The following is a 57,671-nucleotide window of genomic DNA, read 5'->3' as shown; positions in this document are numbered from 1 at the left end:
GTACAATATTATGACAAGTTTATTGTACTCTCATCCCTCATAAGCGTCAAGGTAACAAAGCTATTTTCAAATGTTGCGATAAGACATATTATTCTAGAAAAGATACATAATTTCTCTTCTATAACCAAGGCTTCTTTTTAATCAAAAAACCGTTAAAAAATATAAGAAAGAAGGAATTGCCATGCCTACCGAAACAAATAAAGAAGAAGTCACTCAGTTTGGCTATGAACTCATCCGTGACCATGTACTTTCCTCTATTTTGGGAAAGAATGAAGAAGATATCCTTTACTGGTGCGGAAAAGAGTTGGCCCGTAAGTTCCCAGCGACCGATTTAGACCAAGTTCCGGTCTTTTTTAAAGAAGCTGGCTGGGGGGACTTGACAATCGACAAGCTGTCAAAAGATGAAGCATTTTGTACATTGGCAGGAACAGATGAACACTTAAAGTTCAACCAACGTTGTTTCCGTCTTGAAGCAGGATTCTTAGCCCAAAGCCAACAACAAGCATGTGGCTTCCTTACAGAGTGTGCGGAAGAAATCAAACCCAAACAAACCCATGTTAAATTTCACATTAAATGGGACTTGAAGGATCCTATTGAGGGATGATTACAGATCTCTAACATTTATAAGTACTATTAAAAAAGTAGATAAGCTCGCTTATCTACTTTTTGTTATTTAAGGATTTCTCTTTCTCTGCAAAAAAGTCTACGATTACCTGTGCTAGTTTCTCAGGTACCTTCGCTTCTCGCAAAGCTTCAATATCTGCTTCTTTAATCTTTTTAATCGACCCAAAGTGTTTCAATAATTGTTGTTTCCTTTTGGGCCCGACACCTGGAATTTCATCTAAGATAGAAGTAATGGCATTTTTCTCATGCAATGATCGATGGAAGGTAATAGCGAATCGGTGTACTTCATCTTGGATACGCTGCAATAGATAGAAAGCCTCGCTTGTACGCTTTAGCGGAATGATTTCAGGCGGATTGCCGTAAAGCAATTGGGAAGTTTGGTGTTTATCATCCTTTGCAAGACCTGCAATTGGAATATCTAAACCTAGCTCATCTTCTAATATGCTTCTGGCTATCTCCATTTGCCCTTTGCCTCCGTCTGTAACAAGCAAATCCGGCAGCGGCAAACCCTCTTTCAAAACACGTGAGTATCGTCTACGGATTACTTCTTTCATTGCACCATAATCATCATGGGCGTTTGCACTTTGAATCTTGAATTTGCGGTATTCTTTTTTATTCGGCTTACCATCAATAAACACAACCATGGCGGATACAGTATCGGCTCCAAAAATATGAGAGTTATCAAATGCTTCAATGCGTAATGGGGTTGTGATATTCATTGCATTGCCAAGTTCCTCACATGCACCAATTGTTCGTTGTTCTTGCCTTTCAATCAGCTGGAATTTTTCACTGATAGCAATTTGCGCATTCTTAGATGCCAAATCAACCAACTCTTTTTTATTTCCTTTTTGAGGGATCAGTACTTTTGCCTCTAGTACTTCTTGAAGTATATCTCCATCCACACCCTTTGGCAGTAAGACTTCTTTCGGTTGTATATGCTCATTCTTTTCATAGAATTGACCTACAAATGTTAAGAATTCTTCCTCAGGCTCCCCATATGTCGGAAAAAGAGAAACATCTCTTTCTATCAGCTTGCCCTGTCTTACAAAGAAGACTTGAACACAAATCCAGCCTTTATCAACAGCAAAGCCAAAAACATCACGATTTGTAAAATCGTTAGTTGTGATTTTTTGTTTTTCCATTACCGCTTCAATATGGGCGATTTGATCACGATATTCTTTCGCACGCTCAAAATCCAATTTCTCAGAAGCAGCAATCATTTTTTGCTCTAGGTCTTTTTTTACTGCATTATGCCCACCGTTCAAAAAATTAGTGATTTCAGCAGTCATCTGCCGATATGTCTCTTTTTCGATATCCTTTACACAAGGTGCTAGGCATTGTCCTAAGTGATAGTACAGACATACACGGTTAGGCATATTTTGGCATTTTCGATAGGGATAAAGACGATCCAGCAGCTTCTTTGTCTCAGTAGCTGCATAAGCATTAGGATAGGGGCCAAAATACTTACCCTTATCCTTTTTGACCTTTCTTACGATTAGCAAGCGCGGATTTTTTTCATTGGTTATTTTAATATATGGATAGGTTTTATCGTCCTTTAACATAATGTTATATTTAGGATCGTGCAATTTAATTAGATTTAACTCTAAAATAAAAGCTTCTTTATTGGAGGAAGTAACAATATACTCAAAGTCTTCAATCTCACTTACAAGTCGTTGCGTTTTACCATTATGAGAACCTGTAAAGTACGAACGAACTCTATTTTTCAATACTTTCGCCTTACCTACATAAATTATGGTCCCTTGCCTGTCCTTCATTAAATAACAGCCTGGCTGGTCAGGTAAAATAGCTAATTTTTGTTTAATTAAATCATTCATTTGTATCACCTCTAAAAAAAACCGGGTGCCTAATAGTAGGACCCGGGTTTGTTTATAGAACAGAAAGAATTAAGCGTGTTTGTTGATTAATTCCGCTAATGCTTCTTTTGGTTGGAACCCAACAGTTTTATCAACCGGTTGACCGTCTTTAAATAAAACAAGTGTTGGGATTGACATAATACCAAATTGGCTAGCAGTTTCTTGGTTTTGGTCAACATCCACTTTTACAATTGTTGCTTTGTCATCTAATTCTTGGTCCAATTCTTCTAAAACAGGAGCGATCATTTTACAAGGTCCGCACCATGTTGCCCAGAAGTCTACTAAAACTAAACCTTTTGAAATATCATTTGAGAATGTTGCGTCTGTTGAATGTACAATTGCCATGTTACATTTCCTCCTTAAATGGTATGTATCGGTAGTGTAGCATAAAGAAACTAGACAAAGCGAAAATTCTGCTCATTTATTTCACTTGGTCTTTATTTAATTGCTGCCACACTTCCATTTTAAAAGAAAAGCTCTGCTTCGTGGCAGAGCTTTCAACTTATTATGCATTCACTAAAATGGTTTTAAATTCTTCAATTAGCATTGGCACCACTTCGAACAAGTCGCCTACAATACCGTAATCTGCTACTTTGAAGATATTTGCTTCTGGATCTTTATTGATTGCTACGATAATTTTGGAGTTTGACATTCCTGCAAGATGTTGAATTGCTCCTGAGATACCGCATGCAATATATAAATCAGGTGTTACAACCTTACCTGTTTGGCCGATTTGCAATGAATAATCACAGTAATCAGCATCACAAGCACCACGTGAAGCACCAACTGCTCCGCCTAATAGTGTAGCAAGTTCCTGCAATGGCTTAAAGCCTTCTTCACTCTTTACACCGCGTCCGCCTGCAATAATGACTTTCGCTTCTGATAAGTCTACGCCCTCAGATGCTTTGCGTACCACTTCTTTGATTACTGTACGCAAATTTGTGATATCTACTGCTTGGCTTGAAACTTCCCCAGTGCGAGATTCATCTTTTTCTAATGGAGCAATATTGTTTGGACGAATTGTTATAAATAGGACGCCTTCTTTAACTTTTACTTTCTCAAATGCTTTACCAGAGTAGATCGGGCGGATAAATACAGCATCTTCGCCTTCTCCTTCGATTTTAGTTACATCAGAGATTAAGCCGCTTTGTAATTTACTCGCAATTTTTGGCGATAAATCCTTGCCTAGTGCCGTATGGCCAAAAACAATTGCTTCCGGTTGTTCAGCATCTACACAAGCCATAAATGCTTGGCTGAAACCATCTGAAGTATATTGTTTTAGATGAGGGTGTTCCACAGTAATAACACGATCAGCGCCATACTGAATCATTTCAGCACTCACGTTTTCTACTGAGTCGCCGATTAAAACGCCTACAACTTCTCCACCATCCGCAATTGTTTTCCCTGCTGCAATCGCTTCAAATGAAACATTTCTTAAAGATCCTTCACGTACTTCGCCTAATACTAATACTTTTTTTGACATATGTTTTCCTCCTCCGCAATAAATCGTAGCTTAGATTACTTTTGCTTCTGTATGAAGTAGTTGAACTAGTTCTTTTACTTGGTCTTTTAATTCACCTTGCAAAACACGACCCGCTTCTTTTTCGGCAGGTAAGAAGATTTCGACTGTTTCTGTTTTTGCTTCTACATCATCTTCATCAATATCTAAATCATCTAATTCTAATTCTTCTAGAGGTTTTTTCTTTGCCTTCATAATTCCTGGCAAAGAAGGATAGCGTGGTTCGTTCAAACCTTGTTGTGCTGTAACTAATAATGGCAATGTTGTTTCGATGACTTCTGAATCTCCTTCAACATCACGTACAATTTTGACTGTGTCGCTATCAATCTCAAGATTAGTAATAGTAGTTACATAGTTAATGCCAAGAAGTTCAGCTAGACGTGGCCCCACTTGTCCTGATCCACCATCAATTGCTACATTACCACCTAAAATAAGGTCAGCATCTTTGTCTTTTAAGTATTCAGCTAAAATATGTGCGACAGAATATTGATCTAAATCTTCTACGTCATCCTCTGTATTAATTAACACAGCTTTATCTGCACCCATTGCAAGAGCTGTACGAAGTTGTTTTTCAGCATCTTCTCCACCAATTGTTACGACTGTAACTTCTCCGCCTTGTGCATCACGTACTTGGATTGCTTCTTCAATTGCGTATTCATCATACGGATTGATGATGAATTCTGCCCCATCTTCTTGAATTGCTCCACCATTTAAAACAATTTTTTCCTCTGTGTCAAAAGTTCTTTTTACTAATACATAAATATTCATAGTACTTACCCCCTAATACTTTTATTGTCCCTTAAAAACAGGTTCCCTTTTTTCGATGAATGCAGCGATTCCCTCTTTTGCATCTTGTGTGGTGAAAATATGCGCAAACCCTTCCGCCTCTTTTTGGACGCCTTCATAAAATTGAGCAGTTTTAGAAAATTGCAACATTTCTATAGCCACTTTTAAAGCAATTGGGCTCTTCTTCGCTATTTTCTTTGCAGTTTTAAGCGACTCTTCTAGTAATTGCTCTTCTGAAAATGCCAGATTCGCCAAGCCCCATTTCACTGCTTCTTCTCCAGTAATTGGATTGCTAGTGAACATCATTTCAGCTGCTTTTGCTGCACCTACATATCTAGGTAAGCGTTGCGTACCACCAAAGCCAGGAATTAACCCAAGCTGTAGCTCTGGCAATCCTAGCTTAGCTGTATCGCTCACATAGCGGAAATGACAGCTCATCGCAAGCTCCAAACCACCGCCTAGTGCTGCACCATGTATTGCGGCAATCACAGGCTTTGAAAAATTTTCAAGTCTTTCAAAGACTTCTTGCCCTCTCGCCGACATCGTTTGAAATTCTTCGCCGGAAGATACTTCTGTAAATTCCTTAATATCAGCTCCAGCCGAAAAGAATCTACCTTCTCCATGCAGCAAGATGACACGTACACTCGCATCATTTTCAACTGCATTAAGAAGCTCATCTACCTCTTCAATTAACCCCCGGGAGAGCGCGTTTGCTGGCGGTCGATTAATTGCGGTAACCGCAACGCCTTCTTCCACCTTATAACTTAGATATTGCATTCTCCAAATCCTCCTTTGTTTTCCCTATGTATGTGGCAAAATAGTGTATTTTGCCTCTGTTTATTGCGTCTGAATGCCCTTTAACAGTATTTCATGCACCCGTGGCGCCATTTCAACAAGGTCATATTTTTGATCTTTCATAACCCATGTTGTGGACACCTCATCAACTGTACCGAAAATTACTTGCCTAACTAACCGCAAATCCATATCTTCTATAAATTCACCTGCTTGGATACCCCTTTGCAATATATCATCCAGCAAGTCTAGATACTCTTTTAATATGTGGTTAATTTTGAGGCGTAAGTCTTTGTTGGATTGGCGTAGCTCTAATTGCGTAACTACTGCCAAATGATGATCTTCCGATAAAACTTTAAAATGCCCTTCTATCATCCTTGCCAACATTTCCTGGGCTGTTATGCTTTCTTGAATAATTACTTTTAAATTTTCCACAAAGACAGACATCTTTTCACTGAAAACAGAAATGAGGATATCTTCTTTGTTCTTAAAGTATAAATAAATTGTTCCATCTGCAACGCCTGCCTGCTTAGCAATCTTGGAAACTTGCGCTTGGTGATAACCGTTTTCCGCAATCACTATGACAGCAGCATCAATAATTTGTCTGTATTTTGGTTTGTCTTTCTTCAAATCAATCACCACCGCGTAATTATGAAAATATGAATGACTATTCATTCATATTTTCATATTATATTCAATCGCGTGGATTGTCAAGAAAGAGTCATTGCGTAACTTGTGTTTTTTCTTCATCCAAAAGTGATCTTCTTAAAATTTTCCCTACAGCTGTTTTAGGCAATTCTGAACGGAATTCATATATTCTTGGAACCTTAAATGAAGCTAACTTCGCTCGACAATACTTATTAAGCTCTTCTTCTGTTGCTTTATAGCCATCCTTTAATACAATAAAAGCCTTTACCGTCTCTCCACGATAAGGATCTGGTACTCCAAGAACCACACATTCTTGCACAGCTTCATGCTCATATAGTACTTCCTCTACTTCCCGAGGATAGATATTAAAGCCGCCAGCAATAATGATGTCTTTCTTGCGGTCTACTACATAGAAATAGCCTTCTTCATCCATATAGCCTATATCTCCCGTAAGAAGCCATCCATCAATGAGTGTCATTTCAGTATCTTCCGGCCGATTCCAATAGCCCTTCATTACTTGAGGACCTTTAACTGCAATTTCACCCACTTCTCTTATTTCTGCAGCTTCTGTCGTTCCCATTTTAAAAATCATAGCATCTGTATCTGGCCACGGTACACCGATCGATCCTTTTACACGTTTGCCGCCCCAAATAAAATTAGCATGAGTAACCGGCGAGGATTCGGTTAAACCATAGCCTTCCACTAATTTGCCGCCCGTTATATGTTCAAACTTTTCTTGAACTTCTACAGGCAGCGGTGCAGAGCCGCTAATACAAGCTTTAATTGATGATAAATCAAATTTGGTTAGCTCAGGATGATTGAGCAAACCAATATAGAGAGTAGGCGCACCTGGGAAGAGCGTTGGTTTTTGTTTTTGTATTGTTTTCAATGTATCTTTCGCATTAAACTTTGGCATTAAGACCATTCGATCGCCATTCATGACTGTTAAAAGCAAGACAGTTGTCATACCGTAAACATGGAAGAATGGCAAAACACCCATAATGATTTCTTCTCCCGGAACAGTTTCCGTCATCCATGCCCTACACATTTGGACATTTGATGCAAGATTTTGATGCGTTAACATCACGCCTTTCGGAAATCCTGTAGTCCCCCCAGTGTATTGTAATAATGCTACATCTTCTGTAAAGTCAAAATCCAACTTAACGGGATTCAATTCACCGATTTTTATGATTTCAGCGAAAAGATGGTTGGAGCCGCTATGCTGTACTGACACGGTAAAGCCAGTATCCCTTTTTTGAATAAATGGATAGAGCATGTTTTTAGGAAACGGCAAATAGTCTTTTACAGCGGTAATAATAATATTTTCTAAATCCGTTTCTTTCCACACTTTCATAATGCGTGGATAAAGGATATCCAATGAAACAATAGCTTTGGCACCTGAATCTTTTAATTGATATTCTATTTCTCTTTCTGTATAGAGCGGATTCGTCTGTACCACAATCCCTCCTGCATACAAAATACCAAAATAAGAAATGACGTTTTGCGGACAGTTTGGAAGCATTACTGCTACCCTATCCCCTTTTTCAATACCAATCTTTCGTAAATAATTTGCGAATTTTAAGGATGATTCGTACAGTTCTTGATACGTTAATTCTTTTCCTAAGAAATGTATGGCAATCTTCGTTGGCGATTTCTCAGCTGCTCTTGTTAAATATTCTTGTAAAGGAATTTCTTCATACGCTAATCTTGCAGGTATGTCAGGAGGATAATTCTTTAGCCAAATCTTTTCCGTCACACGAAATGCCCCCTATTCTTATTAATTAGAATATTTCTAACTTTAATTATAATTTAATGCGAGAGCGCTTTCAATTATTATTCATTTTTTCTTTAGAGAATAAAAGATTATTATATAAATCGAACATAGTTTATAAAAAAAGAACCAAGCTCTGTATGCTTGGTTCTACTTCGTTTAATGCAAGAAAAGATAAATAATCCCTGTAAGAATAAATAATACGCAGACTATCATTAAGACTTTTGCTAATTTTTCCATTCCAGACTCCTAAACTACTATGAAATGCTTGCGCCTATAACAAATGATAAACCTACTGAGATGGTAAAGGATATAAAGCCAACTGAGCGATTGTCCTGTTCGATCTCATGGTCGATTTTAAACGTAGGCGTAAGAAATTCATAAAGAATATATGCGAAAATCAATAATACAAAACCAAACATTCCCCAGCCAATCATGGCAAGGAGAGATGTGTGCCGCTCGATGGAATAGCGGAAAATATTGCAAACCCCCAATATTTTCCCTCCTGTAGCTAATGCCACCGCCATATTTCCGTTTTTGATTTCTTGCCAATTTTTATATTTTGTCACAAGTTCAAAAATGGCCATTGCGATGACAAGGCACAGTACAACAAGACTAAAGTAACCCGCAGTTTGGACCATTGGGTGGTGCCAAAAACTATTCAGTAGCATGAATTCCCCTCATTTGCTATTTTAATTCGACAACCGTGACTCCATAACCACCCTCGCCAGCTTCACCAAAACGGTAGCTTTTGACGCCTCTATGACGTTTTAAAAGAGCTTGGATTCCTTGACGTAAAGCCCCTGTTCCCTTGCCATGAATGATAGATACCCTAGGATAGTTTGACAACATGGCATCATCTAAATATTTCTCAGTGCGCACCATTGCGTCTTCATATCGCTCGCCACGCAAGTCAAGTTCTAATTTGACATTGGAATCTCGATTGCGGACTGCAGATACGTTTACGGTTTCCTTCGTTTTTTCAGGTTTTACATATTCTAAATCGGATGTGTCGATCTTCATCTTCAGAATACCCAATTGGACAATCCATTGATGGTCTGACACCTGTTCAATTAATGTCCCTTTTTGGCCATAGCTAATTACTTTTACTTCATCGCCTTTTTGCAAATTAACTGCGCGCGCATTTACTTGACGCTGTTTCTTTAAGACACGATTTTCCTTAGGAGCTGCTTCTTCAAGGCGTTTTCTGGCATCAATGATTTCATGCTCTTTAATCGCTTTATTCGCGTTAATTTGCATTTTGTGAAGCTCACCGATGACTTCTTCTGCTTCCCTTTTAGCCTCTTCTACTAATTTGCGTGCTTTTTCTTTCGCCTTTTTAACTAGCTCTTCTTTTGTTTCTTCATACTCTCTTAGCTTTTCATCGAGATCTTTTTGTAAAGTCTCTGCTTCTACCATCAAGTGGTGAGAGCGTTCAGCGTCAGCCTCTGCTTTCCGACGGCTTTCTTCCAACGAGGCAATCATGGCATCCACTTCATGGCGGTCTGTGCCTGTATATGCTTTTGCGTTCTCTATAATGTTTTCAGGCAAACCAAGCCTTGTAGAGATTTCGAAGGCATTACTACGACCAGGCACACCAATCAACAATTTATATGTTGGGCTAAGCGTTTCTACATTAAATTCGACGCTAGCATTCACAACCCCAGGACGATTGTAACCATACGCCTTTAATTCAGGATAGTGAGTGGTGGCCATAACGCGAGCACCTCTTCCATGAACTTCATCTAAAATGGAAATAGCCAGGGCAGCTCCTTCTTGAGGATCTGTTCCTGCTCCTAATTCGTCAAATAGTACAAGCGATTGATCGTCAAACTCTTTTAAGATTTCAACTATATTGACCATATGACTCGAAAAAGTAGATAAACTTTGTTCAATTGATTGCTCATCGCCAATGTCTGCAAATAATTGTGTAAACACAGCGAGCTCTGAACCATCAAGAGCAGGGACCGGGATACCCGCTTGAGCCATTAATGTGCATAAGCCCACAGTTTTTAATGTAACCGTTTTACCACCTGTATTTGGGCCTGTTATAACAATAGCTGTTATATCACTGCCAAATTCGATATCATTGGCAACAGCACTTTCGATTGGCAATAGAGGATGCCGAGCTTTTGTTAATTTTATATAACCATCATTATTCATCACTGGCATGGTACATTTGTTCGCTTGTCCATACTTTGCCTTAGCTAAGATAGCATCAATCTCGCCGAGAAGGCGAACCAATCCGAAAAGTTCATGTGCTACCTCTTGTACAAGAGCAGAAAGATGGATTAAGATTTTTTGAATTTCCACTTTTTCTTTTGCTTTTAAGCGATGGATCTCATTATTGGCTTGAACAACTGCTTCTGGCTCGATATATAATGTTTGCCCTGATGCAGATTGGTCATGGACAATGCCGCCATAATGTGAGCGATATTCTTGCTTAACAGGAAGAACGAATCTATCGTTTCGAATTGTCACGATCGAGTCAGACAGCATTTTTGATGCATTGCTCCCGCGCGTCAAGCTTGCCAATTTTTCTCTAACTCTGCCTTCTTGGGCACGAAGCTGTTGACGAATGCTGCGAAGCTCAGAACTTGCAGAATCCATGACTGCCGCATTGTCATCAATACATGAATTTATTTCATGTTGAAGTCCAGTCAAAATTGGAATTTCACTTTTCTTTTGGCTAAAATGGGGGATTTGAATATCCCCCTCTTCCTCTATATCTTCAATAAATTCTCGGAAAATGCGGCTCGCACGAATAGTACTTGAGATTTCCATTAATTCTTGAGGGCTCAGCATGCCGCCTATTTGAGCGCGTTTAGCATGAGGACGGATATCAAAAATGCCGCCAAGCGGTACGTTCGCTTTGATACGCAAAATGGAAAGTCCCTCATCCATTTCATCTAAAAGTGCTTTAACACGATCAAACTCTGTTTCTGGAGCCAGCTCGCTAATAGCATGATTTCCAAGAGATGACGTGCAGTAAGTCGCAACTTGAGCCCGCACTTTATCAAACTCTAGTGTTTTTAGTGCTCGTGTTCCTATCACTAAAAGTACACCTCCTATTTTTTCTGTAAATAAGTCATAAAGTCTTTCAGTGACCATGTATTAACAATGTTTTCTTTTTTCAGCCAAGCTTTTTGGGCGTATTTTGTGCCAACTTCCATAAAGCGTAATTGGTCAATTGCATGAGCATCTGTATTAATGGCAATCGGTACACCAGCACGAGCTGCCATTTCTAAATGCTCCATGCATAAATCCAAGCGATACGGATTAGCATTTAACTCTAAAATTTTACCATATTCTTTCGCCCACGCAATCAATTGGGGCACATCTGGGTTATAACCGTCTCTTTTGCCGATGATTCGCCCTGTAGGATGAGCAATCATATCGACGTGCGGATTTTTTAACGCTTCATGAAGACGCTCCATAATTTTTTCCTGTGGTTGGCTGAAGCTTGAGTGGATGGAAGCTATCACAAAATCAAGATCTGCCATTACTTCGTCATCAAAATCAAGTGACCCGTCAGGCAAAATGTCCATCTCCGTCCCAGCTAATAGGGTAAATTCAGGGTGTTCTCTATTGAATTGTTGAATTTCTTTACGTTGCAATTTTAGTCGTTCTGGCGTCAGACCATTCGCCACTTTTAAATATTGAGAATGGTCTGTTATCACACCATATTGGTAGTCTTTATCAATCAACGCTTGTCCCATTTCATGAACTGCATAAGCGCCGTCTGACCAAGTTGTATGCATATGCAAATCTGCTTGTATATCACTAAGCTTTATTAAATCAGGTATTTGATCTAATCGGTCAAATTCCTTGCCGTCCATACGCACTGTTGGCGGAATAAAAGGAAGATTATAATGAGCGAAAAACGCCGTTTCGGAATCAAATGTCAAGACTCTCCCGTCTTGCTGTTCAATTCCGTATTCACTGATTTTCTCCCCATGCTCTTTGGCGATTTGGCGCATGCGAACATTATGGTCTTTGGAACCTGTAAAATGATGAAGAGCTGTTGCATATTCTTCATTGGAAACAAGGCGGAAATCCACTTGTATTCCTTCAGTTTGTAGCTCTACCGAGATTTTTGTGTCTCCAGAAGCTATGATTTCTTGATAGCTTAACTTTGAAAGCAACGCTTCTTTCACAGCGGCCGGATTCTCAGTAGCGATAATGAAATCAATATCTTTACTTTGTTCCTTCACACGACGAAAACTGCCTGCAACAGAAAATTCATCAATTTCTTGTATTTCCTCCAGCAATACATTGAGTTGTGTAACTAGCTCATCCAAAAGCCAAATAGGATGCGTTTCTGCTTTTTCGCCAAAACTTTCTAGTTCTTTCATTATTTTATCTTGCGTTTTTTTACCAAAGCCAGAAAGAGCAGCTACTTTTCCTTCTTCACATGCTAAACGCAAACTTTCCGCAGAATCAACACCAAGCTCTTTGTATAACTTCGCTATCTTTTTCCCACCCAGCCCAGGTAGCTTTAATAATGGTGGCAACCCTTTAGGAATTTCATTTTGCAATTCTAGCAGTACTTCGGAACGTCCATTTTCAAGCAAATCTGTAATGACAGCCGCAGTTCCTTTTCCGATTCCCTTGATAGCTGTTATGTCATCGATCTCACTCATACTTCTTGTATCGGTCTCTAATGCTTGTGCAGCTTTACGAAATGCTGCAATTTTAAATGGATTTTCACCTTTTAATTCTAGATAAAGCGCAATTTGTTCTAATGTATGGATAATATTCTTTTTATTCATATAATCCCTCCTGATATATACAAAAGACCTCTCCCTTGCTGCAGAGAGAAGCCTTATTTGATTTATCCCGATGGATACACTCACATTCAGTTGGATAAAGAGCGCTCCCCACGGAAAGTTCCTACCCTTTATTTCATATAAACGAACCACATATGCTGAAATGCCTTCGATATAATCGGTGTGTACTCAAGGATTAACTTTGTTAAGATAGATTTTTCGATGTAGTTCTGTATACGGTCGAGTGGCAGCAATGCAAATACATATAGCACGATAAAGATTAGCAAATATGCTTCTATAAAGCCTAATACACCACCTAATAACCGATTCAATCCGCCAAGTACTGGTATGTATCGCAAGAAATCAAACAGTGATGCAATGATTTGTATAGCAAATTTCACCACGAAGAAAATCAAGGCGAATGCCAACAACTGATAGAAAGTTTGGCTTATGTTTAATTGCTCTACCGCAAACTTTAATGTACTATTTTCACTAACGGAAGGATATGGAATCCATAACACCAATTTCTCCGCAAGCGGTTTATAATAAAAGTATGCAACGAGTACAGCAACCAAAAAGCCGGCCATTTGGATTAGCTGAAGCATAAAGCCTTTTCTAGCTCCATTTATTAATCCAGCAAGCAATAATATAATTATGATTAAATCAACCATTCACGTCATCCTTTAATTTTTTCAATTCTGTTTCAAGCAATTCCACTTGATTTTTTAATTTTAAATAATCATTGACTGCATTGCAAGCAGTGAGGACGGCTAATTTGGCACTGTCGAGGCTGATGTTTGCCTGCTTTATTTCGCGCATTTTTTGGTCAACAGTATCCGCTACAGAGCGCATATGTTCTTTTGTTTCTGTTCCAGCCATGTGATAGATATGGCCATATATTTCAACTGAAACTCGATTTTTACTTTGCTCTGACAAAGCCGAAACCTCCTTTTTAGTCCTATTTCTTATAATACCATGAAGTGTCTATGTTGTGAATTCATAGAGAAGAAGGGAATTTGATAAAATGTCTACTATTGTATTAAACCTTAACGATACTGTACAGAAAGAAGTCATGAGTACTTACTCCCGCCATATGGTCGACCGAAAGGCCCCTGGCGTGATTTTCGCAGCCAAGCTGCCAGATTGCGCGATTACCATCTATCGCTCAGGTAAGGTGATGTTTCAGGGCAACGGCGGAGATCGTGAAGCAGAAAAATGGAGCCAGGGTGGCATAGAACCAGCCTCATCTGTAAAGAAGACGTCATCAAAAGGTGATTTGTTGCCTCCAAATTTTGCCGATTTATCGGTAGTAGGATCAGATGAAACAGGTACTGGCGACTATTTTGGACCAATAACTGTAGCAGCTGTGTATGTACCAAAAGAACGCATCCAGCTTGTCAAAGAACTTGGGGTTAAAGACTCCAAAATGCTGACGGATGACTACATGCGAAAAATCGCGCCGGATTTAAAAGCAAGCCTGCACCATCATGTCCTAATTCTTCGAAATCCAAAATACAATGCCATGCAAGCATCAGGCATGTCTCAAGGAAAGATGAAGGCAAAACTTCATAATCAGGCATTAATGAAACTACTTCAAAAAATAGCACCTGATAAACCAGATCATATTTTAATAGACCAATTCGCTGAGAGAAATACTTACTATAATTACTTAAAAGGCGATAAAGAAGTCGTTAGAGATCAGGTTTTGTTTGCCACTAAAGCGGAACAGCTTCATGTAGCAGTAGCAGCAGCCTCTATTCTCGCTAGATGTGCCTTTTTAAATGAAATGGACAAATTGAGCAAACTAGTAGGTACCACATTGCCAAAAGGTGCTGGACCTAAGGTTGATGAAGTAGCTGCACGTATTCTACTCGCGCAGGGCGAGGAAGCTTTAAATAATATTACTAAATGGCATTTTGCTAATACTGGAAAGGCTTCTCGAATCGCATCAAAAAGAAAATTATAATTTTTCATATTTTCAGATAAATTAATTGTAACATTTTTCTATTTATGTTAATATAATAATAGATTAATTTAGGAGGTGGAATAATGAAAAAAGTAACAAAATCTATTTTAGGGTTGGCGATGTTGAGTTTATTAGTTGTTTCTACACCACTAGGTGCTTCTGCAGGTTCTACTATTGATAAAAAATGTTTAAAACCTTGCCATGAACGTTTTTAGTTAATAAATAAATAATCCCATTTTAAAATAAGCTCATGAAGAAAGAAACGCCCTATAATTTCTTTTTTCAATGAGCTTTTTCAATGCTCAAAACCTAAAAAACACCTAATATTAATGGTATAATATTCTATCTCTAAAATCTCGCTGGTATCATTTTACTTTTTAAAAATATTTAAATATTACATTATCCAAGTATCTTCAGTGCTAATGATTCAATATAAAAACCGGAAGTCTCTTTGGACTTCCGGTTTTCCATTTTAGCTATTTTTAACTGGTTCGTCAGCAGTTAATTCAATCTCTTGCAAGTGATCGCTATATTCATTTAAGTAATCAATTGACCAATTTTTCACACGTTTGTTTACTGGGACAATTTCTGTACGGAAGTATGTTGGCACTGTTACAGCATCTTCGTACATTGTTTCTTGCCATTTACGGAATGCTTCAGCACGGTAATCCCCATCAAGAGCTTTTTGCGAATCAATTGCTTCTAATTCTGATTCTAGCTCAGGCGTAGTCCAACGAGCATAATTGAATGGAGCTTTCTTAGAGTATAAGCCGATTGGTGATGGGTTTGTACCTGTACCCCATGCAGCCATATACATATCGATATCTTTATCATCTGCTTTTACTTTATCGTAGAATGCATTGAACTCGATTAGACGGCCAGTTGTTAATTCAACTTTCAAGCCGATTGCTTTCCAGTTTTGAATATAATATTGAACAATTTTGTTATCTTTATCAGAACCAGCCATACCAGCAAAATTGATAACAAGTGGTTTACCATCTTTATCTTCGCGGTAGCCGTCATTATCTTTGTCTTTGTAGCCTGCATCGTCTAATAATTTTTTCGCTTTTTCCGGATCATATTTGTAGCCTTCTAAAGAGTCATCATAATATGCTGAGAATACTGGTGGAATCAAAGAGTTACCACGTGAACGTAAGCCTTCATAGTATTGATCTGATACTGTTTCAACATCCATGCCATAAGCGATAGCTTTACGTAAATTAGGATCCGAAAGTTTCGCGTTTTCATCTACGACAACTTCGCCTTTCTTAGAATCCCATTTACCTTGTTTAAACCCAACATAAGAGTATGCAAGCTCTGGACGGCCTAAAACTGTAATATTGTTTAAATCTTTAACAGCACTGTAGTCATTTGCTGGATATGAATGGACTACGTCAAATTTACCTGTTTTTAATGCTTCAGCAGCTGTTGCGGAAGAAACAGTTGAAATGACAACTTTGTCAATTTTCGGTTGCCCTTTCCAGTAATTCTTATTGGCAACCATTTCCACTGATTCACCTTTTACAATTTTGTTTATAATAAACGCGCCTAAAGTAACTGGATTTTTACGTACAGCATCAGATTTTTGTAAATCTTTAATAGGAATATCTTTTAATGTGTGCTTCGGTGCAGCATATCCCCAAAGTCCATCACCACCAGAGTAAATAGCTGGAGATAATTTCTTAAATGAAATTTCAACTGTATGATCATCTACTTTTTTGATACCAGAAATATCTTTAGCTTTACCAGCATGGTATTCTTTTGCACCTACGATGTTTTGGAAGTCTGCATCATAGCGGATACCTGTATAATCTTTATTTCCGATGATAAGATATGGATAAATAACATCATCTGCTGTGAACGGCTCGCCATCAGACCATTTCACATCTTTTTGAATTGTAATTGTTGCTTTTTTTGCTTTTTCATCTACTGATAATTTACCTAAACCCTCATCACCAATCAAGAAATCTTCTTTTGTTGAGTATAATGAATTTGATGTATAACGAAGGATTTTTTCATCATAATCATCTTCATATAGTTCATATAGGAACATTCCTTTGAACGGCCCATCACTTTGTAAACCAACTTTTAATGTGCCGCCTTTGATAGCTTCATCCTTGTTTTCTGCATCAAGCGGAAACTTGCTTGTGTCCACTTTTTCTGCTGTCTTGCCACCTGATTCCTTGCCATTATCCTTGCTCTTGCCGCCGTTTCCGCTACATGCTGCTAGAATAAGCATCATTGCCGCGAGAACAGTGAGTAACAATCTTCTCTTCTTCATCTAATTTCCTCCCTTAACCTAATCTTTGTTTAGAGTCTGCTGCACGGCGGAATGCCTGTCCAACATAATTTATTGCCAGCATCAGTATTAAAATTAATATTGATGCGGGTAACCATACCCACCACTTATCGGAAATAACATCAGGACTCTTTGCATAACCTACTAGCGTACCTAAACTCGGTACATTCGGCGGCAAACCAAAGCCTAAATAAGACAAGCCTGTTTCAATCCCTACATTTCCGGCTAAACTTAACACTAATTCTACGATTAAAAGGGAGCTTATATTGGGTAATATCCCTTTAATCATAATCGAAAAGTCGCTAGTTCCCATTGTTTTCGATGCATTAACATAATCTCTTCGTGCCTCAGAGAGCACTTTACTTCGAATTAGCCTTGCAGTACCTACCCAATAGAAGGCACTCAGTATAAGAACGAATGTAAATTGATTGTATTTTGGCACAATTGTGACGAAGACGATGATTAACATTAACATAGGTAACGTGATGACGAAGTCTGTCACACGCATAATGATATTATCGATCAAGCCACCGAAATACCCAGCTATTAGGCCTAGTAATACACCAACTACCATTGTGATAGCTGTTATGGAAAATGCGATAAACAATGAGTTACGTGCCCCAATCACCAATTGGCCTAGGACATCACTTCCGCCTTGGTCTGTACCCAGAAAGTAGCCATCCTCACCTGGTTCCATAAAGATAGTTCTTAAATTAATTTGCATTAATGCATCTTTATCAATAAATGGCGCCCAAATAAATGCACCGAAAATAATAATTAGTAATAATACTAAAGAAATCGTCGCCAATTTGTCTTTTAAAAATTCACGAAATATAACCTGTAATCCTGTAGCAGGTTTACTTTCTTTTGCTTCCGTTTTATTTATTGGTTGATCTTGAACATTTACCATATCTTCTCACCTATCTTCCAACAATTTTTTACTCAATACGAATGCGCGGGTCAACAATACTCATAATAATGTCTGATAATAGACTTCCCAGTAATGCAAGGAAACCAAATAACATAACCAAGGCTGTTATTACAGAGTAATCGCGCTGTCCCAACGATTCTATGAAGAGTTGCCCCATACCAGGGTAACCAAAAATTGTTTCTATAAAGATAGAGCCGCCTAACAAGCCAGTTATTGTAAAACCTAGAAATGCTGCAATCGGTAAAAGTGAATTACGGAAAATATGTTTCGAGTATATTTTCTTCATTGGTACACCCTTACTGCGAGCTGTTTTTACATAATCCTGCGTTTTAGCATCAATGACCTCTGAACGTAAATATTGAATAACGCTTGTGGTCCCTAAAATAGCTCCTGTAAAGCCTGGTAAGATAAGATGGTACAGCTTACTCATAAAGTAGCCCCATGTACCAGGGTCATATTTGACATCTACTGATCCACTTGTCGGGAACCAATCTAATCTATATCCGAAGAAGAATAGGATTAATAGACCAAGTACGAATGTTGGTATTGCATACGATACAAAACTATAAAGCACAGTTCCTTTATCAAAAAGCGAGTTTTGAAAGCGTCCAGCATAAATACCAAGTGGAATTGCAATCAAATACACTAAGAAAACAGTAAATAATGAAAGCCAAAATGTGTTCATGGCACGTTCGCCAATTAAGCTTGATACACTATCTTTGAACGCGTAACTATCACCAAAATCGCCTTGGAAGGCATTGACAATCCAATGATAATATTGAACATACCATGGATCATTCAAACCTGCTTTCTCTCTCAATTCTTCAATAACATTAGGATCGGTTTGCGGCGTAATCATACCAGTGAACGGATCACCTGGCATTAATTTCGCTAAACCAAAAATTAGTAAACTTAAGACAAATAGTTGAGGAATCATGACGAGTACGCGTCGTACAATTGTTTTCCACATACTACATTCCTCCTCTCTCCGCACCCATCATAGCAACCTTATGCGTTTGCGAGAGGTCTTTTAATGGATACACTTTACCTTTTTCATCAAAATATTTATGGGAGTCAGCTTTATAAGCAGCTTCGACTGCCCGACGTTTAATTTTTCGTTCATCTCTTGTTTCTGGTTCTATATTTGGAATAGCAGATAGTAGACGATTTGTATAGACATGTTGAGGGTTAGCGTAAATTTCCTCTCGCGTGCCACTTTCTACAAATCTACCTTTATACATAATTGAGATATGGTCACACATGTGACGAACAACCCCTAAATCATGCGAGATAAATAAATAGCTAAGCCCGAATTCATTTTGAATGTCTTTCATAAAGTTGAGTACTTGGGCTTGTACAGATAAGTCCAGTGCTGATACCGGTTCATCAGCAATTATCATTTTGGGATTGCAAGCGACAGCTCGTGCAATGCCTAGACGTTGTTTTTGACCACCTGAGAATTCATGTGGGTATTTAAGCAAGGCCTCTTCAGACATGCCGACAATTTCAAGCAATTCAATAATTCTGCGTTTTTCTTCTTGCGGAGATACCTTCATGAAATTCCTAATAGGCTCTGCTATAATCTCTTGAATTCTTTTTCTAGGATTCATAGCAGAAGTAGAATCTTGGAAAATCATTTGGATATCGCGATTATACGCGCTGTTCCTTTTGCGACGTTGATTGGTCACATTTTGGCCCTCGTAAATAATTTGACCAGATGTAATTTTTTCAAGACCAATGATTGCCTTTCCTGTTGTCGATTTCCCAGAACCAGATTCGCCAACAAGGCCGTATGTTTTACCCTTTTCAAATTCCATTGATACACCGTCCACCGCGTATACATGGTCAACCACTGTATTGAAAAAACCTCCGCGAATTGGATAATGTACATTTAAATCTTTAATTTGCATGAAGCTCATGTTGCAGTCCTCCTTCTTGATGTTCAAAATGGAAGTCCTTCCAGCAAGTGCACCTTACAAAGTGATCCTTAGAAATTTCGTGCAATGCTGGGTTCTCTTCATGCTTTGTTTCATCTATCCATGGCACACGGGGTGCAAATCGGCAACCCTTACGCGGCATTTTCGTCAATGTTGGCACCATGCCTTGGATTACTTCTAATCGATCGTTGTCGCTGTCCGCTTGCGGTATCGAGTTTAATAATGACCTTGTATAAGGATGCAGTGGATTTCTAAATAACTCGGTTACTGTTGCTAATTCAACAATCTGACCAGCATACATAACAGCTACTCGATCTGCCACCTCTGCAACTACCCCTAAATCATGAGTGATGAGAACAATACCAGCATCTGTCTCTTCCTGCAAATCATTCAGCAAATCGAGAATCTGAGCCTGAATCGTTACATCTAATGCAGTAGTTGGTTCATCTGCAACCATAATTTTCGGTTTACATGCGATTGCAATTGCAATTACCACACGCTGTCTCATTCCTCCCGAAAGCTGGTGAGGGAATTGATTCGCTACGCGCGCTGGATTGGAAATGCCAACCTGATCCAACAGTTCTAATACACGTTCTTTCCGTTTATTATCATCAAGCTTCGTATGATATTTTAATGTTTCAGCAATCTGTTCACCGATTTTCATTAAAGGATTTAATGCTGCCAAAGGATCTTGGAAGATAAACCCAATATCGTTCCCTCGAATTTTATTAAGTTCATCTTCCTTAAACTCCACTAAGTTTTTTCCTTTATAGAGAATCTCACCAGTCACTTTTGTATTTCCTGGTGGATGAAGGCCGACGATTGAAGTAGCAAGTGTACTTTTCCCACAACCTGATTCTCCTACAATGGCTAACACTTCATTCTCCTTTAGTGTAAGCGATATATCTTCTACTGCATGATAATAATGATCTTTGATTCTAAAACTAGTATGTAAATTTTTTATATTTAAAATATCATTCTTCGATTTCATAATATATACTCCTTTCTAAATAGTAAGTAAGGAATGAAAATTCTAATAATTTATTTTAAAAAAATGATGGGTTTCTACCCAGATATTTCGACAGTCTAAATTTCTTATTTTTACTAATATATCATATATTTCTAATTTGTCTATATATTTTTACAATTCGTTTACACTTTTTAAATTTAAGTTAAATTTATCCCACATTACATTCATATGCTAACAACTTCTTTTCAATTCAGTTCTTCCAAACATCACTCCGATTTATATAACTATATTATTTAATACAACTAACTAAAATCAGAAATTCAATATGTATTCAAGAATCATATATTCTTTATAATTGAATAGTCCAAAATTTTTATTTAGTCAGATAACTTTTTTAATATTATAGCATAGGGATTTTATTTTAAAAACTACTTTTTAAAAATTCTTCCATATTCTCTTCTACTTTAAAGTGATAAATTTTCTTTTTTAAAAAAACACAAGCAAAGAAATACTTTGCTTGTGTTTAGATAATTAGCGGATTTCTGCACCCGCTTCAGTTAGCTCTTTCAATACTTGGTCATGTGCGCCTACCACTTCTTCGTCTGTTAATGTACGCTCAGGCGTTTGGTACGTCAATGTAAAGGCAAGTGATTTTTTACCCGCCTCCATTTTATCTCCTTCGTACAAGTCAAACACATGGATATCTTTTAACAGATCTCCTCCTGCACGTCGAATAATCTCTTCCAAATCTCCCGCTTTTGCAGCTGAATTAACAACTAATGCAATGTCGCGTGAAACGGATGGGAAACGTGGAACTGGTGCATATTTTAACGGCTCAATGATTGTATGGAGAAGAGCCTCTATATTCAATTCGGCTACATAAGTTTCTTTAATGCCTTGTGCTTTTTGCTCAGATGGATGCATTTGTCCAAGGAAACCGATAGACTTGTTATCTAAAAGCACTTTTGCTGTACGTCCAGGATGCATTCCATCGATAACAGCAGCTTCTAAAGAAATTCTTCCTTCAATATCCAATTTTGCAAACATCGCTTCTAAAATTCCTTTTAGTACAAAGAAATCCACTTTTTTGTTTTCGCCTTGCCATTTATGGTTAATCCAATCGCCTGTTAAAGCAATGGCGATATGTTCCTCTTCATGTGGCAGGCCTTCTTCCGTTTGCCCTAAAAAGACGGAGCCAATTTCATACAATGCCACGGTATCTTGTTGACGCGACACATTATACGTCACAGCCTCAATAAGATGTGGTAAGATGCTTTGCCGCAGAGTGCTTCTTTCCTCACTCATTGGCATTAATAAACGTGTTGTTTGCGCCGTTTCTATTGCATATTTTTGAGAAAGCTCATCAGATGTTAACGAATAAGTTAATGCTTGCTCAAGGCCAATACCTTGCATTAGATGGTGGACAATTCGTCTTTTCGCTTGATAATGCGTTAATCCACCAGATTTTCCTTCATCAACTGGAAGAGTAGCTGGAATTTCATCGTACCCATATAACCGAGCGATTTCTTCCACAACATCTTCTTCAATTTTAACGTCTTGACGGCGTGTTGGCACATCAATAAATAGAAGTCCATTTGCTGTTTCAACAGTGAATTTTAAACGTTTTAAAATAGAAACCATTTCATTTAGTGAAATTTTCATCCCTAAGCGTGCATTCACAAAGTCAGGAGACACCACGACCCGTGTTGGTTCTTTTTCTAAATCATCAACCATTACAGTACCTTCCAACACCTCGCCGCCTGCTAGTTCTGCTAACAATTGTGCTGCACGTTCAGCTGCTGGGATGACACGATTTGGATCAATACCTTTTTCATATCGAGCACTTGCTTCACTTCTTAACCCAAGTGATTTTGCTGTTTGACGGATTGATTGACCTTCGAAATATGCAGATTCAATAACAACGGTTGTTGTAGTATCAGTTACTTCAGAATCTAAACCGCCCATAACACCTGCGACTGCTACAGCTTCTTTACCATTGGTAATGACTAAGTTCTCGTTTGTTAATTCGCGTTCTTGGCCATCAAGTGTTGTAATTCTTTCACCATCGTTTGCTAAGCGAACAAGAATTTCACCTGTGCCAAGTGCATCATAGTCAAATGCGTGAAGTGGTTGGCCATATTCCATTAACACATAGTTTGTAATATCTACTACATTATTTAATGGACGTACGCCTGCTGCCATTAAACGTTCTTGAAGCCATAATGGTGATTCGCCAACTTTGACGTTCTTCACTACTTTTGCAGTATACATAGGATTTTGCTCTTTCGCTTCAACGCTTACCTTTAAAACATCAGAAGCTTTTTCTTTAGAAGCTGTGTATGTCGGCTCCGGCAGATTGATTTCTTCTGATAGGATAGCGGCCACTTCATAAGCAACCCCAAGCATGCTCATGGCATCAGAACGGTTTGGTGTAAGACCTAATTCTAGTACGACATCATCCAGGCTTAACGCTTCGATTGCATCCATTCCAACTGGCGTGTCTTCAGGCAATACAAATATCCCATCTGCGTATTTTTTCGGTACTACTTTGCTGTCCATCCCTAACTCTTGCAATGAGCAAATCATGCCGTTGGACACTTCGCCGCGAAGCTTACCTTTTTTGATTTTCTTGCCGCCGACATAGCCATTTGGACGAACTGCTACAATTTTTTGTCCTTCTTCTACATTAGGTGCCCCGCAGACAATCTGTGATAATTCAATCTCACCGAAGTCTACTTGGCAAATATTCAAATGGTCAGAATCTGGGTGTTTTACTTTCTCTTTAATTTCTCCCACCATCAGTTTCTTTAAGCCCTCTGATAAATGGTGGACACCTTCTACTTCAATCCCTGAACGGGTAATTTTCTCTGCTATTTCTTCTGGACTTAACTCTTGAAGATTCACATATTGTGATAGCCATTTTAGTGATACATACATCTCTCTCGTCTTCCTCCTTACTCTTCCACGCGATGAAATTGTGATAAAAAGCGTACATCATTTGTATAGAAATGGCGTATATCATCTACACCGTATTTCAGCATGGCAATACGCTCCGGTCCCATCCCAAATGCAAATCCTGATACTTTTTTCGGATCATAACCTGCCATAGTTAATACATTAGGATGGACCATACCAGCTCCAAGGATTTCAATCCAGCCCGTATGTTTGCAGACATTACAACCCTCTCCTCCGCATTTAAAGCAAGAGATATCCATCTCAACTGATGGCTCTGTAAAAGGGAAGAAGCTTGGACGCAAACGAATCTCACGGTCGTCGCCAAACATCTTCTTTGCAAAAAGATCTAATGTACCTTTTAAATCGCTCATCCGGATATTTTCGCCAACCACTAGGCCTTCGATCTGAGTAAACTGGTGTGAATGTGTTGCATCATCATTATCGCGTCGGAAAACCTTCCCTGGACAAATGATTTTAATTGATTCACCTTTTTTCGCTTCCATTGTACGAGCTTGCACAGGTGATGTATGAGTACGAAGAAGGATTTCTTCAGATATATAGAAAGTATCTTGCATATCTCTTGCAGGATGACCTTTTGGCAAGTTGAGCGCCTCAAAGTTGTAGTAATCTTTCTCCACTTCTGGCCCTTCTGCTACCTCATATCCCATAGAGATAAATAAATCTTCAATTTCTTCAATTACGCGTGTTAAAGGATGAGCTCCTCCAACTTTAACTGGACGTCCCGGCAACGTAATATCAATAGCTTCTTTCGCCAACTGCTCATTAATTGCAACTTCTTCTAGCTCTACTTTACGAGCATCTAGCGCTTGCTGCACTTCTGCACGCACCTCATTGACTAAAGCGCCCATTTTTGGACGTTCATCTGCAGGAAGTTTACCCATCCCTTTTGATAACTCTGTGATAGGACCTTTTTTTCCTAGAAATGCTACACGCACTTCATTTAATTGTTTCATGTCCTCAGCAGCCGAAACCTTGCTTAATGCTTCTTCTTTTAGCTGAGTTAATTGTTCTAGCATTGCCAAATTAATTCCTCCTTCCAAAAATAAAAAAACCCCGCCCCTAAAAAGGGACGAGGAATACTTCGCGATACCACCCTAGTTATTGCAGATGTGCCAGTTGGGACACCATGCAACCACTTCATTGATTTAACGGTTATTCACCGGCTCACCTTTACAGCGTATTGCTGGTCCTGGCGGCTGCTAACGGGGTGAACTTCCATTTAACTTGCATTGCACATGCTTCCAGTCACAGGCATGCACTCCCTAAAATGCTTGTAAAATGTACTCTTCCCGATCTTTGCATTTTTTATTATCCTTATACAAATTCATTATAATCAATCATCTACATGACATCAAGAAATTCTTTTTATGCGAACAATCACACACATATTTATGGATTTTCCATTCGTTTAGGTAGCGAAATAATACAGTACGATACCCGTCGCAACAGCTACATTTAAAGATTCAGCTTGACCCAGTATAGGGATTATGACATTTTTATCTGTTTTAGCCAACAAATCTTCATGTATGCCTGCACCTTCATTACCCATAATTAACGCAAATTTGCCTACTTTTTTTACCTCATGATATAAAACAGCATTTTGTAATGCAGTTCCATAAACCGGAATTCCTTTCTCCTTCGAGGTATCAATCCATTCTGTTAAATCACCAGTGATAACAGGGATATGAAAAATGGAGCCTTGTGTAGAGCGGACAGTCTTTGGATTATAAGGATCTGCTGTACCCTTGCCTAAAATTACAGCATCTATGCCAGCAGCGTCCGCAGTACGGATCATAGTGCCTACATTGCCTGGATCTTGCACGGCATCAATTAGCAACAATTTGGTCCATCTAGCTTTTTCTGATTCTTGGGTACTCGGTTTTTTTACATGAGCGAAGATGCCTTGGGAATGTTCCGTTTCCGAAAATTCTGCTGCTACCTGCGGAGTTACTTCCACAATAAAAAGCTGATCCAGATTCCAATGGGAAGGAATTTCAACATCTTCTCGGATGATTAGGTTTAATATATCTACATTACTTTTCAAAGCTTCTTCAATCAAATGGAAACCTTCTATTATAAATTCACCTGAACGATCACGCTCTTTACGTGTTGTCGTTAACTTCTTCCAATACTTCACAAGTGAATTTTGGGGAGATTCTATTCTTTTCATCATTCTTTCCGCCTTTACCTCTGTTAATACTTCGTAATCATTACTCTCTTTCAGTTTAACAAAAGTATGTATAACAATCGAGTAAATGGCAAAAATATTGTCAGGAGGGATGCCGAATGAATTTCCAAATACGCGATGCCATAAAGCATAATGTGACAGGAAACAGCCCAGACGAATTAAAAAATATTGTGGAAGATGCGATTAAACGCGGTGAAGAACATTTACTTCCAGGTCTTGGCGTATTCTTTGAAACATGGTGGCAGCAAGCTGATAAAAAAGAACAAGATTCTTTCATGAACGAACTTTCAAGAGCTTTCGCTTAAACCAAAAAGTAGCACTTCTTCCTTAAGAAGCTGCTACTTTTTCTATCGTACGAGAAAGATTTTCTATTATTGCTTAATCGGCTAATATAGAGACAAGCAGTGCTTTTTGAGCATGAAGACGATTTTCTGCTTGCTGGTAGATAACAGAATGGCTGCTATCAATAATAGACGAAGTCACTTCTTCTTCGCGATGTGCGGGCAAACAATGCATAAATATATAATCGGATTTAGCATGTGCAACAAGTGCATCATTTATTTGGAATTCCCTAAAATCTTGCAGGCGTTTTTCGCATTCATCTTCTTGCCCCATTGAAGTCCAAACATCGGTATAGATGATATCAGCATTTGATACCGCTTCAATCGCATCAAACGTATGCAGAATGGTACAATCATTTGCTGATGCAATGTTTTTGGCCTCGTTCATGATATCTTGGTTAGGTTCATACCCTTTTGGTGTAGCAATAGCTAAATCCATCCCAACATGTGCGCAGGCATTCATTAATGAGTGGACAACATTATTGCCATCGCCTATGTAGGCAAGTTTAAGTCCTTTGAATGTCCCTTTCACTTCATAAATTGTCTCCAAATCAGCTAAAGCTTGGCAAGGATGAGCTAGGTCTGTAAGTCCATTAATAACAGGAATGGATGCATGTTTTGCAAGCTCAACTACTTTCTCATGAGAATTTGCCCGAATCATGATGCCTTCTAAATAGCCTGAGAGAACATGACCTGTATCTGAAATCGACTCACCACGACCAAGTTGAAGATCGTTTGCATTCATATACATACTTTTTCCGCCAAGCTGATTCATCGCTACCTCAAAGGAAACACGGGTACGCGTCGAGCTTTTTTCGAAAATCATCCCTAGCGTTTTGCCTTCTAATAACGGAGGACAAGCGCCTTCTTTTGTTGCTTTTTTCAGCTTAACGGCCAGCTCTATAAGCTGGCTTACTTCTAAACTTGTGCAATCCCCTAGCTCCAACAAATCTTTACCTTTCAACGACGTGACTGTTCTCAATTGACTCTTATCCAGCAATTTCATCTGTACATCCCCTTCCAACTATTTGGTTATTGTCTATTGTATATATGTATAATTATAAATTCAAGTGTATTTTTATGATATTTTAGACATACAAAAAAGGAAGCCAATAAGTTTTGACTTCCCTTTTCAGAATGACTAATCAAAAATAATGTTATTCACAGTCTCGCGATCTAGTTTTTTGATGACTTCTATGATTAATTTTACTGTGTTGTCAAAATCATCACGGTGTAAGATTCCTGCATGCGAGTGAATATATCGTGTAGCAATTCCAATAGATAAAGCTGGCACACCATTTGCTGTTAAATGTATAGAACCTGCGTCTGTACCTCCACCAGGAATTGCTTCATATTGATAAGGAATATTATTTTCTTCAGCTGTATCGACAACCAAGTCTCTTAAACCTCTATGAGCAACCATAGATGCATCATAAATAATGATTTGTGGTCCGTCACCCATTTTGCTGTTTGATTCTTTTGGCGTTACTCCTGGTGTATCTCCTGCAATGCCGACATCGACTGCAAAACCGATATCCGGGTTAATTTTATGTGTAGCTGTTTTTGCACCACGTAGTCCTACTTCTTCTTGCACTACGCCGCAGCTGTAGACGATGTTTGGATGTTGTTCATCTTTTAATCCTTTTAATACCTCAATAGCAATCGCACAACCAATGCGATTATCCCATGCTTTTGCAAGTAAGTGTTTTTCATTTTTCATGACAGTAAATTCAAAGTATGGCGTTACCATATCGCCTGGACGTACTCCCCATGATTCCGCTTCTTCCTTAGAAGTTGCTCCAATATCAATAAACATATCTTTAATTTCATAAGGTTGCTTACGTGCTGATGCCGGCAAGATATGCGGAGGTTTTGAACCGATAACACCCACAATTGTTTCACCTTTACGTGTTACGATTTGGACACGCTGAGCAAGCATTACTTGCGACCACCAGCCGCCAACCGTTTGGAATTTCAAAAATCCCTTGTCATCAATTTGCGTGATCATAAAGCCGATTTCATCTAAATGCCCTGCAAGCATAATTTTCGGTCCATCTGGATTTCCGACTTTTTCTGCAATCACGCTGCCAAGATTGTCATTCTCCACTTTATCTGCATATGGCTTCAAGTACTTTGTCATAACATCGCGTGCTTCTTTTTCGTTACCCGCAATACCGCGTGCATCTGTTAATTCTTTAAACATCGTTAAAGTTTCATCTAATACAACCACTATTTCGCCCCCCTAAGTATCAATACTTATTCATTATAATGCTAACAGTGGTAATTTTCAAAATAAAATTAAAACTTGCCTGAAGAACCAAATCCTTTTTGGGAACGGTCTGACTGAGAAACTTCTTTTACTTCTTCAAGATTCACAGCTAATACTGGTGCAATTACCATTTGAGCGATTCGCATATGCTTTTCTACTAAGAAATCCTCTTGTCCATGATTAATTAATATAATTTTGATTTCGCCTCTATATCCTTCATCGATTGTACCAGGGCTATTTAGCACCGTTACGGAATGCTTTAATGCTAAGCCGCTTCTAGGTCGTATTTGTGCTTCTGTCCCCATAGGCAATTCAATGATAATACCAGTTGGTATTAACGCAGATTCACCCGCTTTGATCACGGTATCTTCCACAGCAAATAAATCTAAACCTGCGTCCCCAGGATTGGCGCGATATGGTATTTTGGCATCTTTATGTATGCGTTGTATTTTTAATGTTAATGAATAATCCATCTTTTTTAACCTGCCTTTTATAAATATTTCTTCTCCATCGTATCGAAAAAGAAATCAATTGAAAAGAAATAACATTATACTAATATCGATAATTGCTAAAACTGTAAAACCGATAACAAAATGAATTCTTCGCGATTTATGATGAAATACCATCATGCCTAGCCATGTTCCAACAGCACCACCTATCAAGGCAATAAACCATAACCTTTTTTCAGGGATACGCCATCGCTTATAAATTGCCTTTCTTTTATCCACCCCCATTGTGACAAAACCAATGAATGAGATAACAATAAAATAGATTATATAATAGGTAGATTTCAAAATAGAGTTCTCCCTTATGTGATATTTATAAAAATAAAAACGCCATTCAATCTATTGCTGAATGGCGTGTTTTGGAATCAATTATTTTGTTTCCTGTACATACGATTTGTTGGCTGTTAAGTATTGGCCTGAAGTAGTTTTCAATCGTGGTGTACCATTTTTATCAAATGCGATTCCGGCAATATCAAGGACCGTGCCTTTTTTGATAGTTTTAACAGTTGTAGCTGATGAGAATACTGTACTGTTGTATAAAGTTGCAGAGGCTTTTGTTACAATCACTTTCTCAGGTGTTTTAGTGAAGTAATTGTCAACTGTTGAGATTGTTTTTATCACATATGCTTTATTTGCAGTGATATATGTGCCTTTGCTAGTTTTTAATCTAGGTGTGCCGCCTGCTGTATATTCAACATCTGTAATGTTTACAACATCACCTTTATCATAGCTACCTGTTTTTGTATCACTGTTAAATGTCGTGCTATTATAGTGTGTTACATTATCTTTTTGGATAACTACTTTTTCTGGTGCTTCTGTATAGTAATTGTCAATTGAAGATATAACCTTTTTAACATACTGTTTGTTAGCTGTAATATACGTGTCATTAGCTGTTCTTAATCTTGGTGTGCCGCCTGCTGTATATTCAACACCTGTAATATCAATCAATGTATTTTTAGGTAATGTTCTCAACTTGTTTAAAGAAGTAAAGTTTGTGGTACTATAAGTACTAGCGCCACTAGCTTTAGAAACAACAATTTTTGCAGGTGGTGTTGTATAAAAATCACTAATATTTGAAACTACTTTTGTTACATATTTTCGATTTGCAGTAATGTACTTGCCATCTGTTGTTTGAAGGCGTGGCGTTCCACTCTTCGTATATTTTACAGCTTTAGTAGATAGAATTGTGTTTGCTTTTACTGTTTTAACTTTTGTAGATGAAGAAAAGTTCACACTGTTATAAAGGGTTGCAGAGCTCTTTTTCACTACAATTTTTTTAGGGTTTGTACGATAATAGCTTGAAGTTCCTGCTAAAGTGATATCAGGTTTGAAGAAAGTTTCTAGCGTCTTGCCATCTTTCAGCTTATTCAAATCCACATTTCCAGCAATACCCAAAACATTCCCTTGGCTAGTATACTGCCAAAGATCATAATCTTCCACTGTTGGCTTTTCCCAATTCTCAGCTACATCATCATTGTTACCGTAGCGTGCAATCCATAGGAAATCTCTGTTTTTTACGTTTTGCAAACCATATTGTTTATAGTAAGCGTCACCTGTATAAAGACCTACAGGTTTATTGCTAATGGCTTTTAGTTTGTTTATGAAAGCTGTTGTATTTGCGACAATATCGCTTCTTGTGAAACCACTATCAGTAGCTTCTACATCAACTACATAGAATTTTGTTTGCTTGCTAGCTCTTGTATAAAAATTAACGGCTTCTTCTTCAGCTTGCGCTTTATTTGTGTAACGCGCATAACCATATACGCCGAATGGAATTCCGTGTTCTTGTGCTGATTTTTCATAGCTCTTATGATATGAATCTTCTAAACTACCGTCTTGAGTACGGATAATGACAAAATCCAAATCCTTACTTGCTTGACTCCAATTAATATTTCCTTGCCATTTCGATATATCTGCGATGACAGGTTCTTTAGCTAATGCGACATTTGTACCTACTAAACAAAATATAGCTACTGCCATTAGCATAACTATATTTTTAAGAATCCTCATTCCTATTCCTCCTAGTATTAGTAATATTACTAAATATTGACCTTACTAAGGATAGCAAAATTTTAGTAGAATTAACAGGTAATATTTTTATCAATATTGTTACAAAACTTACAATTACGTCTCATTTAAATATAAAAATTATGCTTATCTTGTAAAATAAGAATACAATTTGAACTAGTTATAGTATTTTTTTTAGATAAATTTAACCTGGATGTTTGTTTACAATATTTTTTTACAATAGTACTTTACAATTATAGGCCATCTCATCTAGTAGTTGATGCGTTACATATGTATAATGCTATCGTTCGACATTTCGTTCATTTTAAATTAGGAATGATTTCTTAATATAAAAAAGCGAGATATCGTAGAAACGAAATCTTGCCTTTTAAATGTCCTTATAAGATAGCTATATTTTATTTTTCGCCAAAGCTCCCTGAAAATTGTTTTACCGCTGCTTTAACTTCTTCTAGTTTTTCAGGTTTTAATAGAGCAATCATTTTCGGAATGAATTCTTGAATATCTTCTTGTGAAAATGTTCCCTCATCTTGTTTTTTGAAATTTTCTAAAAGAATTTCTCTTGCTTCCTCTTCTTTTCCCTCTTGAACTCGTTGTAAAATAAAGCGCAAAAACATTTCTTGACCTTGTTTATCCATCTTAACTCTCCTTAATAAAGTTAATTTTCAGACCTTTAATGATCTTCTTCCATTATATCATCAAACCAAACAGGGGAATACTTGTTTGTTTAACAGTTAGTAGCTTTACTATTCAATCTAAAAAATCAAGGGCCGAAGCATCAGCCCTTAATTGAGTAGCATTTAATTATGCCTTAACAGTAACGTTCAATTGTTGTGCAGGTCCGAAGAATTCAAAGTGAATTTGTGATTCCTTGAAGCCTAATGCATACAACTGGTTGATAATAGCTTCCATAAATACAGCTGGACCACACACATATACATCATTTTCAAGACTCACATTTTCTTGTAAGAATTCTTTTGTGATATAGCCTACTTCATCTGTATTTAATGCGATATAACTTGCATTTGACATTTTCGCAATATTTTCTTGGATCTCGTTATCAAATACATGCAAGTTAGAAGTACGAGCGCTATGAATCAATGTTGTTGTTCTGTTTGCATCAAGTGCTGCTAATGTGTCGAACATTGCCATTAGAGGTGTAATGCCCACGCCGCCTGCGATAAATGTTACTGGCGCTTTAGAAGCTAAATCTAATTGGAAGTCGCCAGCTGGTGCGCTTACTTGGATGCGGTCTCCTACTTTAGCTTGGTTGTGCAAGTATAGAGACACTTTACCTTCTGGGTCATTAATGTCTTCCCGTTTTACTGAGATACGGAATGCTTCGTTATTTGAAGCTCTAGATAAGCTATATTGACGATTGTGAGTAAATTCATCACCAGGGATTGTTACTTGGACTGTGATATATTGACCTGGTTGATATTCTGGCAATACTTTACCATCTACTGGTTTTAGGTAGAATGATGTAATTTCTTCATTCTCTACTACTTTATTAGCGATTTCGAATTCTTTAAAGAATCTCCAACCACCTTGTTGTTTTTCAGCTTCTTGGTACATTTCTTCTTCTACAGAGATGAATGCATCTGCGATGACGCCGTATGCTTCTGCCCATGCATTAATGATATCATCTGTTGCTGCATCACCTAACACTTCTTTAATTGCACCTAATAAATGTTCGCCAACAATTGGATAATGTTCTGGTTTAATACCTAAACTTCTGTGTTTATGTGCAATTTGTTTAACAACCGGCATAATAGCACCAAGATTTTCAATGTGTACAGCAGCTGCATACACTGTGTTTGCTAGTGCTGCTTGTTGACGTCCTTTTGCTTGGTTTGCATGGTTGAAAATATTTAATAATTCAGGATGTGCTGCGAACATATTTTTATAGAAGGTTTTTGTAATATTATTTCCGTGTACTTCTAATACTGGTGCAGTTGATTTTACAATATCCATAGTTTGTTGTGATAACATATCAAACACTCCTTTTCTTTTAACAACTCAAAGATACACCTATCTAATTCTTAAAGCAATATTATAAATACATCTTTAACAAAAAAGACATATTTTAAATATATCTTTTAAAAAAGATGAATTCAGTCTAACATGGTATAATGGATATATAGAAATGGTGGTGATCCTCATGCGATTAACTTTGTATACTGATTACTCTTTACGTGTCCTCCTCTACCTCGGTGCGATGGATGCAGAAAAATTAGCCACAATCAAAGAAATATCAGAAGCCTATGGCATATCAAAAAATCACTTAATGAAAGTGACACATGAGCTGGGCAAACTTGGATATATAGAAACAATAAGAGGCCGCGGCGGCGGTATTCGTCTTGCATTAAAACCAGAAGAAATTGTACTAGGCAAAGTGATTCGGGAAACAGAAGAAGATCTCTATTTAGTCGATTGCTTCAACCCGGAATCCGTTGGGTGTATCATTTCACCTGTATGCAGCTTAAAGGGCGCACTAAATAAAGCCCTCCATGCATATATGTCGGTCTTGGATGAATATACATTAGCCGATTTTCTTCATTCAAAAGAGGAAATCGCTGCTATATTGTTTAATGATTAGCTCAATATATAATAAAAAACCTTTCGTTTGGACAAGAACGAAGGTTTTTTATTATCAAAAAAAGGCACAAAAAAACCTATGAAGTTAATCATAGGCTTTTTTTATAATTATTTCGCAACAGCTTTTTTAGCAGCGTCTGCTAATTGAGCGAATGCAGCTGCATCGTTTACAGCAAGATCAGCTAACATTTTACGGTTAACTTCGATTTCAGCTACTTTTAAACCGTGCATTAAACGGCTGTAAGAAAGACCGTTGATGCGAGCAGCAGCATTGATACGTGTGATCCATAGTTTACGGAAATCACGTTTCTTTTGACGACGGTCACGATAAGCATATTGACCAGATTTCATTACTGCTTGGTTAGCAACTTTATATAATGTATGTTTAGAGCCAAAGTAACCTTTAGCTAATTTTAAAACTTTTTTACGACGAGCGCGTGTTACAGTACCGCCTTTTACGCGTGGCATACAAATTACCTCCTGCTATTCATTACTGAATATATTATATTATTATTTAATGTTTGTAAGTAAAGATTTAATGCGTTTGTAGTCACCAGGTGAAACGATGTTAGCTTTACGTAGGTGACGTTTAGCTTTTGTAGATTTGTTTGCGAATAAGTGGCTGCCGTAAGCACGGTCATATTTTAATTTACCAGTACCCGTTTTTTTGAAACGTTTAGCTGCGCCACGGTGAGTTTTCATTTTTGGCATTTCGAATTCCTCCTAAACTGTTCGACTAAAACTTATTTTTTCTCGTTCTTAGGTTGAAGCACTAAGAACATACTTCTGCCTTCCATTTTCGGTTTTTGTTCAACCGTTGCAACGTCGGCACAAGCTTCTGCAAAGCGATCTAATACTTTTTGGCCAATTTCTTTGTGCGTAATCGCACGGCCTTTAAAGCGGATAGAAGCTTTTACTTTGTCCCCTTTTTCAAGGAACTTAATTCCGTTACGCAATTTTGTTTGGAAATCGTGTTCATCGATTGTAGGACTTAATCTTACTTCTTTCATCACGATGACTTTTTGGTTTTTGCGTACTTCGCGATCTTTCTTTTGTTGCTCGAATTTGAATTTACCATAATCCATGATACGAGCTACTGGTGGCTTGGCTTGAGGAGCCACAAGGACAAGATCCAAATTTGCACGTTCTGCAATTGTCAAGGCTTCATTGCGTGTTTTTACTCCAAGCTGATCACCATTATGGTCGATTACACGAAGTTCACGTGCGCGAATGCCTTCGTTTACATACATGTCTTTGCTAATAACAATCCACCTCCAAGTAGTGTCGCGAATACATGGTTTGGGCTAGTTGCCCGATGATCGGTACGGTACTTTCGATGTCCACAAAAAAAGGCGGACATTAGTCGAAATGTCCGCCCGCGAGATATATGTACACGCGAAAATGCGTGATCCGTTCTATCATAGTACCTGTCAACATCAAAAATCGAACAGGTGAGAAGCGGGCAGCCTCTACTTCAACCACAAACTTGTATTCATAACCTTAACTATAATAACATGCTCGCAAAACACTGTCAATTAATAATACAAATCTTCTTTTTCTCGACACAAACTCTTGCTTTCTTTCTCCGCAATGTTTCAATTTCAGTCTAAAAGGCTATAGAACAACATATGCTAGGTTTTCAGAAATTTTATTAATTACTTTAGTGGGGGAGAGAAAAATGTTGAAACAAAAAATATTATTTATTTCAGAACATGGTGATCCGCTTGTTCCACTTGGTAGTAAACAAGCAGGCGGGCAAAACAACTATGTTAAACAACTGGCGCTGGCTTTAGAAGAAAAAGATTATGAAGTAGATGTGATTACACATTGGTCAAATGCACAGTCGCCTCAAATAGAACATTTCGGAAAGAATAATCGCGTTATTCGCATTGCTGCAGGTCATATAGGAGCCATTGAAAAAGAAAAAATCTTTGACTTACTGCCTGCTTTTTATAAAGAGATGCTACAGCTGATTCATATAGAGGAATACTCACTCGTACACACGCATTACTGGATGTCAGGTATTTTAGGCAGCATGCTCAAGAATGAATTTAGCATTCCATGGGTGCACACTAATCATTCACTCGGCATAGCTAAGAAAAATGGTATTGGCGAAGCAAGTCAAATTCGTCTTCAAATGGAGAACAAGGTGCTTACAGAAGCTGATGAAATTATTGCTACCACTCAAAATGAAAAAGAGTTGATTGAGAGCACAGTTCCATCCCCTGCTCCTATCAAAGTGGTTTCCATTGGCGTATCTGCAAGGTATATTGAGACCCCGCTTAATCTACATCAGGATCCATACTACTTATATGTCGGCCGTTTGGAAAAACCAAAGGGCATTTATGTCTTACTTGAAGCCTTCAAATTATTATTACAGAACCATCAAGTGCCTGATGACATTAAATTATTTGTTATAGGTGGCAGTAAAAATGCCATCGATCACATGACAAACGATCCTAAAAACAAAGATTTACGCGAGGCAATTAAAGGATTTGAAGATCGTATCCTATTCTTAGGGCCAAAAACAGAAAAAGAACTTGCCGATTATTATCGCAATGCCATTGCAACTATTGTTCCATCATTCTACGAATCATTCGGCATGGTGGCAGCTGAAGCACAAGCATGCGGTTGCCCAGTTATTGCTTCTAAAGTTGGCGGATTGCAAGATGTCGTTCTCCCTAGACGGACTGGTCTTCATGTAGCGAGAGGCGATGCTGAAAAATTCGCTGAGGCAATGAATATCCTCTTAAACAATGAAGCATTAAATAAAGTGCTTGGGTATAATGCTAAAACAAATGCTGAAAAGCAATTTGACTGGTGCGAAATTGCTGGCCAAATCAGCACTATCTATAAGGAGTTACAACATGAATGCATTCAAAAATAACATTATTGCAACTGATTTAGATAATACATTAGTTGGTGACGAAGAAGCTCTTCGTACACTGCTTCATACAATAGAAGGATCATTCTCTACTATTTTTATTACAGGTAGGCACAAACAATCTACACTACAATTGTTAGAAGCACATGAGATTCCCCTGCCGGATATTTTGGTTTGCGATGCCGGGGCTACCATCTACACAGGGCCTGATTTCCAACAAGATATTGGCTGGAAACAGAAAACACAGGCACACTGGGAACCGGAACATATCAAATTCATCATGACCTTCCTTCCTTCAATTGCAAAACATCCTGTACCTAATGAAAATCGCCTATCCTACACCATTCAAGATGAAAATATAGTAGAAGCAGCTAAACTTCAACTAAAAAATGCAGAGATCCCTTGCCATTGCATATATAGTTCAGGGAAAGACTTTGATATATTGCCAGAAGGGGCTAATAAAGGCTCTGCTCTGCAATATGTAATAGAACAATATGCATCCGAAACAGCAAGAGTACTTGCAGCAGGTGATTCAGGAAATGACGAAGATATGCTAACTCAAGGATTTCCAGCTGTCGTCGTTGCTAACCATCAGCCTGAACTCGAAAAACTACGCGGTTATCCAAACATTCACTTTGCAGAACATGAATTTGCTGCAGGTATATTAGAAGGTTGGGAACATTTCTATTCACTTGTGAAGAAATAAGAAAGCGGCTTTCGTTCGAATACACGAAAGCCGTTTTATATTGTCTTCAAATGATACAGAGTTAATTTAGAATTAGTTTATCTAGGTACTGGTTCATCACATTTTTTTATAATTCGTTTAAATTTCTTATCATAGGATACACGATTAATAAAATTATAGTACCATTTTTGATAAACTCCATTTTCTCCATAATCATGGATAATTTTAAGGATATATATAAAGGTTGGATGGTATTCTAAAACTTCATTTTCTACCATTGATAATCCTTTATGAAAGTATTTAACTGCCTCTTTATACTTCTTAATTTTTGTTAACTCCATTCCTATATTAATCATAACGCTTGATCTCTCTCTTTTATCAGTCAATGTATCCAAACCGTTTTTCAGAGTTAAAATGGCTTTACTATGACATTTTATTTCTGAAAAGAAAGTTGCAAGATAAACAGTTTTTTTATACCCCATACTTACCCTCTTTTATATTTGTAACTAGAATAAATGAATTTCATTTATTTCCTTATTGGATTTTAGTTCATTCAATACAGCATCATCCCCATGAATAACAATATGGAAAGGGCTAGGTAAAGTAGGAAACGAATCATAATTCCTTCCTTCTCTCCATTCTTTAACCGATGAACCTAATAAATTCATAAAAATTCTTTTTTGTATTTTATCATTTTCACTTAATAATAAGTGGAAATCTTGGAAAAACAACACGTATTGTTTGCTATTTAGCCATTCTAAATCATTAAGACATTCATCAAGAGAATCCCAATAATTGTTGAAGTAAGAGGGGAATTCAAGTTTTTTCGCAAATTCTTTATAAAAGCGCCTCAAACTTTTACATTTCTCTCCCTCTACTAAAGCAGTAAAATTCCCACTGTTTTTGTAAGATTCTATTGTATGTTCATATAAATTTTTAAATAATTTCTTTTCATATGTCATATGAAAAAGTACTTCCATATTTTCAAAATCAATTGTATTCATGTTTTTCTCCTAACAAGTTGTATCGGCTCTGATATTATTTGTTTACAATAATACGTGCATTTTTTAAATCGATTTAAAAATACCTATATTATAATATAGGTGCATTAAATAATAATATTTTATGGATGATAATTAATTGTTAAACTTAAAACCGAGAGGATAACGACAAAGAGAAATAAAAAGATGCTGATACTAATACCATAAATACCATACACTCTACTTTGCTTTTTAAAAATTGCCATTATACCTAAACAAATTGCTATTAACGGTAGAGGGAACGCAATATTTAACATACTACTCGTCAACAAACTGGCATTAAGAAATACTAATCCTATAAAACCAAGAATGATTGAAGCTATGCCAGATAGATAAAAATAATCTCTTCTCTTAATAATTTCTATCATTAATTCTCACTCCATTCCCATGTTCCAACATCTTCAATTTTAATTCCTTTAATCTTATTATTACTCTTATTTTTTAAGATTTCCTCCACAGGTCCAACTACATTAAGTCCATATACTTTCACTCCGTTTTTTTTAATATATGAAAGTCTTTCTCCTGCTGCTATAGATTGTTGCCCTGTAATGTTATCTACCATTTCCTGATGGTTTTTCAAGAAAGTCAACTGTTCTTTAAATAACTCTTCAGCTGAATTTGTCTCTCTAAATGTTGAATTTTCAGGAGCCCTATTTTCCGTGGGAAAACCAATTAATGTTGCCTGTGCCCCCTCTGAATCTAACATTTTAGACTCTATACCCGTATCAACCGCATTCCATAAGACATTTATTGTTTTGTTAGCGAATAAACGGTGAATTCTTTTAGGGCTATATGATTGATCTAATAAGAAAAACGCTTCAACAATTGTGCCCTTAGGTAATCGTTCCAAGGAATCCCATTGCTTATCAGAGTCTTTTTCTACCTCGTTTAATACTAATTCATATGGAAAGCTAATTCCTTTTGGTCGCGGAATATTCATTCTATTATATTGTTTGAAGGCTTTACCAAACCCCATACTTGAGGAATATTCTCCTACCTCATATATTTTAGAACCATAACGCTTTAATAAAGGGGCTTTAATATTCAATCCTAATAAAGGGGTAAAAGCATTTTTCACTTTATTATCATCTATTCTTAATGACGGATCGGTTAGAGTATATACAGTTTCAATAGCTAAGATATGGTCATTTGCCTTATTGTTAACACTATAAAATATTACCGTAGATAAATAACTGATAGGCAAAAATAATAAGAGAATAGAAAAAATAACTATTATTGTATTCCACCTTGCTTTACTTTTAGCTTTTAATAAAATTTGCTTTTCAAATTCTTCATTATAATTGGGTTCCATACTCCTTCACCTCTTCAACTGATTTTTAATACTGGTTCTAGCTCGAAAAACTAAAGTTTTAAATTTCGACATCTTCATGCCCATAATATTTGCACCTTCTTCATAAGTAAAATTTTTAAAAACTTTCAAGGTTAAGGCTTTCTTTTGGTCTTTAGGTAACTTTTCAATAATTGCAATAATTTCACTGAATGTTTCTTTAAAAAGATAATCATTTTCGATGTCTATATTATCTTTAAGATTTAAAAAGAAATTATCCTCTGAAATTACAATTCGCTTTTGCTTTCTAAAATAATCCATACATGTATTCTTTGCGATAGTAAAAAGCCATGGTTTGATTGACTCTCCAGTATAAGAATCAATCGCAATATATGCCTTATAGAAAGTTTCTTGAAGTATGTCTTCCGATTGGTGAACATCAAGTGTAAAGCTATATATAAATCTAAATAAATCGTTAGTGTACTTACTAAATAATTCATCAATTATCTCCATTTCTCCCTCCCCTTCACTTAAACAACGCACAAATACTGATATCGTTTCACTTTTCTGTAATTTAACCCCGAAAATATATTGGCTATTATATAATCCAATGAAAGTATGTTCTTCTATAAGCCTGACAAACGTTTAGCAGGTAGATAGTTATTGTGATAAATGCTCACTAAAAAAGACCTTATTTCCTCATAAAGCAGAAAGAATAAGGTCGACATTTTTTACTGTCCTAACAATGAATAAGAAGTATAATTTGTTAAAAATTAAATATGTGCCCCAGTGTGCGTTTCTTTAATATAAACATTATTTTGCTTGCGATAATCTTTATTATATAGTAAAAAGACCTTATCCCCCTATGAGTTTAAGGTCTCCAGTATTAATTACTTCCTAACATGAGTGTGAATTATTTAATACAACATGATTAGTATTTTATAAGTGTTGCCACGAGTTCAAACCCTGCACCAATTGTCCAGAAAATCACATAATCATTTCGCTTTATTTGGCCAGACTTTACTCCTTCGTGTAAAGCTATAAAGGGACTGCTTGTACCTGTATAGCCAAACTCATCCCCTACGTATACCACTTGTTCATCAGTTAAGCTAAAATGCTCTTTAATTTTCTTAATGTTACTTAATGCAAATTGTGAAAAACAGTATTTTACTTCACTAGGATTTACATTGTTTCTTTTAAATAGAGTCTCGAGCATGCCATAGGTTGCATCCAGAACTATGCCACCATCAAATGGAATGGTTCTAGCATACTTTAAGTCACCTGTTTCTCGGATCCCCTTTGTTAATCCTTCTGCTGGATACATCATTTTCTCAGCAAAAACTGTATTTACATGATATGTAGAATCAATAAAACCAACATATTCTGTTGTTCTTTCTATAATCATAGCCGCAGCACCATCGGCGAAGCATGTATAACATAGTGGATCTTCAGGGTCACTAATTAAGGACCAATAATCCGCTCCGACAATTAATGCATACTGTAACGAAGTATTAGACTTCATATAATGACTGACTTGTTCTAGTGCTACCGTCATACCTGCACAATTCGCATTCAAATCGTATACAATTGTTTCTGCTTTCGGTTTAATAGCATCAAATAATCGAATAGCATTTGAAGGTAAAGTAGTTTCTGGCGTTTGTGAGGTAAAAATAATCATATCCAAATCTTTTGCAGTAAGTTTTGATTTTTCTAAAACAGCATTCACCGCTTTAATTCCCATTGTTAAGGGCGTTTCATTTGGATCATCGTTTATATATCGACGTTCTCTCCCCATTGCTTTTAAAAGACCCCGAACATCTTTTCCTTGTTTATCAAAATGCTCAGTATAATAATCATTACCTACACTGTTTTGAGGATGAAAAATAGCCACATCTTTAATTTTAATATTATTCATGCTGCAAAATTCTCCTTTGATGTTCAAAAAGGCTATAGTAAATTACTATAACCTTTTCGGTTTTTATTTATTTGTTGATAACATCAGCATTTGTTAATCCAGCTTTTCGGGCAATACGTGATAATTGCATTTTTAATATTGTGTTATTTTGCACTACAAAGATAACTTTTTTGAATCCTGCTTGAAGATATAGGCCCATAGCAGCTTCTAATGCTTCAGCCATTTCTTGATTCAACACTTTCATACCTGTGCAATCTACATCCAACTCAAAATTACTTGCATCAACTGAAGCTGCTGTTTGTTGAAATTCCGTAGCAAAACGTTGTGCTTCTGGGATTGACATTTGTTCTCCCACAGTTACTTCTACCTTTTTAGCTGAAATATTTTTTGTGATTTTATAAGTGGATACTGACATAGTCTTACTTTTCCCCTTTTAATATAAATATTTAAGAAAATATGGTGTTTTTACCTTTTCCCTAGAACATTTTAACAAACTAATAATAAAGTTGCAAAATCATTTTTGATAAAAGAGGATACAAAGGCACATTATTCACATATTTTTCACATAAAATTGTCTCTGTATATTTTTAAATTAAGTATACTTTATACCTACAAAGACATCTAACATAATAATTTTCTACTACCATTTAACCGGAGCGTTGACTTAGATGTAGGTGAATTAAGAGCTTTAGCTCACTTTTGCATACTATATATCTTACTTAGACTCTTTTCTTTTGTTTATTATTATAGCTCTCAATAGTTATGTTGCTCCTAAATAAGTAATTCTTTAACTTTAGGACTTCAAAGAATTTAATACTTAATTAAAATTACTTCTTCTACATCAAACTGAAAAATAACAATTTCATTATTTGATAACTGAGTTACTTTTACTCTCTCCTGACTATCTATTGGTAACTCAAAATTTAAACCGTCTAATGATTTAATTATGAAAAAACAAAATCCATTCACATATTCATATTCTCTAAGAATGCTTAGGATTTTATTAACGTTATTTTTTCTTGTAATACTTATCAAAGAAAATGAGTTGTTCTTTTTAAAAATGAGATAATCTAGGTCTAATTTTGCTAACATGAAATTAGAAACTAAAATTACAAAACTATATTGTTTCTCCCAATAATTTTTAAAAACGCTTTTTGGATTTGCTTCTAACATATGATTTAGTTCTCTTGGTTCTTCATTTGTTAGGAGAGAAAGTACAAATTCATTTTCATATCGGTCCTCTAACAATTCAAAATCTCTTCTCTGATAGATCATTCCTTATTTCTCCTTTTTTCTACAAGTTTAATAACCTCTATAGATATTTGTGAATTCAATCAGCATTATACTTAATATTAAAAGTCAAATTATTAATAAACAATGGAGTGTCCTATATATTGATTATGGAATTTCTGCATTTGAAGTTGTTGAAAAAACTAGGAAAACAAATAGATTATATGATATATGTTTCAAAATCTTTAAAGAACTAAGAAGAATAGACTTAATGAATTAGAGAAGTTACTTGATCATCCAAATGATTATGTAAAGTTCAAGCCAGCTACCCATTTTCTATCAGTAAATAAAGAAAAAGCAAAAGAGATATTAAAACCTTTAGCGAGGAAACCTGAGCTATGTGGTCTTAGTACGGAAATGTTACTTAACGAATGGGATAAAGGAAATTTTAAAAAATTATCTTAAATAAAAAATTCAAAGGATTTTGTTAGTAGTCCTTTGAATTTTACATTTTTTATATATTATTTAATAAGATGATCAATTTTTAAAATCTCATTTGTAATAAAGTTACTAATAATTACAAAGATAGGTAATACGAAAATTTTTGTTGTTTTCATTAATCTATATGTCATTTCCATCGAGTAAAAAATACATACAATCGATAAGATCATCGTGCTAATACTGATACCCTTTTGCAAATCCCAAATAGCTTGCAAGTAAAAAGCAGAAAAAATAAAGATAAAAATAAAGATAAAAAGTTTAAAGTAATTCAATATATTAGTCCCCTTTTAACCATTGTTGTCCCCTAAACTCCTAAATCTATTTGTCTCATAATGAATAATTTAAAATTTATAAATAAATCTTAGAGTTTAATAATAAAACAAAAGAATAATTCCAAATAGAAAACAAGCGATCACAAATGTAACATAAAAACCAGGCATCCCTAAAGTAACCTCAAGTATTATCGAAAGAATGGTTTTAGGTAAACTCGATTTACTCTCTTTATAATCTTTTATTAACAAATTGATTAGCCAAATTAAACTTACTACTACTATTAATTCTAATAAAATACCAATTAATATGTGCACTTTAATATTTCTCCTTTTGCTATCAACTATAAATATTCTTCCCCATACTTTATAGATGACATAAGAAGAGTAGCAAGATACCTTCTTGAGATTGAATTCTAAAAGTAAAATTTTAATAAAATAGCATAAAAAAATAGTAACTTACTTTTCGACAAAAATAAACTACTTAAGAACAATTATCTAAATTTATTTAAAATCAAAAAGCGGCTTTTCGTCTAATAAACGAAAAGCCGCTTTTGATACATCTAGCCTAAATGTTGTACGTCTTCTAAAATTTTATTTAGGAATTCATCAAATGGAACAGTTTCAGAATCCTTAGAGCCATACTTGCGGACATTGACGCTGCCATCAGCCATTTCTTTGTCTCCTAGTACAAGCATGTACGGAATCTTTTTCATTTGTGATTCACGGATTTTGTAGCCCAGTTTTTCGTCTCGGTAATCCATTTCTACACGTAAGCCTTTTGCTTGAAGTTTTTCTTGTACGCTCTTCGCATAATCGAAGTGCACATCGTTGGAAACAGGTATTACTTGAACTTGCACTGGTGCTAACCATGTTGGGAATGCACCTTTATATTCTTCGATCAAGAATGCAACAAAGCGTTCCATTGTTGATACGACACCGCGGTGAATAACAACAGGACGATGTTGTTTGCCGTCTTCTCCTACATAGTTCAGGTCGAAGCGTTCTGGCAATAAGAAGTCAAGCTGTACAGTGGACAATGTTTCTTGTTTGCCGATAGCAGTTTTTACTTGAACATCTAGTTTAGGGCCATAGAATGCCGCTTCCCCTTCAGCTTCATAGTAATCTAATCCTAATTCATCCATTGCTTCTTTCAACATGCTTTGCGCTTTATTCCACATTTCATCATCATCAAAGTACTTTTCAGTATCTTGTGGGTCTCTATAAGACAGACGGAATTCGTAGTCATCCAAGTTGAAATCTTTATATACAGCTAAGATAAGTTCCACTACTTTTTTGAATTCTTCTTTGATTTGATCTGGACGAACGAATAAGTGTGCATCGTTTAGAGTCATGCCGCGGACACGTTGAAGGCCAGATACAGCGCCACTCATTTCGTAACGATGCATAGTGCCAAGCTCTGCAATACGTAGCGGAAGGTCGCGATAAGAATGCATAGATGATTTGTACACCATCATATGGTGCGGACAGTTCATTGGACGAAGCACTAGAGTTTCGTTATCCATCTCCATCGGTGGGAACATATCTTCTTGGTAATGATCCCAGTGGCCTGAAGTTACATACAAGTCTTTTGAACCAAGAACTGGTGTGTAAACATGTTTGTAGCCAAGAGAGACTTCTTTATCAACGATGTAGCGTTCGATTGTACGACGGATTGTCGCACCGTTTGGCAGCCATAATGGAAGGCCCATGCCGACTAATTTGTTGTTAGTGAATAATTCAAGCTCTTTCCCAATTCTACGGTGGTCACGTTCTTTTGCTTCTTCTAGCATTTGTAGGTGTGCTTTTAAATCTTCCTTGTTAAAGAAGGCAGTACCGTAAATACGTTGAAGCATTTTGTTGTCGGAGTTTCCTCTCCAATAAGCACCAGCGATAGAAAGCAGCTTGAATTCTTTAATTTTTCCTGTTGAAGGAACATGGACACCACGGCAAAGGTCGAAGAATTCGCCTTGTTCGTAGATTGATACTTGTTCATCTTCAGGAATAGCTTCAAGAAGTTCCACTTTGTATTCATCATCTGCAAAGCGTTTTTGCGCTTCTGCACGCGATACGTCGTGACGAACGATTTCAAGGTTTTCAGCTATAATTTTTTTCATTTCTTTTTCAATGCGCGGGAAATCCTCTGAAGTGATTGGTTCAGGTGAATCGATATCATAGTAGAAGCCACCTTCAATGACTGGTCCTACACCAAGTTTCACGCCATCGAATAAACGTTTTACAGCTTGTGCAAGTAAATGTGCAGTTGAATGACGCATAAATTCTAATGATTCTTCATCATTCGGTGTTAAGATAGCAATAGTACCATCACTTTCAAGAGGTGTTTTTGTGTCTACTAAAGCACCATTGAATTTGCCGGCGATTGCTTTTTTGCGTAGTCCTGGACTGATAGATAAAGCGACTTCATCTGTAGTAATGCCTTTTTCAAACTCTTTTACTGAGCCATCTGGGAATGTTAATTTAATCATTTTTCATCTCTCCTTTTTATTTTTTCAAGAGCTCTAGGCCACAAGCTAGGAGATTTTTTGTCCATTTGTTTTTAAATACACAAAAAAACCTCATCCGCAAAGGGACGAGGTTTGTGCTCGTGGTTCCACCCTTCTTCCTTCTAAACAAGAAAATCCTTGTATAGACGAAGCTCAAGATCGGTTAACGGACCGCTTCCGGCGACAATTACTGTTCTCTTTCACTGACGCTGCTCCAAGGGGGTAAATTGAATGCCGTTACTAAGAAGCTCTCACCAGTTGCTTCTCTCTCTTTAAGCCGTACAGACAATTGTTGTCCTTTTCTAAGCATTTAATATTTAGATTATGTTTGAAATTATAAACTGAATCTTTTTGAAAATCAAGTGAAATCATTTAATCTTGATAAAGCCTTCTGTTTTCACCAATCATCTCAAAGTCTGTAGTAAGAGCCTTGACGCGCTCCATGATACGAGCTGCTTTCATGACATCTACTTCCCCTTTTTGTGTTGTCGCGAAATGTTTCTCCAATTGCTCATAGTCATAATTGGAGGTAATGAAGACTGGCAAACCCTCATTCATCCGATATTGAAGAATGGTACCAATGATTTCATCTCTCGTCCAAGCAGACAAGTTCTCTGCACCTATATCATCCAGCATTAAGACGGGTGCTTTTTTGACGAAATCTACTTTTTCTGACAGCGTTTGATCACCAATAGCACTCTTTAATTCACTTAGAAAATCTGGGACATATACCATAACTGTTTTAATTTCCATGGTTGCCAATTCATTGGCAATGGCGCCAAGTACATATGATTTACCGACACCAAAGTTGCCATAAATATAATAGCCAGTCTTCGGTAATTCACCTGTTTTGCGTACTTTTTGAATAAACAGTTCTGCTACATCACTGATTGTTGCCTTAGAAGGATTACTTTTATCCAAGTCATCAATACGAGCTTTCAATACATCCTTAGGCATATGCATACTAGAAATCATCGAAGCTGCCCTGCGACGGTTATCTTCCATCCTCTTAGTTTGGCACGGAATGTACTCAAGATCGATTTGACCTCTGATTACAGTGAGTTTCGGAATAAAGCCATTAATAGCATTTTTACAGAGAGCGACAGATTCGCAAGCACTGCAGTCATGATGCTGGTTGACATATTCATATAGCTTGCCTAAACCTCTTTCGACCATTTCCCTATTGGCAACTTGATCGTTTTCAGCGAGAAACTTTTGAACATTTTGATTCTCTAAGATCTCTTTTTGCATTTCGTTATAGCGTGATTGAAATTGTGAATCCATGATTTTTTTCAGTTCTCTGTTAATCGGCTGCATGTTATGAATCCACCTCTCCTTCTTTCAATCCTAATTTTTTCATTACTTCTTGCCGTTTCTTATCATAATCGGTATGAGTCGTTTCTTTGTTTTCCTCTTTTTTCTGCTGTTGCTTCATTTTATTTTCATAGTACCAATCAGGTACATTTTGCTTTTGGTTGTATGGTTGATTTTTCGGGGTATATTGCTTTCGATTCTTTTGGAGCTGATAATCCTCCGCAAATTTGAACGCCCCTTCAGCACTTTGAACATTATTCTTTCGCCAATTTGTTGCGATAGACTGAAGAAAAGAACTGTTTAGATTAGCGTTGCTTACATAGTAAGCATAATGAATTAATGTATTCATAACTGATTTATTAATGTCGTCATATTTCGCTGTAAAATCTTCAACCACCTTAACATCTTTCTCAAAAGGCGTTTTCCCTTTTACAAGCATGCTTAGCAATTCCTTCGGTGAGGCTTGCTCCAGTATTGTAATAGCCTCTTTTTTTAAAGCAGCAGGATTTTGAAAATCCTTGTCTACAAAATGAGCTAAATGATAGAATGCACCTGCGCTTGCTTTGAGAACTTTATATTCTTTTGTATAATCTTTCTTTTCGCTAGGAAGCTGTTGTTTTGGGTCATTGCTTTTTTGTTCTTCAAATTCCCTCGCTAACTTCATTGCTTCCCGCGCCGTTTTTACACCTGTATGTCGCCAATGAGAGGCAATGGTCTCAATGTATTTGCGGTTAAGCTTTCCATGGTTACGCAGAAAAACATAGTGAATGAGAACATTGACAACAGGTGTTGACATCTCATATTGCATTACCAAGTCTTCCACTAATTGAATATCATTTGGGAACGGTTCTCTACCGCCCGCTACATCTTTTAGGACATCGATGGGTGAAGAAGATTCAAACCATCGGATTAATTCCATTTCCATCGGATTTAAGTCTTCTTCTATAATTGGCGTATGCTCAAATACTTCTTGTTTTTTTGCAATCGGCTGCATGGACGGTGGCTCTTTTGAAACGGTGAGTTTATAGTAATCTGCTGCTTCTTTCTTCAATCGTAGATCACTTAAATTCATCCCGTCATCTAATGCTAGAAGAATCACTTTTTGCATATCAAATGGAGTCAAATGATATAAAAAGGCCAACTTTGCAATCGTAGCTTTAATTTCTGCTGTCAGAATGGAAGAAGGGACAAGCTGTTCAGACAGACTCGTCCGCAGCAATTGAAAATCGAATTCTTCGTAGTGGAACGGTAGCTCTTTCGGCTTCTCCTGTAAACCCGTCAATTGGATACCATCTGATGGAATATTATGCGAAACGGGACGATACACATCCGTGAATGAACGTGACACCTCTTGATACCCAAAGTTCGATAACCCTTTTGTCACAAAACGCTGGCGCAAATTACGGTAAGCCGTTTCGCCAATCTTGCTGAACAAAAACATGGAAAGAAGCGGATCATCAAAGAAAGCAGCGGCATCAAGCGGCGGCATGACATCATATATAAAAGAACGTGTTTCTTGTTCGTCTTTACGCCATGTGCGTAAAAGACCAATTGCTTCTAGTGCAATCCTCGATTCAAAGATACGCGCAATAGGCAAATCTAATGAATTCATTAAATGATAATGGGACATGGAGTAATCATCTATATTTTCTCCCTCTGCCCATAATAAAAAATAAAGGCTGATCGGCTCTGCACCGATCAACGGTTGATATAGTAATGTAATTAATTTTCGATCATAGCTGGACAAGGGAAAAGGCACACGAATAGTTAAGCGATCAACTGGTTGCAGTTCTTTAAATAAGTTCATTAGCCCACATCTCCACCTTGTTTAGTGTCCACTTTCGGTTTCCTTTGACTGTCTTTCAATTAGCTCTCTTAATTCATCAATAAATACATTAATATCTTTAAATTGGCGGTAAACAGATGCAAAGCGGACATACGAAACTTCATCTATTTTAGAGAGACGCTCCATGACCATCTCGCCAATATCCTCAGAACGAACTTCTGCATTGCCGATCCTACGGAGACATTGTTCAATATTAAAAACCAGTTCCTCCAACACATTTAAAGCGACTGGTCGTTTTTCACATGCACGGATGAGCCCCCGCAATACTTTCTCACGGCTAAATTCTTCGCGTGACCCGTCTTTTTTGATGACAATCAGCGGCATTTCTTCTACTTTTTCAAATGTAGTAAAGCGATAACTGCAAGATTCACATTCTCTTCGGCGGCGTATCGCTTTATTATCATCAACAGGCCGGCTATCGATCACTTTTGTTCCATTATATTGACAAGCTGGACATTTCATAATTTTTCTCTCCTGATTACGCAACATATTAGTTTATCTATTATATCAAAAAATGTGCGAAATAGCCGAAAAAAGTGTACCAAAAACGGAACAAGCGTATAAATAGAATGCATGTGCCTCTTTTTGAGTACTTATAGGTCTTAACTAAATAAAAAACCTTCTAACCTAGTAGTAGGTTAGAAGGCTATCTGACATTAAATTCTATACATTTACAGTTTCTTTTAAACCTGCGACTACTTTTTTCGTTAAGTCTACTACTCTCGCAGAATAACCCCATTCATTATCATACCAAGCAAGCACCTTAACTTTATTGTCACCAATTGTCATCGTAGACAGACCGTCAATAATTGCAGAAGATGGATTGCTGTTGAAGTCGCTTGATACAAGAGGCTCCATTGTAAATTCAAGGATTCCTTTTAGCGAACCTTCAGTTGCTTGTTGGAATGCTTCATTCACTTCTTCAGCTGTAACATCACGTTTCAAATCTACAACAAGGTCAACAAGTGATACGTTTGGTGTTGGAACACGTAATGCCATACCGTGCAATTTTCCTTGTAATTCCGGTAATACAAGTGTTAGCGCTTTCGCGGCACCTGTAGATGTAGGAATAATAGATTCAGCACATGCTCTTGCACGACGCAAATCTTTATGTGGATTGTCTATATTTTTTTGGTCATTCGTATAAGAATGGACAGTCGTCATTAATCCGTTCTCAATTCCGAATGTGTCGTTTAGTACTTTCGCGACAGGCGCTAGACAGTTTGTTGTACAGCTAGCATTAGAAATGACATCATGTTTTGCAAGATCAAGTTTATCATCGTTTACACCCATTACTACTGTAATGTCTTCATTTTTACCCGGCGCTGTTAAAATAACTTTTTTTGCGCCTGCTTCAAGGTGCAAAGCTGCTTTGCTACGCTCATTGAATTTACCTGTTGCTTCAATGACAAGATCAACACCCAACTCTTCCCAAGGTAAATTTGCTGGATTACGGTCACTTACAAGTTGTACGTGTTTGCCGTTAACAATCAAAGCATTCTCAGTGGCTTCGATTTCACCTTCAAATTTACCGTGTGTTGTATCATATTTCACCAAATGAGCCAATGTCTCAGCAGGATAGCTAGCATTTATTGCCACAATATTAAGATCATCTTGCAAAATCGCTTGGCGGAAAACCATACGGCCGATACGACCAAAACCATTAATAGCGATAGAAACTGTCATGAAAAAAATCCTCCCTGTTTAGCGCGTTATACTTAATTACTTATCTCACAAATAGTATAACACATTAAACAGAAAGGAAAACCTATTATAGTGCTTATAGCTTAAAGTTTATATTTTCAGTATATTTTCAGACAATTGTATACTTTAATTAAATAATGTCCCACTCTTTTAGAATAGCTAACAATTGTGTACGTGTATTCTCTAAGTCACGATTGTTATAAATGACTGCATCCGCACCTTTTTCTTTTTCAGAGAGAGGCAGCTGCGTAGCAATTCGTGCTAACGCTTCTTCCTTGGATAAATGATTTCTCTCCATCAGGCGAGTTAATTGGTTCTCTTCTGTCACAGAGACAACAAGGATTTTTTCAACAAAATGCTGCAGATGGCTTTCAAACAATAAAGGAATATCCATTACGATATGTGGCTCCCCTGCTTCAGTTAATTCATCGCGTTGTCTCAGCATTTCTTGCCGTATAGCTGGATGCATAATCGAATTTAACTCTACCCGTTTAGCGGGATTATGGAAGATGATTTCTCCCAATTTTTCACGGTTTAACTCACCGTTTTCTAGTAATACTTCTTTGCCAAATACTTCGCTTATTTTCTCCAATGTGGGGGTTCCTGGTTCTACAACGATGCGTGCTACAAGATCTGCATCTACAATCGGCAGTCCTACTTCCTCCAGCATTTTCGCTACTGTACTTTTTCCGCTGGCAATGCTCCCAGTCAAGCCGATAATCAAATTACTCACTCACCTTTAATGTTGGCAATGCGGACAATAAACCGAATTCCTGCCCGCGATTACCATTTGTTTTGTATTAGTATGACATATTGGACATGCTTTCCTACCGTACATTTGAAGACGATTTTGCATGCTCCCTGCTTCTCCATTTATATTCCGATAGTCTGATATACTAGAACCGCCTGCTTCTATACTTTCTTGTAAGATAGCGACAATGTGTGCGAATAAGTCTTTTTTCCGCTTTTCACTAATGCGGGCCATTTTCCTGTTCGGATGGATTTTCATTCGGAAAAGCGCTTCTGTTGCATAAATATTGCCACATCCAGCAACGACATGACTGTCCATGATTACTTCTTTCACAGGTTTATTCGCATATTTAGGCAAGGCAGATTTCATTAAGAAATATTCCAGTGCGCCCGGTGAAAAGGGTTCAGGAGCAATCTCAAGCAAAGGCGGATGATCGGCAATCGAATCAAGGAGCCTTAACTCCCCAAATCGCCTAATATCCGCATAAACAAGAAATTCATCCTCTTCAAATGCCAATATGACATGGATATGCTTGCGAAACTTTTCTTCTTTGATTTCATTGAGCGAATGGACATGAAACCAAGCGCCTGTCATACCCAAATGATTGACGAGAATCGCTTCATCTGCCCCATCCTCCAAAAAGAAATATATATATTTGGATCGTCGTTCAACATCCATTATCTTCGTCCCTTTCAACCTATTAGAAAAGGTCTCAGGGTCCATCCCTTTTATAATACACGCCTTCCCTTTGTTGATCGATGTACAGATCGTATTTGAAACCTCGACGTGGCGGATAGTTTTTCCCGCCACGACAGGTTGAAGCGAACGTACAACGCCTTCTACTTCTGGTAATTCAGGCATGTTATCACTTCCTTACTTTGTTTCATACCACGTATCGCCTGAAGCGAATTCTGCTTTTAGGGGCACTTGGAGCTTAATGGCATTCGCCATCACTTCAGGTACTAATTTTTCGAGTATGGCGATTTCTTCATTCGGTGCTTCAAAAATCAATTCATCGTGCACCTGCAATAACATTTTTGCTTTTAGGTTATGCTCTTTTAAAGCTTTTGCCATATCTATCATCGCTTTTTTGATAATATCTGCCGCACTGCCTTGGATTGGTGTATTCATTGCTGTCCGTTCTGCAAAGCTTCGCAGATTAAAATTAGAACTATGCAGATCAGGTAGATAGCGGCGACGATTTAAGATGGTTGCTGCAAATCCTTTTTCTTTGGCTTCTTTAATACTTTCTGCCATATATTTTTTAACGCCTGGGAAACTGGATAGATAGCGTTCGATAAAGTCTGCAGCTTCTTTTCGCGTAATATTTAAGTTTTGAGATAACCCATAATCACTAATACCATAAACAATCCCAAAGTTTACTGCTTTTGCGGCACGTCTCATATCGGAAGTCACTTCATCTGCTTCTACATGGAATACCGTCATAGCCGTTTTTGTATGAATGTCTTGATCATGCACAAAAGCGCTTTTCAGATTTTCATCATTCGCCATATGTGCGAGAACTCTCAATTCAATTTGCGAATAATCGGCAGCAAATAGTTTCCATTCGGGATGAGAAGGCACAAATGCTTGGCGGATTTTTCGTCCCTCTTCCAAACGCACTGGGATATTTTGCAGATTAGGATCAATAGAGCTTAATCGTCCAGTAGAGGTTAATGCTTGCTGATAGCGTGTATGGATTTTCCCATCTTCTAAAATCACTTTTAACAAGCCTTCAATATAAGTGGATTGCAGCTTCCCTAGTTGACGGTATTCTAAAATATGCTGGATAATCTCATGCTCCGGTGCCAATTTTTCGAGCACATCAGCAGCTGTAGAATAGCCGGTTTTGGTCTTTTTAATTATTGGTAGGCCTAATTTTTCAAATAGAATAACACCCAGCTGTTTCGGTGAATTGATATTGAATTTTTCGCCAGCTGCTTGGTATATTTCTTCTTCAATACTCTTTAATTTTTCAGCAAGCTCTCGGCCCATCTCAACAAGACGTTCCCGATCTACTGTAATTCCTTCACTTTCCATTTCACTAAGGATCGAAGCGAGCGGCAATTCCAAATTTCGATATAAATCAAATTGTTCATTCTCTTTTAATTGTTCTTCAAGCTTTGTCTGCAAGTGGAAAACAGCGTTCGCTTTTCTGCTCGCATGTTCTGCAATGACTTCTTGGCTAGGGATCGCTTTCTTCGCACCTTTGCCATAAATAATGTCATTGGTTTGGACATCGCGATAACCAAATTCTTTTGCTACAGCTGCTAAATCATCTGTAGACATTGCTGGATTCACGATATAAGCCGCCAGTATTAAATCGAATTCTACTCCTTTTAAATGAATATTGCTTCGATAAAGAGCTGATTGTATCGCTTTGGAATCAAAAACATATTTTTTCTGATTATCGTCCTGAAGCCAATCAATTAACTCGGATGAATTTTGCAATTGTTCAAATGGGATATAATACGTCTTGTTTCCGTTTGATAAGGCCAGACCAAAACGTTTGCATGTATGATAGCTCTCATTTTCAAGTTCCAAATGAATCGCCATTGGACTTGCCAATTGATCTTTTGTTATTGTTTCGACGATATCCAGTTCGATGGCTTCAATTTCCTTTTCCTCGGTTTCAAATTCGCTCTTTTGAATCAGAGACTTAAAGGATAGATCTTGCCATAAAGAGAACAGCGTATCGACATCAGGTCCTTCATAATTTAACTCTTCAATCTTAATATCTATCGGTGCTTGGCGATTGATGGTTGCAAGCTCCTTACTCATTTTTGCTTGTTCTTCATTTGCTGCCAGTTTTTCCTTCAGCTTGGCACCGCTAACTTCATCGATATGCTGATAGAGTTCTTCAATGGTCGGGTATTGTTTAAGCAATTTGATGGCTGTTTTTTCCCCGACACCTGGCACTCCTGGAATATTATCGGATGAATCGCCCATCAAGCCTTTCATATCAATAATTTGATGAGGTGTTAGCCCATACTTTTCTTCAATATGGCTTGGTGTGTAATGTTCGATATCTGTAATTCCTTTGCGTGTAATATACACGGTTGTGTTATCAGATGCGAGCTGCGTTAAATCCTTGTCGCCTGATACAATAATCACTTCGAGTTTTTGCTCATCTGCTTCTTTACTTAGTGTCCCGATGATATCATCTGCTTCATAAAGATCTAATTCATATTGTTTAATACGATACGCATCTAGTAATTTCCTTAAATAAGGGAATTGCTCAGATAGCTCCGGCGGCGTTTTTTGTCTCCCACCTTTATACTCTGAATAGGTGCTGTGGCGGAATGTGGTTTTCCCTGCATCAAATGCTACTAGCATCTTTGTTGGCTTTTCTTCTTCTAAAATCTTTTGTAGCATGGTGGTAAAGCCATACACCGCATTGGTATGAATACCTTGGTCGTTCGTTAACAACGGCAGCGCAAAAAATGCTCGGTATGCCAAACTATTTCCATCCAATAACAGCAATTTTTCCTTTGTCATTTTGGCACTCTCCTAGATATGTTTTTCTTCATATAGTTATCATTCAACAAATTATATACTGAGGCTTCTTCGCTGTGTCGATAGCCCACTTTGATAGATACACTTTGCTCTTCTTCATATTTTACCATGCATGCTTCTGGAAAGAAAAAAAGACGCAGACCCTATTTATGACTCAGTTGAATTTACTTAATCTAATCGAGAGTAAGCGGCACGCATGCATTTATAGGTAGTTATCTTTACCCTTATAATTCATTTACAAAGAGCAAAATGCTTTTTAACTAAATAAAAAAACGAGGAAACTAATCCCTCGTTTTACGCTAGATTGAAAAACAGTCGCATGGTTGTTCCTTTTCCTTCAACACTGTCAACTTGTATTTTGCCATGGTGTGCTTCTACTAAATGCTTGACGATGGCTAGGCCTAAACCGGTACCACCCGATTTACGACTACGGTCACGGTCCACACGATAAAAGCGTTCGAATACCCGAGGAATCTCCTCTTCTTGGATACCTACCCCTTGATCTTCTATTTCAATGATGCCCTCATGGCCTTTTTTATAAAGCCTTAATGTAATTTTTGAATTTTCTTCCGAATAATTGATGGCATTGTCCATAAGGTTCAAGAGTATTTGTACCAACCGATGGGGGTCTCCATTAATGATGACATCTTGGTCAATCTCTGCTTCAAACTCCATCTCTTTCGCTTCTATCTTTGAATGAATCATATCAACTGTTTGAACAATAATATCACGCAAGCTTGTTTTTTCCATATTGACCGTAAATCCTAGTCGCTCAATCTTCGATAAGTCTAGAAGATCATTGACAAGAATTTGTAGCCGATTGCTCTCCTTATTGATTATATCTAAGAAATACAGTAAAGTGCTTTGATCATTGTAAGCACCATCCAAGAGTGTTTCTGAAAAACCTTTAATCGACGTAACAGGGGTCCTTAGTTCATGCGAAACATTCACTACAAAATCTTTGCGTATCTGTTCAAGCATGACCACTTCCGTAATATCGTGAATTACGATTACAACGCCAAGCCAAAGGCCATGTTCACCAACTACCGGCGCTCCATATACTTCTATATCGCGGAATTCTTGCTGTATTTTTAAATGCAGCTGCTTTCTATATGGCACTTCTGTCATGAATACATGGTCTACAAAATCGACCAACTCTTCCGGCAAACCCAAATGGCGGAATTGCTGTTGCTGTATTTCTGCGTACTCCTGATGGAATAATTCCGTAAAAATACGGTTGGTGATGGTAATTTCACCTTTTCTACCAATCATCACTAGTGCGCTTCCCATATTTTCAATTAAGGTTTTTAACCGTTCTTGTTCAATCTCTCTTGTGGTCATGATTTCCTGCAAACTTCTTGCTAGGACATTCATCGCCTTGCTTAATCGGAGCATAGGTGAGCCTGTTATTTCGTATGTTCTTGCACGGTAATTACCCTCAGCTAATTGAAGGGCTGTCTTTCTTGCATGATCAATAGGCCTTGCTAGATTTTTAATTAAACGGTCGGTCACAAATAACAACAAAATAAATGCCACTACAAAAATAATGCCGATTAACAACCAAAGCTGTAAGCGGATATCTGTTAAGTCTTGCGCTTTTGTATTGTGGGCAATTGAATCTATAACCTGATTTTTTTCTGTTTCAGTAATAGGATAAGGCAGCTTTTCAATGGCTTGTGACACATTTTCTTTAGACTCAAATGTATTGGTGGCCATCGAATCTTTTACTAAAAGCGGAAAAAGCTGCCCTAGTGTAAAGCCCAGACCAGCCAATGTAACAAGAAATAATGTACCAAATATAGACAGTAAACGGAATCGCAATGAGTGCATTAAACTTTAGGCTCCTCAAATTTATAGCCTAAACCACGAATTGTTTTTATGTACTTAGGTTTTCGGCTATTTTCTTCAATCTGTTCACGCAAATGGCTGATATGGACATCTACAATCCGCGTATCGCCAGCAAAATCATAATGCCAAACAGAGCTTAATAATTGATCGCGGGTAAGCACTCTATTCTTATTTTGTAATAGATAGATTAATAGTTCAAATTCCTTTGGTGTAAATTCAAGTGGTTTTCCGTCTAAATAGGCTTCAAAGCGTGTTGGAAGCACCTTAAGATGTCCCATATGATAAACTAGCTCACTTGTCTCTTCTTTCGCTTGCCGTTCGCCTACTTTTGATCGTCTTAAAACTGCCTTAACGCGGGCAATGACCTCACGGGGACTAAAAGGCTTTGTCATATAATCGTCTGCGCCTAATTCGAGCCCTAGCACTTTGTCAAATTCATCGTCTTTTGCTGTCAGCATAATAATGGGTGTGTTGATCTTCTGTACACGAAGTTCTTTACAAACTTCCATACCGTCTAATTTTGGTAACATCAGATCTAGCAAAATCAAATCTGGTTGTTCTTCTATAGCACGCTTTAAGCCTTCTTG

At 37.3% G+C, this 57,671-nt stretch carries 56 protein-coding genes and 2 other annotated features (1 of these 58 only partly in view); of the genes, 7 read left to right on the top strand and 49 right to left on the bottom strand.

What is annotated here, in order from left to right; translation table 11 throughout:
* The first annotated feature begins 181 nt into the window (after positions 1–181).
* Positions 182–604 carry a DUF2507 domain-containing protein gene (locus RCJ93_RS00875; RefSeq protein WP_446738144.1) on the top strand — a complete coding sequence of 141 codons (423 nt, stop codon included), beginning with the start codon at positions 182–184 and terminating at the stop codon, positions 602–604.
* A gap of 55 nt (positions 605–659) precedes the next feature.
* Here the strand turns inward: RCJ93_RS00875 and uvrC are convergent, their stop codons facing one another.
* The 12 genes from uvrC to zapA form a co-directional block, all read right to left on the bottom strand.
* Positions 660–2,459 carry an excinuclease ABC subunit UvrC gene (uvrC, locus tag RCJ93_RS00870; protein ID WP_446738143.1) on the bottom strand — a complete coding sequence of 600 codons (1,800 nt, stop codon included), beginning with the start codon at positions 2,457–2,459 and terminating at the stop codon, positions 660–662.
* 69 nt (positions 2,460–2,528) lie between these two features.
* Positions 2,529–2,843, bottom strand: coding sequence for a thioredoxin (trxA, locus tag RCJ93_RS00865; protein WP_150284761.1), 315 nt, complete (start codon positions 2,841–2,843; stop codon positions 2,529–2,531).
* Positions 2,844–3,003: 160 nt separating this feature from the next.
* Positions 3,004–3,981: an electron transfer flavoprotein subunit alpha/FixB family protein gene (locus RCJ93_RS00860; protein ID WP_066788695.1), complete on the bottom strand. Its 978-nt coding sequence runs from the start codon at positions 3,979–3,981 to the stop codon at positions 3,004–3,006.
* A 30-nt stretch (positions 3,982–4,011) separates the two neighbouring features.
* Positions 4,012–4,785, bottom strand: a complete 774-nt coding sequence (locus RCJ93_RS00855) for an electron transfer flavoprotein subunit beta/FixA family protein (protein ID WP_150284763.1) — start codon at positions 4,783–4,785, stop codon at positions 4,012–4,014.
* Between the two features lie 21 nt (positions 4,786–4,806).
* Positions 4,807–5,580, bottom strand: a complete 774-nt coding sequence (locus RCJ93_RS00850; RefSeq protein ID WP_249774552.1) for an enoyl-CoA hydratase — start codon at positions 5,578–5,580, stop codon at positions 4,807–4,809.
* Positions 5,581–5,640: 60 nt separating this feature from the next.
* On the bottom strand, positions 5,641–6,225 hold the full coding sequence (locus RCJ93_RS00845) for a TetR/AcrR family transcriptional regulator (RefSeq protein ID WP_066788700.1): 585 nt from the start codon (positions 6,223–6,225) through the stop codon (positions 5,641–5,643).
* A gap of 91 nt (positions 6,226–6,316) precedes the next feature.
* Complete coding sequence (locus RCJ93_RS00840; protein WP_251647100.1) at positions 6,317–7,999, bottom strand: AMP-binding protein; 1,683 nt, start codon at positions 7,997–7,999, stop codon at positions 6,317–6,319.
* A 272-nt stretch (positions 8,000–8,271) separates the two neighbouring features.
* Positions 8,272–8,685 (bottom strand): DUF350 domain-containing protein, encoded by a 414-nt coding sequence (locus tag RCJ93_RS00835; protein ID WP_066788703.1) that lies wholly within the window; start codon positions 8,683–8,685, stop codon positions 8,272–8,274.
* Positions 8,686–8,701: 16 nt separating this feature from the next.
* Positions 8,702–11,068 (bottom strand): endonuclease MutS2, encoded by a 2,367-nt coding sequence (locus tag RCJ93_RS00830; protein ID WP_446738142.1) that lies wholly within the window; start codon positions 11,066–11,068, stop codon positions 8,702–8,704.
* A 14-nt stretch (positions 11,069–11,082) separates the two neighbouring features.
* Positions 11,083–12,786 (bottom strand): DNA polymerase/3'-5' exonuclease PolX, encoded by a 1,704-nt coding sequence (polX, locus tag RCJ93_RS00825; protein WP_446738141.1) that lies wholly within the window; start codon positions 12,784–12,786, stop codon positions 11,083–11,085.
* Between the two features lie 128 nt (positions 12,787–12,914).
* Positions 12,915–13,454: a CvpA family protein gene (locus tag RCJ93_RS00820; protein ID WP_446738140.1), complete on the bottom strand. Its 540-nt coding sequence runs from the start codon at positions 13,452–13,454 to the stop codon at positions 12,915–12,917.
* Complete coding sequence (gene zapA / locus RCJ93_RS00815) at positions 13,447–13,719, bottom strand: cell division protein ZapA (RefSeq protein WP_066788715.1); 273 nt, start codon at positions 13,717–13,719, stop codon at positions 13,447–13,449. The genes RCJ93_RS00820 and zapA overlap by 8 nt, the downstream gene beginning before the upstream one ends.
* An 88-nt stretch (positions 13,720–13,807) precedes the next feature.
* Here zapA and rnhC point away from each other — a divergent pair, with 88 nt between their 5' ends.
* A complete protein-coding gene (gene rnhC, locus RCJ93_RS00810) occupies positions 13,808–14,749 on the top strand; it encodes a ribonuclease HIII (RefSeq protein WP_446738139.1) in 942 nt (313 codons plus the stop codon).
* An 83-nt stretch (positions 14,750–14,832) separates the two neighbouring features.
* Entirely contained in the window at positions 14,833–14,964 is a 132-nt protein-coding gene (locus tag RCJ93_RS00805; protein WP_446738138.1) for a hypothetical protein, read from the top strand.
* Positions 14,965–15,221: 257 nt separating this feature from the next.
* Here RCJ93_RS00805 and RCJ93_RS00800 read toward each other — a convergent pair whose 3' ends face one another.
* The 8 genes from RCJ93_RS00800 to RCJ93_RS00765 all read right to left on the bottom strand — a co-directional run bounded on the left by RCJ93_RS00800 (position 15,222) and on the right by RCJ93_RS00765 (position 26,032).
* Positions 15,222–17,030 carry an oligopeptide ABC transporter substrate-binding protein gene (locus RCJ93_RS00800; protein ID WP_446738137.1) on the bottom strand — a complete coding sequence of 603 codons (1,809 nt, stop codon included), beginning with the start codon at positions 17,028–17,030 and terminating at the stop codon, positions 15,222–15,224.
* 13 nt (positions 17,031–17,043) lie between these two features.
* Positions 17,044–17,958 carry an ABC transporter permease gene (locus tag RCJ93_RS00795; protein WP_446738136.1) on the bottom strand — a complete coding sequence of 305 codons (915 nt, stop codon included), beginning with the start codon at positions 17,956–17,958 and terminating at the stop codon, positions 17,044–17,046.
* Between the two features lie 28 nt (positions 17,959–17,986).
* Positions 17,987–18,949, bottom strand: coding sequence for an oligopeptide ABC transporter permease (gene opp4B, locus RCJ93_RS00790; RefSeq protein WP_249774557.1), 963 nt, complete (start codon positions 18,947–18,949; stop codon positions 17,987–17,989).
* A gap of 1 nt (position 18,950) precedes the next feature.
* Positions 18,951–19,898, bottom strand: a complete 948-nt coding sequence (locus RCJ93_RS00785; protein ID WP_446738135.1) for an ATP-binding cassette domain-containing protein — start codon at positions 19,896–19,898, stop codon at positions 18,951–18,953.
* Complete coding sequence (locus tag RCJ93_RS00780) at positions 19,879–20,907, bottom strand: ABC transporter ATP-binding protein (protein WP_446738134.1); 1,029 nt, start codon at positions 20,905–20,907, stop codon at positions 19,879–19,881. Before RCJ93_RS00780 ends, RCJ93_RS00785 begins: the two co-directional genes overlap by 20 nt.
* A 510-nt stretch (positions 20,908–21,417) precedes the next feature.
* Positions 21,418–23,823: a phenylalanine--tRNA ligase subunit beta gene (gene pheT / locus RCJ93_RS00775; protein ID WP_446738133.1), complete on the bottom strand. Its 2,406-nt coding sequence runs from the start codon at positions 23,821–23,823 to the stop codon at positions 21,418–21,420.
* A 17-nt stretch (positions 23,824–23,840) separates the two neighbouring features.
* The gene (gene pheS, locus RCJ93_RS00770; protein ID WP_066791894.1) at positions 23,841–24,878 is read right to left on the bottom strand and encodes a phenylalanine--tRNA ligase subunit alpha; all 1,038 of its coding nucleotides are present in this window, start codon (positions 24,876–24,878) and stop codon (positions 23,841–23,843) included.
* 46 nt (positions 24,879–24,924) lie between these two features.
* Positions 24,925–25,168: a binding site (T-box leader), on the bottom strand.
* Between the two features lie 102 nt (positions 25,169–25,270).
* On the bottom strand, positions 25,271–26,032 hold the full coding sequence (locus tag RCJ93_RS00765; RefSeq protein WP_446738132.1) for a TrmH family RNA methyltransferase: 762 nt from the start codon (positions 26,030–26,032) through the stop codon (positions 25,271–25,273).
* 116 nt (positions 26,033–26,148) lie between these two features.
* On the opposite strand from RCJ93_RS00765, the gene sspI reads away from it, so the two are divergent.
* Positions 26,149–26,355: a small acid-soluble spore protein SspI gene (gene sspI, locus RCJ93_RS00760; RefSeq protein ID WP_066788746.1), complete on the top strand. Its 207-nt coding sequence runs from the start codon at positions 26,149–26,151 to the stop codon at positions 26,353–26,355.
* Positions 26,356–26,428: 73 nt separating this feature from the next.
* Here the strand turns inward: sspI and argF are convergent, their stop codons facing one another.
* From argF to hmpA, 7 genes are all read right to left on the bottom strand, one after another.
* A complete protein-coding gene (gene argF, locus RCJ93_RS00755; RefSeq protein ID WP_446738131.1) occupies positions 26,429–27,397 on the bottom strand; it encodes an ornithine carbamoyltransferase in 969 nt (322 codons plus the stop codon).
* A 135-nt stretch (positions 27,398–27,532) separates the two neighbouring features.
* A complete protein-coding gene (locus RCJ93_RS00750) occupies positions 27,533–28,621 on the bottom strand; it encodes a M42 family metallopeptidase (RefSeq protein ID WP_149032010.1) in 1,089 nt (362 codons plus the stop codon).
* A 68-nt stretch (positions 28,622–28,689) separates the two neighbouring features.
* On the bottom strand, positions 28,690–29,133 hold the full coding sequence (gene dut, locus RCJ93_RS00745; RefSeq protein ID WP_066788752.1) for a dUTP diphosphatase: 444 nt from the start codon (positions 29,131–29,133) through the stop codon (positions 28,690–28,692).
* 54 nt (positions 29,134–29,187) lie between these two features.
* Entirely contained in the window at positions 29,188–29,454 is a 267-nt protein-coding gene (locus RCJ93_RS00740; protein ID WP_223823558.1) for a DUF1294 domain-containing protein, read from the bottom strand.
* Between the two features lie 81 nt (positions 29,455–29,535).
* A complete protein-coding gene (locus RCJ93_RS00735) occupies positions 29,536–31,176 on the bottom strand; it encodes a DUF5776 domain-containing protein (RefSeq protein ID WP_150284777.1) in 1,641 nt (546 codons plus the stop codon).
* A gap of 413 nt (positions 31,177–31,589) precedes the next feature.
* Entirely contained in the window at positions 31,590–31,829 is a 240-nt protein-coding gene (locus tag RCJ93_RS00730) for a hypothetical protein (RefSeq protein WP_147195933.1), read from the bottom strand.
* 166 nt (positions 31,830–31,995) lie between these two features.
* The gene (gene hmpA / locus RCJ93_RS00725) at positions 31,996–33,183 is read right to left on the bottom strand and encodes an NO-inducible flavohemoprotein (RefSeq protein WP_150284778.1); all 1,188 of its coding nucleotides are present in this window, start codon (positions 33,181–33,183) and stop codon (positions 31,996–31,998) included.
* Between the two features lie 169 nt (positions 33,184–33,352).
* On the opposite strand from hmpA, the gene RCJ93_RS00720 reads away from it, so the two are divergent.
* Positions 33,353–33,790: an RrF2 family transcriptional regulator gene (locus tag RCJ93_RS00720; RefSeq protein ID WP_066788764.1), complete on the top strand. Its 438-nt coding sequence runs from the start codon at positions 33,353–33,355 to the stop codon at positions 33,788–33,790.
* A gap of 107 nt (positions 33,791–33,897) precedes the next feature.
* Here the strand turns inward: RCJ93_RS00720 and rplT are convergent, their stop codons facing one another.
* The 3 genes from rplT to infC are packed head-to-tail and all read right to left on the bottom strand — an operon-like array spanning position 33,898 to position 35,039.
* Positions 33,898–34,257, bottom strand: a complete 360-nt coding sequence (rplT, locus tag RCJ93_RS00715) for a 50S ribosomal protein L20 (RefSeq protein ID WP_066788767.1) — start codon at positions 34,255–34,257, stop codon at positions 33,898–33,900.
* 42 nt (positions 34,258–34,299) lie between these two features.
* Entirely contained in the window at positions 34,300–34,500 is a 201-nt protein-coding gene (gene rpmI / locus RCJ93_RS00710) for a 50S ribosomal protein L35 (protein WP_066788770.1), read from the bottom strand.
* Between the two features lie 32 nt (positions 34,501–34,532).
* Positions 34,533–35,039: a translation initiation factor IF-3 gene (gene infC / locus RCJ93_RS00705; RefSeq protein ID WP_066788772.1), complete on the bottom strand. Its 507-nt coding sequence runs from the start codon at positions 35,037–35,039 to the stop codon at positions 34,533–34,535.
* A 428-nt stretch (positions 35,040–35,467) separates the two neighbouring features.
* On the opposite strand from infC, the gene RCJ93_RS00700 reads away from it, so the two are divergent.
* Both RCJ93_RS00700 and RCJ93_RS00695 read left to right on the top strand, forming a co-directional pair.
* Positions 35,468–36,676, top strand: coding sequence for a glycosyltransferase (locus tag RCJ93_RS00700; protein ID WP_223823559.1), 1,209 nt, complete (start codon positions 35,468–35,470; stop codon positions 36,674–36,676).
* Complete coding sequence (locus tag RCJ93_RS00695; RefSeq protein ID WP_190323438.1) at positions 36,657–37,379, top strand: HAD-IIB family hydrolase; 723 nt, start codon at positions 36,657–36,659, stop codon at positions 37,377–37,379. The genes RCJ93_RS00700 and RCJ93_RS00695 overlap by 20 nt, the downstream gene beginning before the upstream one ends.
* A gap of 77 nt (positions 37,380–37,456) precedes the next feature.
* On the opposite strand, the gene RCJ93_RS00690 is transcribed toward RCJ93_RS00695, so the two are convergent.
* The 19 genes from RCJ93_RS00690 to RCJ93_RS00600 form a co-directional block, all read right to left on the bottom strand.
* On the bottom strand, positions 37,457–37,840 hold the full coding sequence (locus RCJ93_RS00690; RefSeq protein WP_446738130.1) for a hypothetical protein: 384 nt from the start codon (positions 37,838–37,840) through the stop codon (positions 37,457–37,459).
* 24 nt (positions 37,841–37,864) lie between these two features.
* Positions 37,865–38,362 (bottom strand): barstar family protein, encoded by a 498-nt coding sequence (locus RCJ93_RS00685; RefSeq protein ID WP_150284781.1) that lies wholly within the window; start codon positions 38,360–38,362, stop codon positions 37,865–37,867.
* 119 nt (positions 38,363–38,481) lie between these two features.
* Positions 38,482–38,766: a hypothetical protein gene (locus RCJ93_RS00680; RefSeq protein ID WP_150284782.1), complete on the bottom strand. Its 285-nt coding sequence runs from the start codon at positions 38,764–38,766 to the stop codon at positions 38,482–38,484.
* Positions 38,766–39,710 (bottom strand): anti sigma factor C-terminal domain-containing protein, encoded by a 945-nt coding sequence (locus RCJ93_RS00675; RefSeq protein ID WP_446738129.1) that lies wholly within the window; start codon positions 39,708–39,710, stop codon positions 38,766–38,768. The genes RCJ93_RS00680 and RCJ93_RS00675 overlap by 1 nt, the downstream gene beginning before the upstream one ends.
* A 6-nt stretch (positions 39,711–39,716) precedes the next feature.
* Positions 39,717–40,199 carry a sigma-70 family RNA polymerase sigma factor gene (locus tag RCJ93_RS00670; RefSeq protein WP_446738128.1) on the bottom strand — a complete coding sequence of 161 codons (483 nt, stop codon included), beginning with the start codon at positions 40,197–40,199 and terminating at the stop codon, positions 39,717–39,719.
* A 418-nt stretch (positions 40,200–40,617) separates the two neighbouring features.
* Positions 40,618–41,601, bottom strand: coding sequence for a 3-oxoacyl-[acyl-carrier-protein] synthase III C-terminal domain-containing protein (locus RCJ93_RS00665; protein ID WP_446738127.1), 984 nt, complete (start codon positions 41,599–41,601; stop codon positions 40,618–40,620).
* A 67-nt stretch (positions 41,602–41,668) separates the two neighbouring features.
* A complete protein-coding gene (locus RCJ93_RS00660) occupies positions 41,669–42,016 on the bottom strand; it encodes a hypothetical protein (protein WP_150284786.1) in 348 nt (115 codons plus the stop codon).
* 395 nt (positions 42,017–42,411) lie between these two features.
* Positions 42,412–42,876: a hypothetical protein gene (locus tag RCJ93_RS00655; RefSeq protein WP_150284787.1), complete on the bottom strand. Its 465-nt coding sequence runs from the start codon at positions 42,874–42,876 to the stop codon at positions 42,412–42,414.
* A 476-nt stretch (positions 42,877–43,352) separates the two neighbouring features.
* Positions 43,353–43,604: a hypothetical protein gene (locus RCJ93_RS00650; RefSeq protein ID WP_446738126.1), complete on the bottom strand. Its 252-nt coding sequence runs from the start codon at positions 43,602–43,604 to the stop codon at positions 43,353–43,355.
* A 560-nt stretch (positions 43,605–44,164) separates the two neighbouring features.
* Complete coding sequence (gene thrS, locus RCJ93_RS00645) at positions 44,165–46,087, bottom strand: threonine--tRNA ligase (protein ID WP_446738125.1); 1,923 nt, start codon at positions 46,085–46,087, stop codon at positions 44,165–44,167.
* A gap of 97 nt (positions 46,088–46,184) precedes the next feature.
* Positions 46,185–46,419: a binding site (T-box leader), on the bottom strand.
* Positions 46,420–46,477: 58 nt separating this feature from the next.
* Positions 46,478–47,422 carry a primosomal protein DnaI gene (gene dnaI / locus RCJ93_RS00640; RefSeq protein WP_446738124.1) on the bottom strand — a complete coding sequence of 315 codons (945 nt, stop codon included), beginning with the start codon at positions 47,420–47,422 and terminating at the stop codon, positions 46,478–46,480.
* A gap of 1 nt (position 47,423) precedes the next feature.
* A complete protein-coding gene (locus RCJ93_RS00635; RefSeq protein WP_150284791.1) occupies positions 47,424–49,226 on the bottom strand; it encodes a DnaD domain protein in 1,803 nt (600 codons plus the stop codon).
* A gap of 21 nt (positions 49,227–49,247) precedes the next feature.
* Entirely contained in the window at positions 49,248–49,727 is a 480-nt protein-coding gene (gene nrdR, locus RCJ93_RS00630; protein ID WP_066788799.1) for a transcriptional regulator NrdR, read from the bottom strand.
* Between the two features lie 201 nt (positions 49,728–49,928).
* A complete protein-coding gene (locus RCJ93_RS00625) occupies positions 49,929–50,951 on the bottom strand; it encodes a glyceraldehyde-3-phosphate dehydrogenase (protein WP_392992768.1) in 1,023 nt (340 codons plus the stop codon).
* A 148-nt stretch (positions 50,952–51,099) separates the two neighbouring features.
* Entirely contained in the window at positions 51,100–51,693 is a 594-nt protein-coding gene (gene coaE, locus RCJ93_RS00620) for a dephospho-CoA kinase (protein ID WP_147196136.1), read from the bottom strand.
* 15 nt (positions 51,694–51,708) lie between these two features.
* Positions 51,709–52,581 (bottom strand): bifunctional DNA-formamidopyrimidine glycosylase/DNA-(apurinic or apyrimidinic site) lyase, encoded by an 873-nt coding sequence (gene mutM / locus RCJ93_RS00615; protein ID WP_446738123.1) that lies wholly within the window; start codon positions 52,579–52,581, stop codon positions 51,709–51,711.
* 12 nt (positions 52,582–52,593) lie between these two features.
* On the bottom strand, positions 52,594–55,218 hold the full coding sequence (gene polA, locus RCJ93_RS00610) for a DNA polymerase I (protein WP_446738122.1): 2,625 nt from the start codon (positions 55,216–55,218) through the stop codon (positions 52,594–52,596).
* 312 nt (positions 55,219–55,530) lie between these two features.
* The gene (pnpS, locus tag RCJ93_RS00605; RefSeq protein ID WP_446738121.1) at positions 55,531–57,066 is read right to left on the bottom strand and encodes a two-component system histidine kinase PnpS; all 1,536 of its coding nucleotides are present in this window, start codon (positions 57,064–57,066) and stop codon (positions 55,531–55,533) included.
* Positions 57,066–57,671, bottom strand: partial view of a response regulator transcription factor gene (locus RCJ93_RS00600; RefSeq protein WP_446738120.1) — the 3' portion only. Its footprint extends 105 nt past the window's final position; only the last 606 of its 711 coding nucleotides appear in the window; the start codon falls outside the window, past its right edge; the stop codon is at positions 57,066–57,068. Before RCJ93_RS00600 ends, pnpS begins: the two co-directional genes overlap by 1 nt.

It is taken from the genome of Rummeliibacillus sp. BSL5, from assembly GCF_052928305.1.
The sequence above is the reverse complement of the archived record's forward strand: the minus strand, read 5'-3'. Positions and strand labels throughout refer to the sequence as shown.

Excerpts from the sequence above, each read along its gene's own strand:
- RCJ93_RS00875 (WP_446738144.1), top strand. The coding sequence starts at position 182 with ATGCCTACCGAAACAAATAAAGAAGAAGTCACTCAGTTTGGCTATGAA.
- uvrC (WP_446738143.1), bottom strand. The coding sequence starts at position 2,459 with ATGAATGATTTAATTAAACAAAAATTAGCTATTTTACCTGACCAGCCA.
- trxA (WP_150284761.1), bottom strand. The coding sequence starts at position 2,843 with ATGGCAATTGTACATTCAACAGACGCAACATTCTCAAATGATATTTCA.
- RCJ93_RS00860 (WP_066788695.1), bottom strand. The coding sequence starts at position 3,981 with ATGTCAAAAAAAGTATTAGTATTAGGCGAAGTACGTGAAGGATCTTTA.
- RCJ93_RS00855 (WP_150284763.1), bottom strand. The coding sequence starts at position 4,785 with ATGAATATTTATGTATTAGTAAAAAGAACTTTTGACACAGAGGAAAAA.
- RCJ93_RS00850 (WP_249774552.1), bottom strand. The coding sequence starts at position 5,580 with ATGCAATATCTAAGTTATAAGGTGGAAGAAGGCGTTGCGGTTACCGCA.
- RCJ93_RS00835 (WP_066788703.1), bottom strand. The coding sequence starts at position 8,685 with ATGCTACTGAATAGTTTTTGGCACCACCCAATGGTCCAAACTGCGGGT.
- polX (WP_446738141.1), bottom strand. The coding sequence starts at position 12,786 with ATGAATAAAAAGAATATTATCCATACATTAGAACAAATTGCGCTTTAT.
- RCJ93_RS00820 (WP_446738140.1), bottom strand. The coding sequence starts at position 13,454 with ATGGTTGATTTAATCATAATTATATTATTGCTTGCTGGATTAATAAAT.
- rnhC (WP_446738139.1), top strand. The coding sequence starts at position 13,808 with ATGTCTACTATTGTATTAAACCTTAACGATACTGTACAGAAAGAAGTC.
- RCJ93_RS00805 (WP_446738138.1), top strand. The coding sequence starts at position 14,833 with ATGAAAAAAGTAACAAAATCTATTTTAGGGTTGGCGATGTTGAGTTTA.
- RCJ93_RS00800 (WP_446738137.1), bottom strand. The coding sequence starts at position 17,030 with ATGAAGAAGAGAAGATTGTTACTCACTGTTCTCGCGGCAATGATGCTT.
- RCJ93_RS00795 (WP_446738136.1), bottom strand. The coding sequence starts at position 17,958 with ATGGTAAATGTTCAAGATCAACCAATAAATAAAACGGAAGCAAAAGAA.
- opp4B (WP_249774557.1), bottom strand. The coding sequence starts at position 18,949 with ATGTGGAAAACAATTGTACGACGCGTACTCGTCATGATTCCTCAACTA.
- RCJ93_RS00785 (WP_446738135.1), bottom strand. The coding sequence starts at position 19,898 with ATGAGCTTCATGCAAATTAAAGATTTAAATGTACATTATCCAATTCGC.
- RCJ93_RS00780 (WP_446738134.1), bottom strand. The coding sequence starts at position 20,907 with ATGAAATCGAAGAATGATATTTTAAATATAAAAAATTTACATACTAGT.
- pheT (WP_446738133.1), bottom strand. The coding sequence starts at position 23,823 with ATGTATGTATCACTAAAATGGCTATCACAATATGTGAATCTTCAAGAG.
- pheS (WP_066791894.1), bottom strand. The coding sequence starts at position 24,878 with ATGCTAGAACAATTAACTCAGCTAAAAGAAGAAGCATTAAGCAAGGTT.
- RCJ93_RS00765 (WP_446738132.1), bottom strand. The coding sequence starts at position 26,032 with ATGAAAAGAATAGAATCTCCCCAAAATTCACTTGTGAAGTATTGGAAG.
- sspI (WP_066788746.1), top strand. The coding sequence starts at position 26,149 with ATGAATTTCCAAATACGCGATGCCATAAAGCATAATGTGACAGGAAAC.
- argF (WP_446738131.1), bottom strand. The coding sequence starts at position 27,397 with ATGAAATTGCTGGATAAGAGTCAATTGAGAACAGTCACGTCGTTGAAA.
- dut (WP_066788752.1), bottom strand. The coding sequence starts at position 29,133 with ATGGATTATTCATTAACATTAAAAATACAACGCATACATAAAGATGCC.
- RCJ93_RS00735 (WP_150284777.1), bottom strand. The coding sequence starts at position 31,176 with ATGAGGATTCTTAAAAATATAGTTATGCTAATGGCAGTAGCTATATTT.
- RCJ93_RS00730 (WP_147195933.1), bottom strand. The coding sequence starts at position 31,829 with ATGGATAAACAAGGTCAAGAAATGTTTTTGCGCTTTATTTTACAACGA.
- hmpA (WP_150284778.1), bottom strand. The coding sequence starts at position 33,183 with ATGTTATCACAACAAACTATGGATATTGTAAAATCAACTGCACCAGTA.
- RCJ93_RS00720 (WP_066788764.1), top strand. The coding sequence starts at position 33,353 with ATGCGATTAACTTTGTATACTGATTACTCTTTACGTGTCCTCCTCTAC.
- rplT (WP_066788767.1), bottom strand. The coding sequence starts at position 34,257 with ATGCCACGCGTAAAAGGCGGTACTGTAACACGCGCTCGTCGTAAAAAA.
- rpmI (WP_066788770.1), bottom strand. The coding sequence starts at position 34,500 with ATGCCAAAAATGAAAACTCACCGTGGCGCAGCTAAACGTTTCAAAAAA.
- infC (WP_066788772.1), bottom strand. The coding sequence starts at position 35,039 with ATGTATGTAAACGAAGGCATTCGCGCACGTGAACTTCGTGTAATCGAC.
- RCJ93_RS00700 (WP_223823559.1), top strand. The coding sequence starts at position 35,468 with ATGTTGAAACAAAAAATATTATTTATTTCAGAACATGGTGATCCGCTT.
- RCJ93_RS00695 (WP_190323438.1), top strand. The coding sequence starts at position 36,657 with ATGAATGCATTCAAAAATAACATTATTGCAACTGATTTAGATAATACA.
- RCJ93_RS00690 (WP_446738130.1), bottom strand. The coding sequence starts at position 37,840 with ATGGGGTATAAAAAAACTGTTTATCTTGCAACTTTCTTTTCAGAAATA.
- RCJ93_RS00685 (WP_150284781.1), bottom strand. The coding sequence starts at position 38,362 with ATGAATACAATTGATTTTGAAAATATGGAAGTACTTTTTCATATGACA.
- RCJ93_RS00680 (WP_150284782.1), bottom strand. The coding sequence starts at position 38,766 with ATGATAGAAATTATTAAGAGAAGAGATTATTTTTATCTATCTGGCATA.
- RCJ93_RS00675 (WP_446738129.1), bottom strand. The coding sequence starts at position 39,710 with ATGGAACCCAATTATAATGAAGAATTTGAAAAGCAAATTTTATTAAAA.
- RCJ93_RS00670 (WP_446738128.1), bottom strand. The coding sequence starts at position 40,199 with ATGGAGATAATTGATGAATTATTTAGTAAGTACACTAACGATTTATTT.
- RCJ93_RS00665 (WP_446738127.1), bottom strand. The coding sequence starts at position 41,601 with ATGAATAATATTAAAATTAAAGATGTGGCTATTTTTCATCCTCAAAAC.
- RCJ93_RS00660 (WP_150284786.1), bottom strand. The coding sequence starts at position 42,016 with ATGTCAGTATCCACTTATAAAATCACAAAAAATATTTCAGCTAAAAAG.
- RCJ93_RS00655 (WP_150284787.1), bottom strand. The coding sequence starts at position 42,876 with ATGATCTATCAGAGAAGAGATTTTGAATTGTTAGAGGACCGATATGAA.
- thrS (WP_446738125.1), bottom strand. The coding sequence starts at position 46,087 with ATGATTAAATTAACATTCCCAGATGGCTCAGTAAAAGAGTTTGAAAAA.
- dnaI (WP_446738124.1), bottom strand. The coding sequence starts at position 47,422 with ATGCAGCCGATTAACAGAGAACTGAAAAAAATCATGGATTCACAATTT.
- RCJ93_RS00635 (WP_150284791.1), bottom strand. The coding sequence starts at position 49,226 with ATGAACTTATTTAAAGAACTGCAACCAGTTGATCGCTTAACTATTCGT.
- nrdR (WP_066788799.1), bottom strand. The coding sequence starts at position 49,727 with ATGAAATGTCCAGCTTGTCAATATAATGGAACAAAAGTGATCGATAGC.
- RCJ93_RS00625 (WP_392992768.1), bottom strand. The coding sequence starts at position 50,951 with ATGACAGTTTCTATCGCTATTAATGGTTTTGGTCGTATCGGCCGTATG.
- mutM (WP_446738123.1), bottom strand. The coding sequence starts at position 52,581 with ATGCCTGAATTACCAGAAGTAGAAGGCGTTGTACGTTCGCTTCAACCT.
- polA (WP_446738122.1), bottom strand. The coding sequence starts at position 55,218 with ATGACAAAGGAAAAATTGCTGTTATTGGATGGAAATAGTTTGGCATAC.
- pnpS (WP_446738121.1), bottom strand. The coding sequence starts at position 57,066 with ATGCACTCATTGCGATTCCGTTTACTGTCTATATTTGGTACATTATTT.